The organism is Microcoleus sp. B7-D4, assembly GCF_036705125.1.
Lineage (GTDB): Bacteria > Cyanobacteriota > Cyanobacteriia > Cyanobacteriales > Microcoleaceae > Microcoleus.
Window position 1 is genome coordinate 1 of sequence record NZ_JAUBTT010000024.1, and the last position, 57,671, is coordinate 57,671.

Annotated in this window: 50 protein-coding genes (1 of these 50 running past the window's edge); 28 read left to right on the plus strand and 22 right to left on the minus strand. The window is 45.6% G+C overall.

Going from position 1 to position 57,671, the window contains the following annotated elements:
• Window positions 1-1,168: 1,168 nt before the first annotated feature.
• The 3 genes from QUB12_RS11925 to QUB12_RS11935 all read left to right on the plus strand — a co-directional run bounded on the left by QUB12_RS11925 (window position 1,169) and on the right by QUB12_RS11935 (window position 4,362).
• On the plus strand, window positions 1,169-2,533 hold the full coding sequence (locus tag QUB12_RS11925) for a P-loop NTPase fold protein (RefSeq protein WP_333306874.1): 1,365 nt from the start codon (window positions 1,169-1,171) through the stop codon (window positions 2,531-2,533).
• Window positions 2,534-2,773: 240 nt separating this feature from the next.
• Window positions 2,774-3,823 carry a shikimate dehydrogenase gene (locus QUB12_RS11930; protein ID WP_333141713.1) on the plus strand — a complete coding sequence of 350 codons (1,050 nt, stop codon included), beginning with the start codon at window positions 2,774-2,776 and terminating at the stop codon, window positions 3,821-3,823.
• Window positions 3,824-3,930: 107 nt separating this feature from the next.
• Window positions 3,931-4,362 carry a hypothetical protein gene (locus tag QUB12_RS11935; RefSeq protein WP_190657424.1) on the plus strand — a complete coding sequence of 144 codons (432 nt, stop codon included), beginning with the start codon at window positions 3,931-3,933 and terminating at the stop codon, window positions 4,360-4,362.
• 253 nt (window positions 4,363-4,615) lie between these two features.
• On the opposite strand, the gene QUB12_RS11940 is transcribed toward QUB12_RS11935, so the two are convergent.
• From QUB12_RS11940 to QUB12_RS11950, 3 genes are all read right to left on the minus strand, one after another.
• The gene (locus QUB12_RS11940) at window positions 4,616-4,903 is read right to left on the minus strand and encodes a YggT family protein (RefSeq protein ID WP_333102770.1); all 288 of its coding nucleotides are present in this window, start codon (window positions 4,901-4,903) and stop codon (window positions 4,616-4,618) included.
• 230 nt (window positions 4,904-5,133) lie between these two features.
• Window positions 5,134-5,457: a hypothetical protein gene (locus tag QUB12_RS11945; protein ID WP_333141715.1), complete on the minus strand. Its 324-nt coding sequence runs from the start codon at window positions 5,455-5,457 to the stop codon at window positions 5,134-5,136.
• A gap of 163 nt (window positions 5,458-5,620) precedes the next feature.
• Window positions 5,621-5,989, minus strand: a complete 369-nt coding sequence (locus QUB12_RS11950) for a YkgJ family cysteine cluster protein (protein ID WP_333141717.1) — start codon at window positions 5,987-5,989, stop codon at window positions 5,621-5,623.
• 349 nt (window positions 5,990-6,338) lie between these two features.
• Between QUB12_RS11950 and psb30 the strand changes: the two genes are divergently transcribed.
• A complete protein-coding gene (gene psb30 / locus QUB12_RS11955; RefSeq protein WP_333054512.1) occupies window positions 6,339-6,479 on the plus strand; it encodes a photosystem II reaction center protein Ycf12/Psb30 in 141 nt (46 codons plus the stop codon).
• Window positions 6,480-6,579: 100 nt separating this feature from the next.
• Window positions 6,580-6,699, plus strand: a complete 120-nt coding sequence (locus QUB12_RS37570) for a pentapeptide repeat-containing protein (RefSeq protein ID WP_445252029.1) — start codon at window positions 6,580-6,582, stop codon at window positions 6,697-6,699.
• On the opposite strand, the gene QUB12_RS11960 is transcribed toward QUB12_RS37570, so the two are convergent.
• A complete protein-coding gene (locus QUB12_RS11960; protein ID WP_333306876.1) occupies window positions 6,646-8,793 on the minus strand; it encodes a DHH family phosphoesterase in 2,148 nt (715 codons plus the stop codon). The two genes, QUB12_RS37570 and QUB12_RS11960, sit on opposite strands and share 54 nt — an antisense overlap.
• A gap of 378 nt (window positions 8,794-9,171) precedes the next feature.
• Between QUB12_RS11960 and QUB12_RS11965 the strand changes: the two genes are divergently transcribed.
• Window positions 9,172-10,077 (plus strand): bestrophin family ion channel, encoded by a 906-nt coding sequence (locus tag QUB12_RS11965; RefSeq protein WP_333306878.1) that lies wholly within the window; start codon window positions 9,172-9,174, stop codon window positions 10,075-10,077.
• Between the two features lie 73 nt (window positions 10,078-10,150).
• Here the strand turns inward: QUB12_RS11965 and lnt are convergent, their stop codons facing one another.
• From lnt to QUB12_RS11980, 3 genes are all read right to left on the minus strand, one after another.
• Window positions 10,151-12,049, minus strand: coding sequence for an apolipoprotein N-acyltransferase (lnt, locus tag QUB12_RS11970; RefSeq protein WP_445300663.1), 1,899 nt, complete (start codon window positions 12,047-12,049; stop codon window positions 10,151-10,153).
• A gap of 334 nt (window positions 12,050-12,383) precedes the next feature.
• On the minus strand, window positions 12,384-13,466 hold the full coding sequence (gene psbA, locus QUB12_RS11975) for a photosystem II q(b) protein (RefSeq protein WP_333306880.1): 1,083 nt from the start codon (window positions 13,464-13,466) through the stop codon (window positions 12,384-12,386).
• A gap of 885 nt (window positions 13,467-14,351) precedes the next feature.
• Window positions 14,352-14,699, minus strand: coding sequence for a histidine triad nucleotide-binding protein (locus QUB12_RS11980; RefSeq protein ID WP_006631073.1), 348 nt, complete (start codon window positions 14,697-14,699; stop codon window positions 14,352-14,354).
• A gap of 2 nt (window positions 14,700-14,701) precedes the next feature.
• On the opposite strand from QUB12_RS11980, the gene QUB12_RS11985 reads away from it, so the two are divergent.
• The 3 genes from QUB12_RS11985 to QUB12_RS11995 all read left to right on the plus strand — a co-directional run bounded on the left by QUB12_RS11985 (window position 14,702) and on the right by QUB12_RS11995 (window position 18,837).
• A complete protein-coding gene (locus QUB12_RS11985; protein ID WP_333306882.1) occupies window positions 14,702-14,914 on the plus strand; it encodes a hypothetical protein in 213 nt (70 codons plus the stop codon).
• Window positions 14,915-14,972: 58 nt separating this feature from the next.
• Window positions 14,973-16,502, plus strand: coding sequence for a YifB family Mg chelatase-like AAA ATPase (locus QUB12_RS11990; protein ID WP_333306884.1), 1,530 nt, complete (start codon window positions 14,973-14,975; stop codon window positions 16,500-16,502).
• Window positions 16,503-17,451: 949 nt separating this feature from the next.
• Complete coding sequence (locus tag QUB12_RS11995; RefSeq protein ID WP_333306886.1) at window positions 17,452-18,837, plus strand: hypothetical protein; 1,386 nt, start codon at window positions 17,452-17,454, stop codon at window positions 18,835-18,837.
• A gap of 497 nt (window positions 18,838-19,334) precedes the next feature.
• Here QUB12_RS11995 and QUB12_RS12000 read toward each other — a convergent pair whose 3' ends face one another.
• Together QUB12_RS12000 and QUB12_RS12005 are read right to left on the minus strand one after the other, a co-directional pair.
• Window positions 19,335-20,177, minus strand: coding sequence for a hypothetical protein (locus QUB12_RS12000; protein ID WP_333306888.1), 843 nt, complete (start codon window positions 20,175-20,177; stop codon window positions 19,335-19,337).
• 714 nt (window positions 20,178-20,891) lie between these two features.
• Window positions 20,892-21,290 (minus strand): DUF4342 domain-containing protein, encoded by a 399-nt coding sequence (locus QUB12_RS12005; RefSeq protein ID WP_333141735.1) that lies wholly within the window; start codon window positions 21,288-21,290, stop codon window positions 20,892-20,894.
• A gap of 398 nt (window positions 21,291-21,688) precedes the next feature.
• On the opposite strand from QUB12_RS12005, the gene QUB12_RS12010 reads away from it, so the two are divergent.
• The 3 genes from QUB12_RS12010 to QUB12_RS12020 all read left to right on the plus strand — a co-directional run bounded on the left by QUB12_RS12010 (window position 21,689) and on the right by QUB12_RS12020 (window position 24,404).
• A complete protein-coding gene (locus tag QUB12_RS12010) occupies window positions 21,689-21,814 on the plus strand; it encodes a hypothetical protein (protein WP_333173889.1) in 126 nt (41 codons plus the stop codon).
• 906 nt (window positions 21,815-22,720) lie between these two features.
• Entirely contained in the window at window positions 22,721-24,205 is a 1,485-nt protein-coding gene (locus tag QUB12_RS12015; protein ID WP_333306891.1) for an ATP-binding protein, read from the plus strand.
• Window positions 24,198-24,404 carry a hypothetical protein gene (locus QUB12_RS12020; protein WP_333306893.1) on the plus strand — a complete coding sequence of 69 codons (207 nt, stop codon included), beginning with the start codon at window positions 24,198-24,200 and terminating at the stop codon, window positions 24,402-24,404. The genes QUB12_RS12015 and QUB12_RS12020 overlap by 8 nt, the downstream gene beginning before the upstream one ends.
• A gap of 75 nt (window positions 24,405-24,479) precedes the next feature.
• On the opposite strand, the gene QUB12_RS12025 is transcribed toward QUB12_RS12020, so the two are convergent.
• From QUB12_RS12025 to QUB12_RS12040, 4 genes are all read right to left on the minus strand, one after another.
• On the minus strand, window positions 24,480-24,866 hold the full coding sequence (locus tag QUB12_RS12025) for a hypothetical protein (RefSeq protein WP_333306895.1): 387 nt from the start codon (window positions 24,864-24,866) through the stop codon (window positions 24,480-24,482).
• 116 nt (window positions 24,867-24,982) lie between these two features.
• Complete coding sequence (secF, locus tag QUB12_RS12030) at window positions 24,983-25,951, minus strand: protein translocase subunit SecF (protein ID WP_333306897.1); 969 nt, start codon at window positions 25,949-25,951, stop codon at window positions 24,983-24,985.
• A 167-nt stretch (window positions 25,952-26,118) separates the two neighbouring features.
• A complete protein-coding gene (secD, locus tag QUB12_RS12035) occupies window positions 26,119-27,516 on the minus strand; it encodes a protein translocase subunit SecD (protein WP_333141745.1) in 1,398 nt (465 codons plus the stop codon).
• Window positions 27,517-27,708: 192 nt separating this feature from the next.
• A complete protein-coding gene (locus tag QUB12_RS12040) occupies window positions 27,709-28,692 on the minus strand; it encodes an alpha-ketoacid dehydrogenase subunit beta (RefSeq protein ID WP_333141747.1) in 984 nt (327 codons plus the stop codon).
• Window positions 28,693-28,888: 196 nt separating this feature from the next.
• Between QUB12_RS12040 and QUB12_RS12045 the strand changes: the two genes are divergently transcribed.
• On the plus strand, window positions 28,889-29,452 hold the full coding sequence (locus QUB12_RS12045; RefSeq protein ID WP_333306900.1) for a Uma2 family endonuclease: 564 nt from the start codon (window positions 28,889-28,891) through the stop codon (window positions 29,450-29,452).
• Between the two features lie 236 nt (window positions 29,453-29,688).
• Here the strand turns inward: QUB12_RS12045 and QUB12_RS12050 are convergent, their stop codons facing one another.
• The 3 genes from QUB12_RS12050 to QUB12_RS12060 all read right to left on the minus strand — a co-directional run bounded on the left by QUB12_RS12050 (window position 29,689) and on the right by QUB12_RS12060 (window position 32,868).
• Window positions 29,689-29,961, minus strand: a complete 273-nt coding sequence (locus tag QUB12_RS12050; protein ID WP_333306902.1) for a type II toxin-antitoxin system HicB family antitoxin — start codon at window positions 29,959-29,961, stop codon at window positions 29,689-29,691.
• Between the two features lie 276 nt (window positions 29,962-30,237).
• On the minus strand, window positions 30,238-31,605 hold the full coding sequence (locus tag QUB12_RS12055) for an NACHT domain-containing protein (RefSeq protein ID WP_333306904.1): 1,368 nt from the start codon (window positions 31,603-31,605) through the stop codon (window positions 30,238-30,240).
• Between the two features lie 90 nt (window positions 31,606-31,695).
• Complete coding sequence (locus QUB12_RS12060; RefSeq protein ID WP_333141755.1) at window positions 31,696-32,868, minus strand: RNA-guided endonuclease TnpB family protein; 1,173 nt, start codon at window positions 32,866-32,868, stop codon at window positions 31,696-31,698.
• 284 nt (window positions 32,869-33,152) lie between these two features.
• On the opposite strand from QUB12_RS12060, the gene QUB12_RS12065 reads away from it, so the two are divergent.
• The gene (locus QUB12_RS12065) at window positions 33,153-33,992 is read left to right on the plus strand and encodes an SH3 domain-containing protein (protein WP_333306906.1); all 840 of its coding nucleotides are present in this window, start codon (window positions 33,153-33,155) and stop codon (window positions 33,990-33,992) included.
• Between the two features lie 256 nt (window positions 33,993-34,248).
• Window positions 34,249-34,572 carry a transcriptional regulator gene (locus QUB12_RS12070; protein WP_333141759.1) on the plus strand — a complete coding sequence of 108 codons (324 nt, stop codon included), beginning with the start codon at window positions 34,249-34,251 and terminating at the stop codon, window positions 34,570-34,572.
• A gap of 383 nt (window positions 34,573-34,955) precedes the next feature.
• On the opposite strand, the gene QUB12_RS12075 is transcribed toward QUB12_RS12070, so the two are convergent.
• Window positions 34,956-35,681, minus strand: coding sequence for a M15 family metallopeptidase (locus QUB12_RS12075; protein WP_333306909.1), 726 nt, complete (start codon window positions 35,679-35,681; stop codon window positions 34,956-34,958).
• A 296-nt stretch (window positions 35,682-35,977) separates the two neighbouring features.
• Window positions 35,978-37,273, minus strand: coding sequence for an adenylosuccinate lyase (gene purB, locus QUB12_RS12080; protein WP_333141872.1), 1,296 nt, complete (start codon window positions 37,271-37,273; stop codon window positions 35,978-35,980).
• A 215-nt stretch (window positions 37,274-37,488) separates the two neighbouring features.
• Between purB and QUB12_RS12085 the strand changes: the two genes are divergently transcribed.
• Together QUB12_RS12085 and QUB12_RS12090 are read left to right on the plus strand one after the other, a co-directional pair.
• A complete protein-coding gene (locus tag QUB12_RS12085) occupies window positions 37,489-37,695 on the plus strand; it encodes a type II toxin-antitoxin system HicA family toxin (RefSeq protein ID WP_106148795.1) in 207 nt (68 codons plus the stop codon).
• A complete protein-coding gene (locus tag QUB12_RS12090) occupies window positions 37,692-37,922 on the plus strand; it encodes a type II toxin-antitoxin system HicB family antitoxin (RefSeq protein ID WP_293354324.1) in 231 nt (76 codons plus the stop codon). Before QUB12_RS12085 ends, QUB12_RS12090 begins: the two co-directional genes overlap by 4 nt.
• 142 nt (window positions 37,923-38,064) lie before the next feature.
• On the opposite strand, the gene QUB12_RS12095 is transcribed toward QUB12_RS12090, so the two are convergent.
• Window positions 38,065-38,325 (minus strand): DUF2281 domain-containing protein, encoded by a 261-nt coding sequence (locus tag QUB12_RS12095; protein WP_333141764.1) that lies wholly within the window; start codon window positions 38,323-38,325, stop codon window positions 38,065-38,067.
• A gap of 560 nt (window positions 38,326-38,885) precedes the next feature.
• Here QUB12_RS12095 and QUB12_RS12100 point away from each other — a divergent pair.
• From QUB12_RS12100 to QUB12_RS12115, 4 genes are all read left to right on the plus strand, one after another.
• Window positions 38,886-39,332 carry a helix-turn-helix domain-containing protein gene (locus tag QUB12_RS12100; RefSeq protein WP_333306911.1) on the plus strand — a complete coding sequence of 149 codons (447 nt, stop codon included), beginning with the start codon at window positions 38,886-38,888 and terminating at the stop codon, window positions 39,330-39,332.
• A 19-nt stretch (window positions 39,333-39,351) separates the two neighbouring features.
• Entirely contained in the window at window positions 39,352-40,149 is a 798-nt protein-coding gene (locus QUB12_RS12105; protein WP_333306914.1) for a PIN domain-containing protein, read from the plus strand.
• 77 nt (window positions 40,150-40,226) lie between these two features.
• Entirely contained in the window at window positions 40,227-40,427 is a 201-nt protein-coding gene (locus QUB12_RS12110) for a type II toxin-antitoxin system HicB family antitoxin (protein ID WP_333306917.1), read from the plus strand.
• Between the two features lie 53 nt (window positions 40,428-40,480).
• Window positions 40,481-42,901: a dynamin family protein gene (locus tag QUB12_RS12115; RefSeq protein ID WP_333306919.1), complete on the plus strand. Its 2,421-nt coding sequence runs from the start codon at window positions 40,481-40,483 to the stop codon at window positions 42,899-42,901.
• 24 nt (window positions 42,902-42,925) lie between these two features.
• Here QUB12_RS12115 and QUB12_RS12120 read toward each other — a convergent pair whose 3' ends face one another.
• On the minus strand, window positions 42,926-44,104 hold the full coding sequence (locus tag QUB12_RS12120; protein WP_333306921.1) for a DNA cytosine methyltransferase: 1,179 nt from the start codon (window positions 44,102-44,104) through the stop codon (window positions 42,926-42,928).
• Window positions 44,105-44,591: 487 nt separating this feature from the next.
• On the opposite strand from QUB12_RS12120, the gene QUB12_RS12125 reads away from it, so the two are divergent.
• The 3 genes from QUB12_RS12125 (at window position 44,592) to QUB12_RS12135 (ending at window position 48,460) form a co-directional block, all read left to right on the plus strand.
• A complete protein-coding gene (locus tag QUB12_RS12125) occupies window positions 44,592-46,193 on the plus strand; it encodes a metallophosphoesterase (protein ID WP_333306923.1) in 1,602 nt (533 codons plus the stop codon).
• 180 nt (window positions 46,194-46,373) lie between these two features.
• Window positions 46,374-47,102 carry a DUF3891 family protein gene (locus tag QUB12_RS12130; RefSeq protein WP_333306925.1) on the plus strand — a complete coding sequence of 243 codons (729 nt, stop codon included), beginning with the start codon at window positions 46,374-46,376 and terminating at the stop codon, window positions 47,100-47,102.
• Window positions 47,103-47,491: 389 nt separating this feature from the next.
• Window positions 47,492-48,460: a YegS/Rv2252/BmrU family lipid kinase gene (locus QUB12_RS12135; RefSeq protein ID WP_333306927.1), complete on the plus strand. Its 969-nt coding sequence runs from the start codon at window positions 47,492-47,494 to the stop codon at window positions 48,458-48,460.
• A 52-nt stretch (window positions 48,461-48,512) separates the two neighbouring features.
• Here the strand turns inward: QUB12_RS12135 and QUB12_RS12140 are convergent, their stop codons facing one another.
• Entirely contained in the window at window positions 48,513-48,869 is a 357-nt protein-coding gene (locus tag QUB12_RS12140; protein WP_190740317.1) for a hypothetical protein, read from the minus strand.
• A 974-nt stretch (window positions 48,870-49,843) separates the two neighbouring features.
• Between QUB12_RS12140 and QUB12_RS12145 the strand changes: the two genes are divergently transcribed.
• The 4 genes from QUB12_RS12145 (at window position 49,844) to QUB12_RS12160 (ending at window position 56,054) form a co-directional block, all read left to right on the plus strand.
• On the plus strand, window positions 49,844-50,056 hold the full coding sequence (locus QUB12_RS12145) for a hypothetical protein (protein ID WP_333306930.1): 213 nt from the start codon (window positions 49,844-49,846) through the stop codon (window positions 50,054-50,056).
• 102 nt (window positions 50,057-50,158) lie between these two features.
• The gene (locus tag QUB12_RS12150) at window positions 50,159-54,661 is read left to right on the plus strand and encodes a WD40 domain-containing protein (RefSeq protein ID WP_333306932.1); all 4,503 of its coding nucleotides are present in this window, start codon (window positions 50,159-50,161) and stop codon (window positions 54,659-54,661) included.
• A gap of 79 nt (window positions 54,662-54,740) precedes the next feature.
• Complete coding sequence (locus QUB12_RS12155; RefSeq protein WP_333141798.1) at window positions 54,741-54,899, plus strand: hypothetical protein; 159 nt, start codon at window positions 54,741-54,743, stop codon at window positions 54,897-54,899.
• Between the two features lie 3 nt (window positions 54,900-54,902).
• On the plus strand, window positions 54,903-56,054 hold the full coding sequence (locus QUB12_RS12160) for a Fic family protein (RefSeq protein ID WP_333287610.1): 1,152 nt from the start codon (window positions 54,903-54,905) through the stop codon (window positions 56,052-56,054).
• Window positions 56,055-56,295: 241 nt separating this feature from the next.
• Here QUB12_RS12160 and QUB12_RS12165 read toward each other — a convergent pair whose 3' ends face one another.
• Window positions 56,296-57,671 carry the 3' portion of an ABC transporter ATP-binding protein gene (locus tag QUB12_RS12165; RefSeq protein ID WP_333306934.1) on the minus strand. The gene runs 382 nt beyond the window's last position, so the window shows 1,376 of its 1,758 coding nt (coding positions 383-1,758); the start codon falls outside the window, past its right edge; it ends in the stop codon at window positions 56,296-56,298.

Sequence of the window (57,671 nt, forward strand, 5' to 3'; positions counted from 1 at the left end):
TACTCACTATTGTCTCGGATGATTCACTTTTACCCCCTCACTCCGTGTATGTGCCAGTTGGGGGTGCGGAATGTGGGATTGAAATCCCTGTCTCATAGCTGAAGTCCACGCTTTGTGGACTAAATTGAACCACAGTTTGATGAGACTGAGAAATTTGATAACGGGCAGGCAAGCGTGAGAAATGGTTGGCAATTCAGTATGGTCTCTGACCGTACTGAGTATATTTAGGATTTAAATAATTAAACTAACTGCCACTCAAGAATACCAAACTACAAAGTATAGGACGAAAAGAATATGGGTTTGTTGATCTAAGGATCGCGAATTAAATAACTTACAATTTTAATTGTTATTGTGGGATGGGCGTCCCGCCCATCCCACAAACTTGTGGAAGTTATTTAATTCTCATTCCTAAGCTGTTGTGCATTTAATTTGTATATTGAGGGCGGGATTTCCTGCCCAACCCCTACTCCCCACAAGAGGAAAAATTTATTTTACTATGCAATTTAAATGCGGATTAACTGATTGATTTCGCTAATCTTAGGATTAGTAATTACAGCCATGATTAATCGGTTAATGGGGATATAGCAACCGCCAAGGAGGTTTCTATACTAGCGTGTCTTTTTTATTCAAACTGACAACAAGGATTTTTTGTATCGGAGGCGGAATATGGATAATTTATCGGACAATTCAGCAGAGAAAACACAATATCTTGGTTTATGAACTCGGATATGGTGCAAGTTACCGCCCTTTATATATTCGGTTAACCGTACTAAAATAGCCACTTTGACGCGAGAACATTACCGCCCAATCTTCGTCGTTGATTTCAATATACAAAATTGCGATCGGCACAGACACAGCGATTGCCTAGTTATCGGGTATTAGTGATTTCCCTTCATTCCCTGTAGGCAAAAATTAGGTATAATTGGTGAGTGCGTATGATGATAAAAGTTTAAAAAAAGAATAGCCAGGGAGGGAAGACCCCAACCCCGATAGTGATTAGTCATTACCCATCTAAAATCTAAAATCTAAAATCTAAAATTGTATGGGCTACATCAAGATATTGACCGCAAAATAAAACAGCCGAATAAACGGGCCACTTGTTCTGATTAGTAAAGTAGCGAAACGAATAAGATATTAGGGCATAATGTTGTGAAAGATGGAACAGGGTATGGAACTAAATTTACAGAAATTTTATAGCGCCTGCAATCCCAGCTACACCCTGGCAGTAGCAAATCAAGAAGACAGACAATACTATATCGATTTCTCATCAGTGCGGGGCGGCACAATCGTAGAACAATTGGAGCGCACCATCAGCCGTCTGTCCCCGGATGCACCTACCTGTCAATTATTCACCGGTCACATCGGCTCTGGTAAATCAACAGAATTGCTGCGGCTGCAAGCTCAATTGCAGCAACAAGGATTTCATGTTGTTTACTTTGAGTCGAGTAAAGACTTAGACATGGCAGATGTAGATATCACTGACATTTTGTTGAGCGTTGCTCGTCAGGTGAGCGAAAGCATTGAGAAAATGAAAATCAAGCTGCAACCGACGGGTTTTAAAGCTTTGCTCAAAGGGGTTGCGGATGTTTTTCAAACTCAAATAGACTTGAGCGCTGAAGCTAATGTCCCTGGTTTGGGGGAAATAAATGCCAGCACGGAGGGAGAGTTTTCTCTGGCGCTGGGAATTGGGAAAATTACTGCTAAGGCGAAAGATGCTCCGAATCTGCGATCGGAGTTGAGGCAATATTTGGAGCCGCGAACTAACGTAATTTTAGATGCACTGAATAAGGAGTTGTTGGAGCCGGCTAATCAAGAACTCAAACGCCAAGGAAAACAAGGACTTGTAGTAATTATCGACAATCTCGATCGCATACACCTGTGCGCGAAACCGACGGGGCGACTGCAGCCGGAATACCTGTTTGTCGATCGCGGCGAACAGTTGGCCAGACTAAATTGCCACGTCGTGTATACAATTCCTTTGGTGCTGATTTTCTCTAACGATTTGGGCCAGTTGACCAATCGATTTGGGGTAGATCCGAAGGTTTTGCCGATGGTGCCGGTACAGTTGAGCGATGGTTCTGAGTGCTCTGAGGGTGTGGAATTGCTGCGGCAGATGGTTCTGGCGCGTGCGTTTCCCACAGTGCACCCTTCGCAGCGCTATGCTTTGGTAGGCAAAGTTTTCGACTCTGCGGAAACTCTCGATCGCCTGTGTCGAGTCAGCGGGGGTCATGTCCGCAATTTGCTGCAACTACTGTATGGCTGTCTGCAGAAACAAGACCCTCCTCTGTCGCGGGAAACTTTGGAAAATGTGATCGTCCAGCGCCGCCACCAGCTTACTTTGGCGATCGAACCTGATGAGTGGCAATTGCTGCGCCAAGTATCCGCTACCAAAACTGTGAACGGGGAAACTAAATACCAAATATTGCTGCGGAGTCTCTGGGTGTTTGAATACCGTTACGGCGAGGATTACTGGTTTGATGTCAATCCGATTTTGGCTGACGCCAAAGAGTTTCGACAAACAGTTGACAGTTGACCGTTGACAGTTGACAGTTGACGGTTGACAGTTGACAGTTGACGGTTGAAATCGCTCTTCGGTCAAACGAAGTTCACTTCTAGCGGACTAAAGAATAAGGGCGTTATTGTAGCAGGATGTGCTATGAAAACTAACAAAAGTCAACAGTCAAAAGTCAACAGCATTGCCCGATCGACAGTCAACTCTCAACAGTCAACCGTTAACAGTCAACAGTCAACAGTCAACAGTCAACTAACAACAATGATTAAAGGCACTACTAAACTGTTGGGAGTAATTGGTCATCCCGTCGAACATTCTCTGTCGCCGGCGATGCACAATGCTGCTATTTCCCACTTGGGAGTCGATTTTGTTTATTTGCCGTTTCCAGTAAAACCAGAGGATTTAAAGGTTGCTCTTGCAGGATTTGCGGCGATCGGCGTTCGGGGATTTAGCATCACGATTCCGCACAAACAAGCAATCCTACCGCTGTTGTCGGAAGTTTCCCCGATCGCCCGATCGATCGGCGCAGTCAATACCGTATACCTGACTGACAAAGGTTGGTGTGGCACAAATACTGACGTTGAAGGCTTTCTCGCGCCGCTGCAACCCCCCCCAACCCCCCCTTACCAAGGGGGGGCTAAAGACGCGACCTCTCCCTTAGAAACGGGCAATACGGCTATCGAATCCTGTCCCCCCCCTTACCAAGGGGGGGCTGTTGAATCCTGTCCCCCCCCTTACCAAGGGGGGGCTGTTGAATCCTGTCCCCCCCCTTACCAAGGGGGGGCTAGGGGGGGTTCCGATTGGAGTCAGAAAGTAGCGGTAATTTTGGGGAATGGCGGGGCGGCGAGAGCTGTTGTGGCTGGATGCGCTCAATTGGGATGTGCAGAGATTCACGTTGTCGGCCGCAGCGAACAAAATTTAGCGGAATTTCAGCAGAGTTGGGTCAATTCTCCGATGCCCGTGCATAATTTGCAGGTGCATACTTGGGATAATTTGTCAAGTTTAATTTCGCAGGCAGATTTGCTGGTGAACACGACGCCTGTGGGGATGTATCCGCAGGGGGAAAAGTCGCCGGTTGCGGCTGGTGAGATCGATCGAATTTCAGCAAGTGCGATCGTCTATGATTTAATTTACACCCCTAATCCTACCCAGTTTCTCAAAGATGCACAGCTTCGGGGAGCGCGAGCTATTGACGGACTCGAAATGCTAGTTCAACAAGGAGCAGCCGCCTTAAAAATTTGGCTGGATCAAGAATCCGTCCCAGTTGATGTGATGCGCCAAGCCTTGCGACAGCATTTAGGTCTAGATTAATGCCATTTCTTCAAAAAGTAGCTGTAGTTTTCAGAATTCCTATAAGCCGGAATTTGAGGCCCAATTCGCGCTAAGCTGAGAATTAAAATATACTTGCCCCGCAATTTATGAAATTTCGAGCTATCAGCCTTTTTTTTGCTACTTGCCTAATCGGAATTTTTAGTTTGGTCTTCACTCCACCTGCTTGGGCTCTGACGCAGATTAAACTTTCCGACCTTTCTTATCGCGAATGTCCGGCAGAAATGGGAGAAGGAACAGTCACCAGTGGCAGTTCTATGGAAGCTACCTGCTTTTTGATTACTGGGAAAGCTGAAAATAGCACCGGCAAACCAGTTGTCAATGCCGATATTTTCGGCCGCATTTATGATGCTGACGACAATCCGGTGATGCAAAACCGGACTCGGTTGGGTTCTATAGAAGAAGTTCCTCCCGGAGTTAGCGATTTTCAGCTCAGAATTTCGGTTGCCGCCAATCAACGAACACCTTTGAAGCTCAAGCAATTTAAAGCTACAGGTTTTACTGGCGTGGTTCGCCGCTAACGAAACTATTTGAGATTTTAGATTGCTGAGAAAGAGATTTTGGGTTGGCTGGCCGTGAAATTGCGATGCAGTTTGAGATTTTAGATTTTCGATTGTTGAGTGGCTGGCAATTTCTCATTTCTCATGTACGATAAACTCCCCAGCTTTTCAACCGGGGAGTTTATCTAAAAATGTCAAATCTAAAATTTAGTTGTCGGCAGCTAGGTCGGCAAAACAATTTACGCTCGATGCTTAAAAACTTAAGCTTTTCAAACTACAAGGATGTTTGCAAGCTGGTCAAAAGACCAATCAAGAATTCCGAGCCGAATTGCAGTACAAAAAACGCAATCAGCGGCGAAAAATCAATCCCTCCCAAGGGGGGGATAATCGATCGGAATAGATTGAGGTAAGGGTCTGTTAACTGACTCAAAATTGAAAACGGGGGGTCGTACCAATTGATGTTAGGGAACCAGCTTAACAGCACCCGAATAATCATCAGGGCTACATAGATTTGCAGAAATGTGGACAGCGTGGTTGCCAAAAGGCCTATTGAAGAACTCATAAATTTTGCTTGTAGTTTGAGTAAAGTTTACAGACACTTTAACTTAAAGTTTAGCATAGGTCGGGGAGAGGGGGAGCATGAGGCTGTTTACGGGCGGGCTAGAAGACTAACGGCCCACAATAAAATTCACTCTTGGCTTCACAGGCCCGAAAGGCCTGTAAAGCGAGAATGGTGCAAGATGTCAGTAACGCGCATCGATCTGCCAGACTAATCTAAAATTTTAAAGGGATTCAGGAGTCGTTGGCGATCGAACCCTCGCCACCCGGCGCCGGCGCGTTCCCGTTTACGTCGCCGAGTTGCAGCCGCACGTCATCTATTGCCTGATTTAGCTGAGCAATTTTATCTTCTAAACTCAGCCTTGCTACTTCCATACTGTCGGCTTCGAGTTGGCTGGCTTTCCTCTGGCGGATCTTTCTTGTCTTTGCGTCTGAAGGTTCACTCAGCAAAGCTTCAGCAGCGCGCCGCGACAGCACCGCGCCCAAAACTGCACCCACCAAGCCGCCAACAGCAGCTCCGGCAATAAATCCCCCTGTAAAACCCTCTCGATTGCTCATGGATCAACTCAACTGCGCGATATTTCTTTGATTTGTTTATTTTGACACTCTCCCGGTGAGAAACCGGCAGACGATTTTAGATTTTAGATTTTAGATTTTAGATTGAGATGCCCAGCGCGAAAAATCATCCGCAAAGAGAAAGCCTAATGAGCATCAAGTTCGGTTAGTTGTCAGGTAAGGCGAGAATTCCGACTTCAGAGTTAAAGCGGATCATTTCCAAAGATCGATCGCCATAAAGATCTTCAATGTGCTCCAAGCAGCACTCGATCGCGAAATCGTTCAATTCAGTCGGCTCAACGCCGTACATATCCTGAAACACCTCTGAGTCTACCCGACAAAAGCGCGGTCGATCGGCATAAATTCCGCATTCTCGCGTCGCTCTGTCAAAATTGATACACCAACCGTCCTCTCCGACTAAGCTCAAATAGAGCGCTAATTCCTCTTCAGATAAATACTCGTCTAAGTCTGGGCGCTCTGTTGGGTCGAGGTAACAACAAGCACCGCACTGCTTTACGCAACGCCAAGTAGCCATAGTTTGATTTTAGATTTTAGATTTTAGATTTTAGATTTTAGATTCGGAGCATTATGTGGAAAATGCCAAACTTTAGGAGATTGGGGCTCTTCAAGTATATCAATTGCCAGCGCCGGAGGCGGATATCCCGAAGGGGCGGTTCGATTTTAGATTTTAGATTTTAGATTGGGGGACTTTCCGGGAAGGGGCATCAAGTCCCTGGTTTCCTGTGACTGAGAGGTCGATCGTAGTTTACATTTTGTTGAATTTTGTAAAGTTCCTTAAAAAATATGGTCGATCGCCCGGTAAAATCAGAAGCGGATTTTCTAATGCAACAATCTAGACTTAATCACTACAGTCAGGAGGACAAATGGACTTTATAACCGATCTTTTCAGTGGTATGGGTGGTGTAGACTACCAACTCATTGTTCAGGTAGCTTTACTCGCAGCAGTCGTGCTTTCTGGCCCGATCGTGATTTTTCTCTTGGCTGCTAAAGGCGGCGACCTGTAATTATAGCACGCTAGGCGGCGATCGAGAGTTGGGAGTTTTGAGTTTTAAATTATTCAAAATTCACAACGCTTGATCGCCAATTTTCCCTGCTGCACGAGCTTTGTTATCAAATACCGAGTTATCAAATACCGAGTTATCAAATACCGAGTTATCAAATACCGAGTTATCAAATACCGAGGGCGTGTTTAGCAGTTTGAATCAAATTCTCAAAAAAAGGTAGAGATACATCGACTTCTCTAGCATCCTTGCGGGAGTTGCCTAACAAACCGATGTTTTGTCCGGGTGCAACAGCCAAAACTTGCCCTTGAGAGTTGCGAATTCTCAATTCCTCGATCGATCCGGCTGGAGACAGACTGCAAGAATAAGTGCGATCGCAATAATAAAACTCAACTTTTCCGAACATCGGCGGCCTGGAACTAGCAACACTTGCGGGCAGCCGGACACCCAACAATTCTAACTCCACCGATGTCTTGCCATTAAAACTATTTTCCCGCAATCGGTAAGCAATATCAACCCGCCGAGGCAAAGGAAAATATTCGCCCCAACGCCAAGCAATCGCCTTCACACTAGCCGATACATTTCCATCTTGAGTTGCAGTTAGTTTAACGTGACCTCCTTTACCCACAATTTTCTGTTCAGTTATGCAAACATTAGGCGTCCAAAATACAGGAGCCTTATTTTCAATCCCGCAAGGTTCTAGAGCATCAATTTGTCGGTAAAGGTCAAGATTAATCTCAGCCAAATCCGCTCGCACGTCAACTGAAACCAGCGGTTTTAAGTGTTCCGGCTGCAAACATTGATTGGCAAAAATCGACAATTGGCTGCGGAATTGTTCGAGATTCTCAGCAGGCATAGAAAAACCGCCAGCCGCTTTGTGTCCGCCAAATTTAGTTAATAAATCCGCGCAAAAATTCAGCCCATCAAATACATTAAACTCAGGAATTCCCCTCGCCGAACCCCGGACAATTTTAGCGGGCGGGCACGGGGGAACGGAGGAGGATGAGGTTGTAGGGGCGGTGCCCCCGTGCCCGCCCTCATCCTCAAAAGTACCAATAAACACAGGTACGCCGTAGCGTTCCACCAACCGAGAAGCTACAATCCCGATCACCCCGTGGTGCCAACCCGGTTGCACCACAACTAAAACTCGTTCTTGCTGCAAGTCGATCGCCTTTTCCTCGCACCAAGCAATTGCTTCCTGCTCAATTTCCTGGCACAACTCCTGCCTACGCTGATTAATTTGTTCGCACTGCATCGCGTTTTTAAGAGCTAATTCGCGATCGTCCGTAGTCAGCAACTCTATCACAATTTGAGGGTCAGCCAGCCGCCCCACAGCATTAATCCGGGGCCCAAGCCGAAAACCAATATCTTCAGGCTTTAAGGAATTTTGAGTAGGGGCGGTGCCCCCGTGCCCGCCCGTGAGTTTTGAGTTGAGAATTGAGGGACTTTCCCCACTTCCCGGCTGCACTCCCGCTACCTGAATCAAAGCCTGAATACCAGCCAATTGCGAGTGAGGCAACAGCCGCAAACCCCGCTTCACCCAGCGCCGATTAACTCCAGTCAAAGGCGCTAAATCCGCAATAGTTCCTAAAGTAAATAACTCCAGCAGCGGATTTACCAACCCCCCAACTTTCTGCATATCAATCGCCAAAGTAATAGCCAAAACATAAGCAACGCCTACGCCTGCCAAACCGCGATAAGGGGAAGATTCTGCAATTAATTTCGGGTTGAGAATAGCATCAGCCGGTGGCAGTTTTGGCGGCAAGTCGTGGTGGTCTGTAATAATAACTTTGACGCCGAGTTCTCGCGCTCTGACAACCGGGCCGTAGGCTGCAATTCCGTTGTCAACCGTGAGAATGAGAGCGACACCTTCGGAGTGAAATTCTTCTACAATGCGATCGTTAATCCCATAACCTTCTCGCATCCGGCTCGGAATAGCATAATCCACATTTGCCCCCAGAGCCCTCAGAGCTCGCAGCAACAAAGCGGTGCTCGTCATCCCGTCAGCATCGTAGTCGCCGCAAATCGCAATTTTTTGCCCTCCCGAAATCGCCTCCCGCAACAATTTGACACTCGCAGCCAAATCGGGAAACTCATCCATTGGCGCGGGCAAAACCAGAGATTCCGGTTCGATAAACCCTTGGACTTCTTTAAGCGAATCGATGCCCCGGTTAATCAGTACCTGTGCCAGCAAGGGCGACAAACCGATTTCAGTGGCAAACTGTTCGGCTTGCTGTGGTTGAGGCGAATAAATTTGCCACCGTTGGTTTGGCAATCGGTGAAAATGCGGGGGCACAGATGTCGGTAGCTCTTGCACGGAATCTGAGGTTTAAAGATACATGATTAATCTTACCGAATTAAGTGCCTCAGTCAATCAATTTTAGATTTTAGGTTTTAGGTTTTAGATTTTAGATTGATCCTAAATATGAGTTTTTTGGGTAAAATCCAAAGGTTGTTTGTAGGAAAGCTTTTTTCGGAAGCTCTCACCGCACCCAAATAGGGATACAAGCCCCCGACAGCAGTCGTGGAGACCAAAAAATTTTAGACCAAAGTTTAAACGCCCCAGGTTTATCTGTGGAGTCAATCTAAAATCTCGAATCTCAAATAGACTGAGGGGAGCTGCAGAACTAAGTGTAGCAGGCATTTGTGCGGCAGGCCCTAGGGCGCAGACTACTAATTTAATGAGGAGACTTGCATGAGTGGCGATCGACCACCTTGGTTTAAAATTGCATTACAGGTTCGGGGGTCTGTCATTCCCTCAATTTTGCCCCGCGTTTTGCTGTGCGGCGGCTTTGGAGTTCTTATTTCCCTGCTGCACTTTTTAAAGTGGCCGGTTTCCTTACCAATTTTGTCGAGTATTGTACCCAGTATTGTCCTCGGTCTACTGTTAGTTTTTCGGACAAATACAGCCTACGAAAGATTTTGGGACGGTCGAAAAATGTGGGGAACTTTAGTCAACAACGTCCGCAATTTGGCGCGCCAAATCTGGGTAGCAATTGAGGAAAAAGACCCGCAGGATATCGAACTCAAAAAGTCAGTCCTGCGCCTGTTACCCGCCTTTGCAGTGGCCCTTAAACTGCACTTGCGGCAAGAATCAGTCAATCCAGAGTTGGAGCCGTTAATGTCCCCAGCGCACTACCAAAAGCTCAAGTCGATGAACAATCCCCCTCTAGAAATTGCCTTTTGGATTGAGGATTACTTGCACGAGCAGTATGAGGGCAATTGCGTTGATGTCTATCAGTTAACTGGTATGAATGAGTTGCTCAACTCTATGATTGATGTATTAGGTGGCTGCGAGCGGATTTTGAAGACGCCTATCCCTTTGGCTTACGCGATTCACCTGAAACAACTATTGTTGCTTTACTGTTTAGCCCTGCCCTTTCAAATGGTGAAAGATTTGGGTTGGGGAACCGGCTTAGTTGTGGCTTTAATTAGTTTTACTTTGTTCGGCATCGAAGAAATCGGCATTGAAATAGAAAATCCCTTCGGGCACGATGACAATGATTTGCCTTTGGACAATATTTGTGCTGCCATGCAGCGCAATATCGACGATTTAATTTCTTTATCTCCTAGCGTTCATGAACACGTGAAAGATAAGTAGAGTCATTCGATTTTAGATTTTAGATTTTAGATTTTAGATTGGTATATAAAATCTAAAATCTAAAAGCTTCGGATTAATTTTTTTTAACAATCAACCGCATTAACCCAGCCAATACTAACAATACAGGCGTCAGCCAATCTCCCCACCGCACGTAAAAAGTCCGAGTTTGCCGCCGATAGATAGTAGCATCTCGGACTTCATAGGTATTAATCCCAGACTTCCAAACCGTCTCGCCGCGAGGATTTACAAAAGCAGAGTAACCCGTATTAGTTGCGATAACTGCCCATCTATCCGTCTCAATTGCCCGCATCACATCTAGAGCATGATGTTGATCCAACATTGGCGGTTTGTAGTGGGCATTGTTGGAAGCTGTGAGCATAAATTCGCCTCCCTTCGCCGCCTGATATCGGAAAATTTCCGCAAACGCCGAATCGTAACAAATTCCGACAATGGCGCGGCCAAACGGCGTATCAAACAATTGTTGAGAATTGCCGGGTACTAAATGAGCATCTAAGGGCGAAAGCCGATTAATAATCCCGCCTAAGATTTCGTAAAAAGGGATATATTCGCCTAAAGGCACTAGCTTTAGTTTATCGTAGCGACCGACAATTTCTCCAGTGCGATCGATCGCCAATAAGCTGTTAGTGATACTATTGTCTTGCTGTCCGAATCCTCCAACCCAAGCCACAACGCCGCGTTCGAGAATAGCTTGGTAAAAGGAAAGAGTAGAACGTTGATACTCGTTTGTCCAGATAAAAGGCAAAGCCGTCTCTGGAATTAACACAGCATCGACTTTTCTGTCGGCTAACTGTTTGTATCCAGTGGTGTAACCTTCCAAAGCGCGCCCCCAACCCGCTGAGTCAAACTTAATCTCGTTAGGAATATTGCCTTGAATAATGCCAATTTTTAATGATGTTCCCGCCTCTTGAATTAAAGGCCGATTGTACAAACTCCAGCCTGCAATATGCAAAACTAAAAATAAACCCGCAGGCAAAATATAAGCAACCGACTTCTTCCCTCGGACTTCTCCCTTCTTACCTCGGGCTCTCTCCTGCTTCCATCCATCCGTTACATCCGTTACATCCGTTACACAATCCGTTGCCGAACTTCCTTCTTCCTTCTTCCTTCTTCCTTCAAGAAAAGCTTCGGCGATTAAGCCATTTACTGCTACAAGAGCGGCTGTTACTGCGCTGGGCCCGGAGAGTTGACCGAGGTGCAATATTGCTAAATTGTGCGGGCTTTGGGTATAAGAGAGAGATGTCCACCACAGCGAACCTGTACTCCAAATACTTTCTAAGGCGCACCACAAAGCTGTGCCAATTAAAACGCGAGTTAATGCTGAAAATTTAGAGCTACCCCCCCCAGCCCCCCCTTGTAAAGGGGGGGAGTTAAGAAGAATAAGATCGGAGCTACCCCCCCTAGCCCCCCCTTGTAAAGGGGGGGAGTTAAGAAGAATAAGATCGGAGCTACCCCCCCCAGCCCCCCCTTGTAAAGGGGGGGAGTTAAGAATATGAATAGGATTTTTGCCGGGTAAAGTTAGAGAGTTGAGAATTACAAATAGCCACGCCCAAACGGCGACTAAGGCGGCTCCCCAGAGGGTGATGAATGCCCAGCAAAAAAGTGCGATCGCCAAACTCGGCCACCAAGGAACTCCCAACCAAGTCATCGGGTGAATTCCCATAATCCAAGATAAGGCTAATCCGTGATAGCCAATTCCCCAGAGTAAAGGAAGAAGGAAGAATGAAGCAGGAAGAATGAAAAATTTTTGTTTTTTTACTTCTTGAAGAGGCTTTTCATAACTAACAACCAAAATCCAGAGGGGAACTAGGGCTACCCAAGCCAATAGCCAAGCATTTACTGGTGCGGTTGTCAATGCCATCAAAATGCCGCTGAAAAGTGCGATCGCCCAGGCTAATGTTTTGGATTTATGAACCACGAGTTTTTCAAATTTGTGCCTGTTAAATATCGCCACTTTGATGATTGCCAAAAATAATAATTCTTAATCAATATATCAGATCGATCGGGAAGAAGGAAGCTCGGCAACGCGCAGTGTACGAGATTTAACAGATTTAACGGATTTAACTGAGAAGTTGCACCATTCTCAATAAGCTTTTTATGAACAGGCAAGATGCCTGTTCCACAAGAAAATTCACTCTTTGTGGAACAGGCATCTTGCCTGTTCCTGAGAATGGTGCAAGATGTGATATTTAACGGATTTAACAGAAGGAAATCTATCCAATTCTACTTGCCCAAACAAAAAGCGCCCCTATTTCTAGGAGCGCTTTTTGTTAAATCAAAAGCTAAATTTAGCCGTTGATGGAAGGAGCAACCATTGCTACAGGAGTTGTCTCACCGGCGGCCAAGTCGAGAGGGAAGTTGTGAGCGTTGCGCTCGTGCATCACTTCCATACCCAAGTTAGCGCGGTTGATGACATCAGCCCAAGTGTTGATGACGCGACCTTGCGAGTCGATAACCGATTGGTTGAAGTTGAAACCGTTCAAGTTAAACGCCATCGTGGAAATACCCAAAGAGGTAAACCAGATACCGACAACTGGCCATGCACCTAACAAGAAGTGCAAAGAACGGCTGTTGTTAAAGCTCGCGTATTGGAAAATCAAACGACCGAAGTAGCCGTGGGCTGCAACGATGTTGTAGGTTTCTTCTTCTTGACCGAATTTGTAACCGTAGTTCAAAGATTCAGTTTCGGTTGTTTCGCGAACCAAAGAAGATGTTACCAAGGAACCGTGCATGGCGGAGAACAGAGCACCGCCGAAGACACCAGCAACTCCCAACATATGGAAGGGGTGCATCAGGATGTTGTGCTCGGCTTGGAACACGATCATAAAGTTGAATGTGCCGGAGATACCCAAGGGCATACCGTCAGAAAAGCTGCCTTGTCCGATCGGGTAGATCAAGAATACTGCGGTGGCTGCTGCAACTGGTGCAGAGTAAGCGACGCAGATCCAAGGACGCATACCTAAGCGGTAGGACAATTCCCATTCACGACCCATGTAGCAGAAAATGCCAATCAGGAAGTGAAATACTACCAATTGGTAGGGGCCGCCGTTGTACAACCACTCATCGAGGGAAGCTGCTTCCCAGATGGGATAGAAGTGAAGCCCGATCGCATTCGATGAAGGAACAACAGCACCAGTAATGATGTTGTTGCCGTACATCAAGGAACCAGCAACTGGTTCGCGGATGCCGTCGATGTCCACTGGAGGAGCAGCGATGAAGGCGATTATGTAGCAGATGGTAGCGCTGAGTAGAGTTGGGATCATGAGCGTCCCGAACCAACCTACATAAATGCGGTTATCCGTGCTAGTTACCCAGTTGCAAAACTGCTCCCAAACGTTGGCGTTTTCGCGACGCTGTACGGTTGTTGTCATAAGAAACATTCGGTAAGTGGGAAACGACTCGGCGGTTTCAACCGCCTTGAATCCCTTGCGGGGTTGGAGAGGTATGGTTGCCTCTCCGGTGAGGTATGGTTGCCTCAATCTCCTTTTCGGGGTAATGTTCGCTTCGCCAAGGTTATCGGGGCTTGTCACGCTTACAGCACTGTCGAGAGTGACTTTAAGACTGTTTAACTGTAAACAACAGAGCGGAAAACTAGCGTCGCATTTTCCGGTGTTATGACCCCAATAACGTAGTCAGTGAAGACTTAGGCTGGTCAATACAGCTTGCTTGATTTCTCTTACAAGCTCAGTGGCTTTAGCCCTGAGTTACTGACTTGGTTTATGATGGCTTAATTGAATTTTCAAGGTTCGTTGTGGGGATGCCCCACGCTTATATTAGTAACACCATTCACTCTAGTTTGCCAAGGGATTACTGCTGACAATTTAAAGATTTTACAAACATTTACAAAAATTGGATTCTTGGTAAATATTTATAGTTTTTTACAAAGCAATATTACCCACATAACCGGTTAAATATAGCGACCTGAAGAACTGAATCTATTAGCTGTAGATGGGTTCAGCAGTTTTAGCAAATTATTTTTTTCAGGTCGATTCTCTTTCTGTTTAAATATCTCTTAATTACGTCTGGGGGAGAGGATTTTTAATATTTATTCACATATAGCCGGTGGATTCTGCGAGGGGAAATTTTTATCGGGAGAATAGTGAAAAGCGGGTTTCTAGTGCGGGCTGCATTCTCAATAATCTCCAATCCACGGGGTTTATTGACGAAAAAAGAAACCCGGTTTCTGAAGCGCTGGGCAATAGAAATCAACCGGGTTTCTGAGGATGAGTCCGCAAGTTCTGCGTAAAAATTAGGCTTTAGCCTGGGGGCCACTTCATCTGCCGTCCGCCGAGAATGTGAAGGTGCAGGTGGTCTACAGTTTGGCCGCCGTCGCTGCCGCTATTAATGACGACGCGATAGCCGTTGCTAAGTCCGAGTTGTTCTGCTACCCGTTTGACAGTCAGCAGCAAGTGCCCCATGAGAGCATGATCTCCCGACTCGGCATCGGCTAATTTGGCAATAGGCTGTTTGGGAATGACGAGGATGTGGACGGGTGCTTGCGGATGGATATCTCGGAACGCGAGGGCCAAGTCGTCTTCATAAACGATGTCTGCCGGAATCTCTTTGCGGATGATTTTGCTGAAAAGCGTTTCTTGAGTTGTCATGGGTGTTAACGAACGAAGGAAGAAGGAAGAAGGAAGAAGGAAGAAGGCGGAAGGGGGAAGAGGGAAGAAGGCCCAAGTGGGAAGTGGGAAGAGGGAAGGCCCAAGTGGGAAGGGAGAAGGGGAAGTGGGAAGAGGGAAGAGGCAGCAGGAGAGAGGGAAGAGGAGAAAAAGAAGAGGCAAGGAAAAGTTTTCTTGCCTCTCCCGATATTCATTAGTCATTGTTAATCATAATAGATGATGAATCAAGGACAGGCAAATTAAGGATAAAGAAAAATGCTTGCTAGGGTTTGGAGTGCATCGATCGTTGGAATTGACGCGGTAAAGGTGGGTGTTGAGGCTGATGTGTCAGGGGGGCTACCGAAAATCGTCGTTGTGGGGTTGCCCGATTCTGCGGTGCAAGAAGCTAAAGAAAGGGTTAAGGCTACGCTAAAAAATTCTGGATATGCTTTTCCGATGCGGAGTATTGTGATTAATTTGACTCCGGCGGATTTGCGGAAGGAGGGGCCGAGTTTTGATTTGCCGATCGCCATTGGCATTTTAGCAGCATCCGAACAAGTCAGCGGTCAACTTTTGGGAGATTATTTGTTTTTAGGGGAACTTTCTTTAGATGGGAGTTTACGGCCTGTGGCTGGGGTTTTGCCGATCGCCGCTGCTGCTCAAAAAATGGGTATTTCGGGGTTGGTTGTACCGGCTGGTAACGCGCAAGAAGCGGCTTTGGTGCACGGAATATCTGTTTATGGTTTTGAGAATATTTTTGCAGTTACTGATTTTTTGAACAATCCTGAAGTTTATTCGCCTGTAGAAGTAAACGGTAGAGAAGAGTTAGCCAAAACCCGGTTTTCGGGTCTAGATTTAAAGGATGTAAAGGGGCAAATTCACGCGCGGCGGGCTTTGGAAATTGCGGCGGCGGGGGGACACAATTTAATTTTTGTGGGGCCGCCAGGGAGCGGTAAGACTATGTTGGCGAGGCGTTTGCCGGGTATTTTGCCGCCGCTGACTTTTGATGAAGCTTTGGATGTGACTCAAATTCATTCGGTGGCTGGGTTGTTGAAGGATAAGGGGAGCTTGGTGGGCGATCGACCTTTTCGCAGTCCTCACCATTCGGCATCTGGCCCTTCTTTGGTAGGTGGCGGCAGTTTTCCGCGTCCGGGTGAAATTTCTTTAGCACATCGCGGCATACTTTTTTTGGATGAATTAACTGAGTTTAAAAGAGATGTTTTGGAGTTTTTACGACAACCGCTGGAAGATGGTTATGTGACGATTTCTCGGACTAGACAATCAGTGATGTTTCCGGCTCAATTTACATTAGTTGCTAGTACGAATCCTTGCGCTTGCGGTTATTACGGCGATTCGATTCAACAGTGTACTTGTTCGCCGCAAAAGAGGGAGCAATATTGGGCAAAACTTTCGGGGCCTTTGATGGATCGGATTGATTTGCAAGTGGCCGTAAATCGTTTGAAACCCGAAGAAATTACGCGACAGCCGACGGGGGAGGAGTCGGAACCGGTGCGGGTGAGGGTGCAGCGGGCGCGAGAGCTCGCTACTCGCCGTTTTCAGTCGGAATCTAGTTTGCGCTGTAATGCGGAAATGCAAAGCAGTCACATTAACACATGGTGTCAGTTGGATGATGCTTCTCGGAATTTGTTGGAGATGGCGATTCGGAAGTTGGGGCTTTCGGCGAGGGCGAGCGATCGCATTTTGAAGGTTGCTAGAACTATTGCTGATTTGTCGGGGGATGAAAGCTTGAAAACGAATCATGTGGCGGAGGCGGTGCAGTATCGGACGATCGATCGGATGCAGTAAGTCAATCGATTTTAGATTTTAGATTTTAGATTTTAGAGGCGACCCCACGGATAAATGCTCTTTCTTGAGGATTTTCGATTTTCGATTTGGGATTGATTCCACGGATAAATCACGTGGCGGGTACCACCTTTGAAATTCGCTTGTCAGCACCGGCTCAAAAGACACAATACCCCGATCCCCGACTTCTTAAAAAAGTTGGGAATATAACAGTTGATTCGGCGATTTAAATCGTTTCTAAACATACAAAGTCCCAGCCGAGGGGGACTGAGGGATTAAGCGGGTATTTAAGCTGGATTGATGTTGCCAATTATTTAATTGAGCCACTGAAACGCCCCGATTTTCCCATGTTTATTGTCGGATTTTGTGCTGCATAGTGCCCGGATCACTGGTGACACTTGTGTAAGTTCTGTTTGTGTTAGATTGGGGGAGGCGACAGCAAACCAAGGCAGCAGTTAAAGTGGCGATAGGAAGCTTTAGACCAACTGCCCGAAAGCTAATCAACTCAATTGTATCAGCGCAAATATCAAGAGGTTTATCAGCACGTCTAGGAATCTTATTCTGAGGCCACACGCAGTATTTAGACCACTGCAGCTTGAAGCTGGTGTCAATGCCACCCACCCACAGCTTTTGTCAAAAATTCCTCATAATTTCATCAAAAATTCATCAAGTTTTTACCCACTTTTTGTCATTTTTACTGTAATTTATGATACCGATCGCCCAAGTTGCCCGAAGATCCACAACGGCAGAATTTTTAATATTTAATTTCCCGCTCTCCCTCTCCCTCGCTCTCCCTCGCTCTTCCTCGCTCTTCCTCTTTCTCTCGCCCCCTCTCCCTGTTTCACCCTAAAATTTGAAATTTTTGAGTGACGAATTATGGCACGATCGCAGCGCGTTTTGATACCATTCAATCAAGCGCAAGACAATCAGGGAATGCACTGGAGGTGTGTAAATGGAGCTTTTCGCAGAACAAAAACGGTGCTTGGATTGCTTGGTAAGCTCGATCGAGCAATTGGGAGGTCAAGTAGACATTCCCAAGCTGGAGCAGATAGCTGAGCTAATCATTCAAACAATGAGAGGGCCTTGGCGCTACTTTCACACGTCGGAACACATTTTTGAGGTCGGGGGGTCAGTCGATCCGATCGAGGTGCTGGCTGCGCTGTTTCACGACCTCGTGTACGTGCAAGTCGATCAGGGCGTTAGTTTCAATATTAGCAGCGCCCTTTGTCCTTTTGTCAAAGAGGTGCGATCGCAGTTAGTTATTAGAAATGAAACCGAACTGCCCGACGATGCCATGTATCACCTAGTGGCCTCAGTATTTGGGTTTATTCCCGGCAAGACTCTCTCTCCGTTTGGCGGCCAAAACGAATTTTTGAGTGCCGTTATTGCTGCCAAATCTTTGGAGCCTTTTTTGCCAGCTAGTACGATCGCCGAAATCGCCGCTTGCATCGAAGCTACTATCCCTTTTCGTCCCGTTTCGCCCAGCGGTTTGAGCGCGATCGAACTTTTGCACCAGCGTTTGGTAAGTGCGAACCGCGATTTTAACTTGGGATGGAGCGATGCCCAAATCGTAGAAATTGTCAAGCGTGCTGTCAGGTTAGCCAATCGGGATGTAGAGAATTTTGCCTCTCCCAATTCCTCTAATTTTTTAGACAATACCTGGAATTTGATGCCAGAAACCAACCACGAATTGACCAATGTTAATTCCTATACTGTTGCCGGATATCGCAGGTCTCTGCAAAAAATGGAAGGATTTTTGAACTTCCTCAAACCCGAACTGGTTTTCCAGCAGTTTATGCAAGAGCCGGACGATGCAACCTACGCTAACCTGATTGCTAGAACTCGCAAAAATATCGAAGTTGCTAAACTTTATCTGGGGGTCAAGCTAATTACTATCGCCATTTTAGAAGCTCTTTCCTACCGTTTGGGGCGCGATATTCCGCTTTCAACTATGATGGGAGAATTGCGTACACCAGGATTTAAAACCTCGGTTTTGGAGGATTACTTACCCAACAGACAGAGCGCCTACCCCTTAGACAGTCAGTTGCAAAGAGAAGTGTTAGACCTGCTAGAAATAGGACGCAATCAAGAATCGCGCTATGATATTAAAAACTCCCCGGTTTCTACGTTTATTATCAAATCTATCGGCTTTGCTGAAACAGAAAACTTTTTGAAGAAAGCTCAAGAGTTTTTTGCAGATCCTACTTCTTCGGAAGAGTTTCTCTCTTACTGCGCTCCCGATGTCATCGAGACCATCACCTCCGGCGTGATGAAACTCTTTGACAGCAGGAAGACGGCTTTAGGGAAAGTTAAATTAGTTCACCAAACTGTTTCTTAGGATAGGTTGGCACACTCTTAAAACGTTTTCCACCGCAGAAACCAGGTTTCTTGAGTTCAGCCACAATGTCCGGTTAGTCTGAGATGTTGCACCATTCTCGCTTAACAGGCTTTCGCGCCTGTTTCACAAAGAATGAGTTTTCTTGTGGGGAGTAGGGTTTGGGCAGGAGATTCCGCCTATAGCAGGCTTATTGATAATGGTGCAAGATTTCACTTTAAACCCTAAAAAAAAGTCCTCTTTAACTAATATGTTGCACCATTCTCAATAATCCTTTTTTGGGCGGGCTAGAAGCCCACCCCACAAGAAAATCTACTCTTTGTGGAACAGGCATCTTGCCTGTTCTTGAGACGCAAGATGCCTGTTCCACAATAAAATTTATATTTTGTGGAACAGGCATCTTGCCTGTTCTTGAGAATGGTGCCAGATATCAGCTTTAAAGGACTTTAGCGATGAGTCTGGCGTTTGAACCCCTGGCAAACTAATTCGACATCAAACTTCTATTGCGGTGAACCAGTCGCACCCTCTGCGCCGGAGTTGCTTTCAGGTACAGCCGTATCCGTAGGATTAGACTCGCTCCGGCTTTCGGTATTAGTTTCGCCGCTGGTACCTGCTCCAGGAGCGCCCTCATCTTGAGTTGGAGAAGGAGTAGCTGAACTCTCAGGTGCTGCAGTTGGCGGAGTGGAAACTGGCTCATCCTGCGGATTCGGAACCGTAGTATTGGTATTATTTGACGGCGAAGATGGAGACGGCGCTGCTTGCTGAGCGGGTGCATCTTGCTGCTGTGAATTTGGAATTGTAATATTGATATTGGGAGCCGGACTTGCTTGAGGAGCCGGAGTTGCCTTTTGAGCTGGACTTGGTTGAGGACTCGGGGTACCCTTTTGAACGGGAGATGGTTGAACCGGAACCGGAACAATCTTTTGAATTATCGTTTTTTCTCTCTCTATAGTCCGAGTCGGAGCTGGTGTTGCTGAAGGCTGATTCGCTTTCGGTACAACAATCACAGGAGCAGCAGTAGGAGTAGGAGCCTCCTCACCCCGATTGAAGTAATATACACTGCCCAGAACTAAGCCTACCAAAGAAGTAAGAAGAATCCCTAACAGTAACCCGCGACCAGCATTCTCGTTATCGCGGACTTCTTGGACTCCTACTTGGCGGTGGTTTTCGGCAATTTCACCCTGTACATAACCTTGGTGATGAGCTGCTTCTTTAGAAGCCTTCGCAGTTGTACTCGGAACACTTGTAGTGGTTCGCGTTGTACTGACGTGACCGTTAGTTGCATCGGTGTGAACTTCTTGATGAATTTCACGGCTAGAGCTATTTTCTTCGTTAGGTTTCATAATTATCTTCGCCACAACTATTCAAAAAATATTTGTCTGTAGGAGATGCTCTGGTTGGAAAACTTGAGCTAAGCTGTTGAGCATTTGAATCACTTATTTCAACTCACTGTCAAGATTCAGGCAAGATTCATGTGTAAGCATTTGGCGTTTTGCTCATACCCAGTTTAAATGCTTAACAGCTTTCTGCTTCGGGAGTTTAGAGAACTTTTGGTTTTTCCTTCATTTGTATCGAATCTAACTCGCCAATATATTAACCAGGCTCTACCCCCAGAGTGATTGCCCAAGTCTCCAAAGGAATAGGATTAGCCGGACTTCAACAAAGAATACCCGCTAAATGAGTTATTTATAATGCTTGCTGTGCAAGCATATAGCAAGCCTTGCAGGAGTCGTAAAAATTTTACGACTCCTGCAAGGCTTGCTATATTTATAAAGCCAGTTTGTGCTTGAAATTTGTTCAAGTCCGGTTAGATAACCACAATTAAGTTTTTAGTAGTAAAGACAAGTTTTTTCTCATCTAAGGTGTCACGCATTTAAATTGCATATTCAGGGCGGGCTTTCTGGCCCAACCCCTACTCCCCACAAGACGGCGAATTGTTTGTTGACATTCTATTTAAATGCTGAACAGCTTATCAATAGATGATAGTCGTACTCACTACCAACAAGCTTGATTACGGGATATTAACCGGACAGGAGCCTTACTAACAACTGAGTTTTTTACTCGGTTCTTTCAATGATGATGGTAAGGTGAGCGACTAATGCACCTATCGCTCCTATTGCTGCAATGACTGGAAACAAGGCCGCACCGATGACTCCACCGACTACTCCCACCGTCAGAGGAACTTCTACCAAAATCCGTCCCTCTTCATTTTTGATAATGATGCGGCGGATATTTCCTTCGTGAATCAGTTCTTTAACTTTAGCAACCAAATCGTCCCCGTTAATCTTCAATTCCTCGACGCTAACTTTTTCTTGAGTATAAGTAGGGGTTTCTAAAGGAGTCGTTTCAAAATTAACTTCACTAATTTTGTCGGCCGAAACTTTGTCAGATACAGGTATTGATTCGAGTTCTCTTGTCCCGACTGGTTCTTGTAGGCGTTCTGTAGGTGTGTCCATTTTTTGTTCTCCTTTTAGGTAAAAGTATTTTTGTATAGAATTATATTGAAATATAACACGCAACTTTTTTTGAATCAATCATTCTTTTGGGTGATCTTGCTGCTGCTGTCGTGCTTTTCTGAAGGTTTGATGATGAAAATTGCCTCACTCTCTCGCTTCTGGGGTTATCCCATCTGTCCCTCTCTCCTTGTGCGGTTTAGTTAACTGTCTGCTTCTAACCCCCGCACCGCGTAACCCTTGAAAAACTTCCAATCCAGACAGCGAAAGGATGAGAGCGACTTTCACACTCTCTGAGGCTCAGACTCAACAGGTGTACAGGTTGAAATACTGACATTGTACTGAAAGTACGATCGTCCCGCCGTGTATAGAATTACCACCTCTCGTTCGGGAAACCGCACATGGAAACCGTCGCTTACTTTCCTCAAATGTCATTTCAATTTAGCTCAGTGCGATCGCCCAACCAAACCCCACCCCCCGATGTTCCTCAAATCAACATCTTAGAGTTTCTAATGAGAATTGCCTAAAATCAAGGGGGAGGAGAAGAAATAATGATCGAAATATTACCGCAACCAAACCAACTTCGTCAAATTGAAGTTGAAGTTGGGGAAAATTCGGGTACAATAGAATTATTTATTTCTGCTTCCTCTTGATTCTCCGTCTCCGATTTGCCAGCGACAGAATGTGAATTTCAAGTTGGTGCCCCGACGGTACTTTTGTGGAAACTTTTAAGGCAGGTTAAGGGGATGTGTGGAATGTGAGTTTTAGTTGCGATCGCACAACTTTAGCATCTGCCGGGAAAAATTTCCTCGGTGAAACTTTGGAGTGTCCATGCGGCTAAAGTATAAGCTGCCGAACTTGACAAATTGCTCGCCATCGGCTGTCCCTGGCTCGGAGACTACCTACAATACAATATTCGGGTTGAGTGCGATCGGCATTTGTGCAAAAAAACTGACAATTGAGATTTATTGGCAATTGCCGGAAACCTGTTTTGCCTGAATTTTAAAATCGGGCGATCGGCGGCCGATTTGTCGCTATTCTTGTCTTATTGTAATATAATTTGACGCAAGGGGTAATACGAAATGTACTGCCACAGGTCGCAGATGTCTATCCATCTGAACCAAGTTAATGTCATCAAACATTAAAAATAGTTATGACTGTTATATTCGGATTAGCAAAATCTTGGATATATAAAATTTACTACATAGTCAAGTTTCAAAAGGGTGTCTGCTGTTAAATCAATCTAACCTGCAATATCGTTTCGGGGGACACCAGCACGATTTAAGACAAAAAAAATCCTGCTGAATTAACTCGATTCCAGGGAGCAGAGGGAAGTTGATAACTAAGCTATAAAAAGAGTTGAAAAGGCCGTCTAAATAGTAGGCAAGACTCCAGCAGCCAACCGCAACTGCCAATTACCAAAGGAGGGAGCAGTGTATGAAACTGACGGGTTGAGTCCCCTAAAATCGCCGCTTGGTTTGCGATCGACTCTACAGGAATTAACCCTGTACGACTTTTTCCTAGAATCTGAGTGTCAGGGGGACGAAGTTGCTAAAATTTTTCAAGCAAACCCTTTAGTTCCTGGCATCATCATCACTCAGCAAGGAAAGTTTATAGGGATGATTTCGCGGCGGCGTTATTTTGAACACATGAGCCGCCCCTACAGCTTGGAGTTATTTTCTCAACAGCCTTTGTTCATACTCTACCGCTTTACTAAAACGGATATGTTGGTTCTCGATCGCGAAACCTCAATTATGACAGCAGTGCGGCAGTCTTTGGAGCGATCGCCCGAACTAATCCACGAACCAATTGTAGTACAGGTAGAACCGGAAACTTACAAACTTTTAGACGTACACCAACTGCTGCTTTCTCAGTTGCAAATTCACGAGTTATCAACCGTGGCGATGCGAGAGTCGCAAGCGCAATTGAGACATCAAGCCCAACAGCTCGAACTTGCCCTGCTGGAACTTCAGCGCACTCAAACTCAACTAATTCAAACAGAGAAAATGTCTTCTTTGGGGCAGTTAGTAGCAGGAGTAGCTCACGAAATCAACAATCCGATCGGCTTTATCTACAGCAATTTGCACCACGCTAAAGAGTACACGCAAGCTTTAATGCAGATGCTTGACATCTACCGACAGCACTGTCCCGAACCCATCGCAGCAATTGAAGCGGAAGCAGAAAAAATCGAACTCGATTATTTGCTAGAAGACTTGCCAAGAGTCTTAAGTTCTATGCAGCAAGGTGCAGAAAGAGTGCGCGACATCGTTTTGTCGCTGCGGAATTTTTGCAGATTAGACGAAGCTGAAATGAAGCAGGTCAACATTCACGACGGTATCAACAACACGATTATGCTGTTGCAAAGCCAGCTTAAAGCGAAACCGGGGCAGGAGGCGATCGAAATTCACAAAGAATACAGCGAATTGCCGCTGGTGCAGTGCTATCCCGGACAGCTCAATCAGGTATTTATGAATATTTTACTTAATGCAATTTACGCTCTTGTTGAGTCTAATACATACGAAAATGTCGATAAAAACAACCATAAAAAGTCGCAATTAGGCGATCAAAATCAGTCTTGTACAACGACTCAATCATCAGTTTCTAACTCTACCTGCCTGATTCCTACGATTCTGATTCGCACCGAGTTAATTGAGAAAAAAAAGGTAATAATTAAAATTTCTGACAACGGCCCGGGGATGACAGAAGATGTTCGGAAGCGGTTGTTTGACCCTTTCTTTACTACTAAGCCGGTCGGCCAAGGAACGGGTTTGGGGCTGTCGATTAGCTATGAAATTGTTGTCAACCAACACGGCGGCGCATTGAAGTGCTTTTCGGAACCGGGAAAAGGAGCAGAATTTGCGATCGAAATTCCGCTTCAACAGTCTTCTCTAGCACATATTTTGCCTCGCTTTGCGTGATATAGCAGAAGGAAGAAGGCAGAAGGAAGAAGGCAGAAGGCAGAAGGCAGAAGGCAGAAGGAAAAAGGCAGAAGGCAGAAGGCAGAAGGCAGAAGGCAGAAGGAAAAAGGCAGAAGGAAAAAGGCAGAAGGAAAAAGGCAGAAGGAAGAAGGCAGAAGGCAGAAGGCAGAAGGCAGAAGGCAGAAGCAATAAAAGTTAGGGACTCGGCTGTTGAAGCTGCTTCTTGTCAAACTTTCGTTCTTCTCGCTTGAGACTAAAGAATAAAGCCCGTCGGCTACCGCGAACCTTTGCAAACCCACTTCCACAAAGGATGACTCGGCCCCTGTTGGCGAATGCGGCGAACTTGTTGTTCCAAACCCTGTTTTTCCCGCAGGGGCAATCCTCGCACCATATTGCGACTTTGCCAAGTTAGCACTGCTAAAGTCATTCCCAAGCACAAACCCAAACCGAGAGTCGGCCAACGATTAAAAGATAAACCGTAGCGCACCGCCGCCCAAGTGAAGTGTTCTAACCACAAAGCGATTTCGCGGCGCAAACCCCAAATGCTCAAAGAACCGACGCTAATCCACAGCAATATCACAGTTAACCAGCGGCCGTAAACTGTTAGTTTGTGAAGCCTTTGGACTTCAATTTGAAAATTTGCATCGCTTTCATTAGTCATTAGTTATTAGTCATTTCTCATTTGTCATTGGTTATTGATTATTGAGGATTTATTATTAGTCAGTCAACAGTTAACCGTCAACAGTTAACCGTCAACAGTTAACCGTTAACAGTCAATTAAACTTCCTCTGACTGGTTGATTCCTTCTGCGGGGACGGGGATAGACTGGCCCGGACGACTGCGCCACCAAGCTAGCAGCGTACTGGCAATGAAAATACTCGAATACGCACCCGCAATAAAACCGACAATCAAAGCTAAAGCAAAGTATTTGAGGGTTTCGCCGCCAAACAAAAAGATTGAAAACAATGTCAGCAGCGTTGTCATCGTCGTGTTAATTGACCTTCCCAGCGTCTGCATGACAGCATCATCGACAATTTGATTGATTGGCTGTCCCGGATTTAGCTTGATTACTTCGCGCACGCGATCGTAAATTACGACTGTATCGTTAACAGAAAAACCGATAATTGTCAAGAGAGCGACCACAAATAAGCTGTCAACTTCCACTCCTTGAACTAAACCCAAAAACGAGAAAACACCAAGAGTAACCAACACGTCGTGGAATAGAGCAACGAAAGCAAAAAAGGCATAATCCAACTGAAACCGGAATGTTAGATAAACCGTAATTCCGGCAAAAGAAAGAAATAAAGCCAACAATCCCGAAGTAAATAATTGTTTACCGAGGGTAGGCCCAACCGTATCGATTTGAGTAGATTGAGGAGAAAAAGTGCCTATCTTTTCGCTCAAAGCTGTTTGCAAATTAGTCCGCTGTTCGACATCCAAAGTTTTTGTTCGCAGTGACAAACCGCGCTGTTCTTTGCCGATAACTTGAAGGCTGCTGCCACCTAAACCTTGGGTGTCCAGGACTTCACGGACAGCAGCAAGATCGATGGGTTTACAATTTTCCGGTTTCGTGCAGTCGAGCTCAAATTGCAGGCGAGTGCCGCCGACAAAATCTAAACTTGGGCGCAGCGGTGCGCGGATGTCGGGACGACTCCAAGAAATCGCCATCGACACTATACCTGCGAGGATTATAGCGGCGGAAATACTCCACCAGAGCGATCGCTGTTTGATTACACTGAATTTCATAATTTAGCGGGAATTGGGAATTGGGCATTGGGAATTGGGCATTGGGCATTGGGCATGGGGCATTGGGCATTGGGCATTGGTAATTAATTTACAACTAATTTTTAGCGGTTTGTAGCTGACAACTCTTAGCGATTACCAACTACCAATTACCAATTACCAATTACCCATTAGCTATTAGCAGTTTTCGACAAACCGGGACAGAACCACTGAGGTTTCCGCAATGCTGGAAAGCTCAATACTACGAACAGCAGAGTGCGGCTGCAAGTGAGCGCCGTAAACATACTCACTCCCACCCCCAATGCCAGAGTTACAGCAAACCCTTTAACTAAACCAGCGCCCAACCAGAACAAAGCAGCACAAGCAATAACTGTTGTGACGTTACCGTCTAAAATGCTGGAAAAAGCGCGGTAAAAACCCGATTCTACCGATCGATAAAGCGATTTCCCCGCCCGCAACTCTTCCCGCGTGCGTTCAAAAATCAGCACGTTAGCATCCACAGCCATCCCGATGCTGAGCACAAAACCAGCTATTCCCGGCAGCGTCAATGTCACTCCCAAAAGCACGAAAGCTGCCCAAGTTAATAGAGCATAAATTAACAGCGCAATATTGGCAATTACGCCGGGGAGTCGATAGTAGGCAACCATGAAAATCAAGACTAAAACTAAGCCGCCGATACCTGCGTTAATACTGCTTTGAATGCTGTCTTTACCCAAGCTAGCGCCGATGGTGCGGTTTTCGACAATTTCGACCGGCACAGGCAAAGCGCCGCCCCGCAATTGCACTGCTAAATCGTTGGCTTCTTGCGTTGTAAAGTTGCCTTGAATTACGGCACTCCCACCAGTAATTCCTGTTTGGGCAAATTCAACGCCGACGACTGGAGAACTGATCATTCTTTCGTCTAGGAAAATACCGATACTGCGTCCGGTGCCGGCTAAATTTTTAGTGAGTTGGGCAAATAGTTCGCCTCCTTTGGAATCGAAAACAAGAGCAACGTTCCAGTTGTTCCCAGCCGCCAAGGGTTGAGGTTGAGCGTCTTTGAGGTTTTCGCCGCCGAGGCCGCTGCTTTTGAAGAGTTTGGCGATCGCCTCATTGCTTCTTTTCAAAGCAGCCTGATTTTCTTTAATAGCCGCCTCATTCGGGCTAGTTTTCAATTCTGCTTGTTTGACCAGCAATTCCTGCTGCAACTGCCTTTCAATGCCTAATTGTGCTTCTGTTCCAGGCAGTTGTTCCAGAAATTCTAGCTTTGCCGTGCCGCCCAAAACTCGTTCTGCTTGCTGCGGGTCATTTACTCCGGGCAACTGCACGAGAATTTGGTCTTCTCCTACTGTTTGGACTAATGCTTCGGAAACACCCAAACCGTTGACGCGGTTTTCGACAATCCGCCGCACTGCTTCTAACATTCCCTGGTCAATTTTGGGAATTGTGGGGGTAGTTTTTACCTGAATTGTGAGTTGCGACCCTCCTTGCAAGTCTAATCCCAGCCGCGTCGGAATTGTTACTATTACAGTAATGGCGGCGATGATTAAAACAAAAATTAGGGCTAATAGGGAACGTTGTTTTTGCATATTTAATTATTAGTCATTAGTCATTGGTCATTAGTCATTGGTCATTGGTCATTAGTCAGTAGTTAGGTGGAAGAAATAATCAATCTGTGCATCCGTGTTTTAGCATCAATGTCCTGCTGGCAGATATCGTTAGTTTTAGCGAACAACCAAAGAATGATAACTAATGACTAATGGCTAATGACTGATGACTATTTATACTCGCAAAGCTACCATTTTTTGGACGGCCTCGACAATTTGATTGGGCTGGACAATGGTCAGTCTTTCCAAATTCCCGTTGTAAGGTGTGGGAATATCTTGTGAAGACAGGCGCAAAACTGGTGCGTCGAGTTCGTCAAAAAATCGATCGCTGATTGAGGCAATTAGTTCGGCACCAATGCCTCCTGTTTTCATGCACTCCTCTACAATAATTACTTTGTGAGTTTTGCGAAGGGATGCGCCGATGGTCTCCATGTCCAGGGGTTTGAGAGAAATTAGGTCGATTACTTCTGGATCGTAACCTTCTTTTACCAGGGCGGGGACGGCTTGCATGACGTGGTGTCGCATCCTCGAATATGTCACGATTGTGACATCTTTGCCCGATCGCACAATTTCTGCTTTGTCCAGCGGCACTAAATATTCTGTTTCTGGCAAATTTTCTTTGAGGTTGTAAAGAAGAACGTGCTCGAAAAACAGAACGGGGTTATCGTCGCGGATAGCTGATTTTAAGAGTCCTTTGGCGTTGTAGGGAGTCGAACAGGCGACTATTTTCAAACCGGGTACTGCTTGGAAATATGCTTCTAAGCGCTGGGAGTGTTCGGCGCCGAGTTGCCGGCCCACGCCGCCGGGCCCACGAATTACCATTGGCATTTTGAAGTTGCCGCCCGACGTGTAGCGCAGCATTCCGGCGTTGTTGGAAATTTGGTTGAAGGCCAGCAGCAAAAAGCCCATGTTCATGCCTTCGATGACCGGCCGCAGCCCCGTCATTGCTGCGCCTACTGCCAGGCCTGTAAAGCTATTTTCGGCGATCGGGGTGTCGAGCACTCTAAGTTCGCCGTATTTGTTGTAGAGGTCTTTGGTGACTTTGTAGGAACCGCCGTATTGACCTACGTCTTCGCCGAGTACGAATACGGCGGAGTCGCGGGCCATTTCTTCGTCTAACGCCTCGCGGAGGGCGTTGAACAATAAGGTTTCTGCCATAGGAGGTTAAGCAATGATTGCAGGAGGGTCAGACTAGAATATTAACCTTTTGGGGGTGTCGATGAGGATGCGATCGCAAATTCGGCAGTTAAAACCTGAGATTTTGCCAATCTTTATCATAACATTTGTATTATGTCAATGAATATTTAAGAAGTTAAAATAATACTAACTTGCCTGCCCACAGCAGAGGAATATTATGCTCCAGACAAAAACTCAACTAACTCTGGAAGAGTTTTTCGCTCTTCCCGAAGGAGAAGGCGATATTACCTACGAACTTATTGACGAGCAAGCAGTACCGAAGATGTCACCTAAAAAATTTCATTCTCGCCTCACCAGAAGCCTAATAAAAATCCTCGAACAGTGGGGTGAGGAACGGGGAGAAATTGGTGTAGAATGGGCGGTAAAATTAACCCGCCAGCGGCGAGACTGGGTGCCAGTACCCGATCTTTTATATGTTTCTTACCAACGCTTATCTCCTGACTGGAATCAAGATGAAGCCTGTCCAGTAGCCCCCGAATTAGTCATAGAAATTATTTCACCCGAACAAACTTTCGGTCAGTTAGCTGCTAAAGCGAGAGATTATTTAGATGGTAAGGTATTGCGGGTTTGGGTAGTAGATAGCAAGGCTAGAAGCATTACAGTTTTTTACCCCGATGCAGCACCGCAGACTTATCTGGGAGATACCCTATTAACAGATCCACTTTTTGATGGATTAGAATTTACGGCAGAACAGCTATTTCAAATGGCAAAAATACCATAAACTTTTTTGGCGATGAGTGTGTGTTAGTTCACAAGCTATTCCATTGTTCAAGAGTAATTTCCCTTTCTATAATCTCCTCGGCCTCTCGAATCATCATCCGTAGCTGAGGGACAGAATACTCATCATTAGAGGGAATCGTTAAGCGATACTCCTGATAAATCATAAACTGGTGCTTACTTCCAGAAAAAGGGCCCGAAAAGCCTAGCTGTTGTAATTTCTGAATAAACTCTCAACGCTTACAAGGTGTCCAACGGCTCAAGGCTAGGCTGCTGATTTAAATCAATATTGTCAATGACGGGCATTCGATGTCGCAATTTCAACCCTAGCAAAATCCAGTCTTCCAAAGTTGATCGCAACTCATTGTGACACTCTTTTAAAGTTGAACCAAAGGCGATGACTCCCTTGCAAACAGGAATTTTCCCAACCAAGCTATGATCTTCAAGTTTGTCATACATAGCCTCAGCCATTGCTTTGTCAACGTATTCGCTCAGAATGAATTTTACAGTCATTGAGTTTCCTTTTGCTTTGCAAATATTTGGCTATTGGGTATTTACGGTTCCTCCACAGTTACATTTATTATATTTCTTTTTCTTGTTAAATACCTATATTTAAAAAAGTCCCAATTCATACCTGCTCGCTTACCATTTTTTATCATGAATAATTTATTAAGCTGTTGTGCATTTAATTTGTATGTTGAGGGCGGGCAGGATGCCCACCCCACAAGAGGAAAAATTTATTTTACTATGCAATTTAAATGCGGATTAGCTTATGTCAACCTCCGGCATTTATATCTCGGAAAAATGTTTTTGCAATAAATCGTGAATAAATCGATAACGCCGATCGCCAGTTTTTTGCAGCAACAAGCGATCGGTGGCAGCATCGAGAAAACGCTTGTAATCCCAAGGAATGTAGCCGTTCGACCACAGCACCAGGCGCAATATAAAACTTTCAATCCCCGGAATTCCCGGCAAAAAAGCACTAATTACCGCAGCAACAGCACCCCCAATTAATCCCCAAATTGACCCGGAAACGAGGGTGGCAATTAATCCCAAAATCACCCAAATCAGCCCGCCAAGCAGCTTAACTCCAAACTGATACTTGCGCCGTTCATCGGCTGTTTGCAGCCAGCTAGACGGTATGCGATCGAGGTAAAATTCTTGAATTCCTTGCTGTTCCATCCTTCGGGCCAACCATCCCAGCCAGTGGCGAATTTGTTCGGGCCGCAGTTCCTTACCTCTGGGATACTGCTTGACTTCCCCGGTGATTTGGTGGCGAATATAGGCAGTTAACAGATATTTGCGCTGTTCTTCGGCGGAAGTTATGCGCTTCCAAGCTTCAATTAAAATATCGTCGTAAGCCAGAGCCATCATGCTCAAAAGCAAGGGAACTTTTGCCAATTTCAACAACTCCGGCTCGTGCTCAATGCTGTACCAAAGTTCGCGGCTTCGGGCTTCTAGCAGATAATTTTGAATTTTAGTTTCTGTTAAAGGTTTCAATAAAACCGCTGCTTGCAGGCGAAATCGACTTTCGCAGTTTTTGTAAGCATCAAAACTGCTGCAAGCTACTAAATGTTTGGGTTTAAATTCGCTTTCAACAAATTGATTAATTGCTTGAATGCAGATATTTTGGCGGTGGGTTTCTACTTCGTCCAAACCGTCGAGGAGAGGCAGCAATTGTTTTGCGGCAAGCCATTTTTTGCCCACCGCAGGAGAGATGCCGTATTTGAACTGAAGTTGAGCAATTAACCAATCTGCGATCGCCCCAGATTCTGCTTTCCACGATCCGAGTTCAAACAGCACTGGTACTGGCAAACTAGCATCTTTTTGGGCGCGGGAAATTAACACGCGAGCTAATTCTAGCAGCGTCGTAGTTTTGCCTGCACCCGTCGCTCCCAAAATTACCAATTTGCCACCGGTGCGATCGAACACTTTGGCAATGCTTGCTGTGGGAGGAAGCCGAAAACTCGGACGGTTGCCCGCTTTCACTTCCACATCCCAACAGCGGTTAACACCAACAGGAGGCGAGTCTTGGCTGAGGTTAGCGAGCACAGCAGCGTGCAAAGACTGCGCGAGGCCTGCTTGGACTTCCTGCTTCACCTCCTCCAACAATCGATCGCGAGGCTGTTGCAATCTCAGAGGAATCAATTTTGACATTTTATGTACCTCGCGCTGAACGCTGACCTTCGCAAATTTGCGCGCAATTGACATCCACTCCGCGCTCTCTGCGACGGAGATTCCTAAGACTCACGACTTAGGTTTCTGTTTCATAGCACCAGCCTTAACAGATTTACTCTGTTCGGGTCTTACAGTCGCTCCACAGACATTCACCGCAAGCCCTGCGGCAAGAATATTTTTAGCAGCATTTACATCTCTATCGTGATGTGTACCGCACTTAGGGCAATCCCACTCTCTGATATTTAAAGTCAGCTTGTCAACGATATGTCCACAATGTCCACACCGCTTCGAGCTAGGAAACCATCGGTCAATTTTGACAAAAGTACGACCGTACCAGTTGCACTTATATTCAAGTTGCCTGACGATTTCCCCCCAACTAGCATCACTAATCGAGAGAGCGAGTTTTCTATTTTTTACCAGATTCTTCACAGATAGATCCTCGACTGCAATCACTTGGTTTTCACGAACCAGTCGAGTTGTCAACTTGTGAAGAAAATCATTGCGAGCCTCGCTAATTTTTGCATGAACTTTAGCGACTTTCAACCTTGCTTTGTGGCGGTTTTTAGAGCCTTTTTTCTTTCGGCTAAGCGCTTTTTGAGCTTTACGTAACTTACGGCGCTTTGCTTTGAAAGTTTTAGGGTTAACAATCTTCTCGCCATTACTCAAAGCGATCAGGCTAGTAATACCCAAATCCAAACCAATTTGATTAGGAGACGCCGGTAATGCAGCTATCTCAACATCTACCAGTAAAGAAACAGTCCACCGTCCAGACGGTGAGAGCTTCACCGTAATTGTTGATGGTTCTGCGCTTTCTGGGAGTTGACGACTCCATCGGATATCCAAGGGTTGAGTACATTTAGCTAAAAATACTTTGCCATCTTTCCACCTAAAAGCGGCTTTAGTGAATTCAGCATTACCGCCGTGATGCTTTTTCTTGAAGTTCGGGTATTTTGCCCTTCCTGCAAAGAAATTAATAAAGGCAGTTTGTAAATGTCTCAATCCTTGCTGTAATGGCACACTGCTAACTTCATTGAGAAACTGCAAGTCTTCCTGCTTTTTCCAACTGGTTAGCATTGTTGAGGTTTCCGAGTAGCCGACTCGCTCTTGACGTTCATACCATGCTTCTGTCCTTGCGGCTAAAGCACGGTTGTAAACTAATCGAGTACATCCCATCGTTCTTCTCAGCAAAGTTTCTTGCTCAGGAGTTGGATAGAATCGGTACTTAAATGCTTTTTGTGTCATACTTACATTGTATCAGATATTCTGTAAGGTCTTCAAATTAATGTAAAGCCGTCCTAGAAGGGCGGGGTTTTAAACCCAAATTTTCGATAACCCAGAGCAAGATTACCATCAGTATAGGCGTCCAGTATATATTGACTCAAATTATTGCGACAATTATGGATATGAAATTTTATCTAAAAATCCTGACCCTGTGGCCCGCACTAGGTATTTCCACTATAAATTAACTGGCGATCGCCTCAACTCCTAAACAAAAATTATTAGTATAGATACAGAGAGGGTTTTTTATGTCATTTACGAAGGGTCAAATCATCACAGTAAGCTTAGCAGGAGTTGCAACAGCGGTGGGAGTAGCTGTTGCAACTATACAGTCGGGTGCGATGAAACAATCCCATCTTCCCCTCGTTGAATCGCCGACATCCACCAGAAACCAGATTGCAGGGCCGAGGAACAACCCTGAATCTCGGCAACCAGAACCTCTGCAAGCACAAACCCAAGCGGCAGAATCTCCGAAATCCCAACCCCAACCGGCAAAAACACCAGCACTTCAATCCTCGCTAGTTGCAGGAGTCTCTGGGCCAAAAGTTGAGCCAGTAGTTGTCACACCGCCCAATTCTGGTTGCAAAATCAGTATGGCTGTAGTCAGCGATCCCAATCCACCGCTAAATGTGCGATCGATCCCCCAAGTAAGGGGCAGCAACATAGTAGGAAAACTTAAAAATAATACCTTTGTTTCAGTCGCCGAAGAACAAAACGGTTGGCTGCGAATTACCGATCCGCCCGGTTGGATTGCCAAAAACCGCACCGAAAGCAGTTGTTCTAACGTCAACCAGCAGATTAATTTTCTACCGGGAGGAGATGAGGCAATTGTTAAAGGTCGAATCATCGGCGGCGGCACCCACTCTTACCGGATTCGCGCCCGAAAAGGTCAAACAATGACTGTTAGGAATCGGAAAGATGTTTTCCCGCAAATTCTAACTCCTCGTGGCAAACTTTTAGCCGGAGATCCTTATCAAGGCAATGAAACAGAGTGGACTGGAAAAGTGCCAGTAACTGGCAATTACACATTACAACTAGACTCAAATTTCCGGGGGTACGAATACGAATTTTTAGTACAAGTGCGTTGACATACTCATCGCCCTTTCATGTGCGGTGGTTAGTGAGCGTAGTCGAACTATGATTCTTGACGCTTTTTTGGGGTCTGCTACCTTCGGTAGTCTTACGTCCCCTCTGCGTCGTCAGTCAAGCGAGTCGTGGCAATGCCCTATCCCGACTTTGTTTGTATTTTGGGCGGCGTTGATTGACTGTAAAACGAGTTATTCTGGTATAATACAGGGGATACAATTATGCCTGCGGTAACTCCTTAGCTAGTAGAAAACAGGAATGTCAACAAAAGTAGAGGAAAATCTAGCGATCAATACTGGAATCCATAAACGTCTCGGTCAGTTAATAGAGGCGTTGGTGGAGGATGAGCGCGTTGGTAGTTCTAGGGAACTAGGAAGGATTACAGGAGTTGCATTCAACACGCTGGTGAACTGGAACGAGGGCAAAGCCGATCCCAGATTGCAAAAGTTAGTTCAGTTTGCCTATGCTATCGGTTGGTCTATGACAGAGTTGATGCAATATGCGGAAGGGGATGAAGATCCCTATGAAGCGATCGCTCGTAAAAAAAGAGCAGGACAGCAGAAGTATCGGAAATCGTCTTAACCAGAGAAAAATATCCATTTATTCAATATTTCAATGCCACGCTAACTGCCGAACAAATTCCGAAGCGCGACTTATTTTTACAGCGTATTAAATACGTTATTGAAGGGTTTTGGCAAGCGGTCTCGACTTTCCTGGTGCGATCGCCTGCTAACACAATTCTTTCTGACGGCGGGATTTGTGCGATGTAGAGCTTCATTAGACCTCTTGCAAAAGTCCTTTTCATAAATTTATTGGACGGGCTCTGGGGTCCATCCCACAAGAGTTATTTTTTCTTGTGGGATGGGCCCCAGAGCCCGTCCTAGTTATTTTTGCAAGAGGTCTATTAACCGATGAACGATCGAACCCTTGTATCTTGTAGTGCCTCGTAGACGCTACTCCAGTAATTAAGGAATCTCGGAAAGTGATATATCCAGAATCGCAAACTTCTGCCAATCTTCCGAATCAAAGTGCCACCATTCAGTTGTGATACTCATAAATCCGTGTTTTTTCATCGCATCCTTAAGCACTTGACGATTTTTCCGAGATTCCGCGCTGCCCCCTTGATAATCTCCGTGAGCTTTTTCGGTAAAATCATCGTAAGGTGTAGGCATTTCTAATTCTTTGCCAGTGCGATCGACTAAAGTCAAATCAATAGCAGCACCGCGATTGTGCCGCGAACCCCTAGCAGGATTAGCAACATAGCGCGGATCTGGCCAAGCTTGCCACATTTGCTTAGTCACAGAGAAAGGCCTGTAGCAATCGTAAACTTTCAAACCCAATCCGATTTTTTCCAAATCTGTTTGAACCAGCGCTAACTGTTGAGCAACAGAACTTCTCAAGGCGCATTTCGATATAGGGTAAAGTTTTCGTTTCAAGAAATTGTTAGTAGTGGCGTATCGGATATCGAGCCGAATGTTGGGATTTACGCTGCGGATGTCAACCAGTCGTGCTCCACTGGGAAGTTGACTCATGAAAATGCTTTCAGGTACTACTGGGTTTGGTTCTGGTTGGGTAATTTGCACTTGTGGCGGCTCCTGGGCGCGGACAAATGTTGTATGATGCAGTGTGGTTGTAGATAGTAATATTAGAGCGAATACAATTAAATATTTGGTAAATCTGTTTGATTTCATAGCTGTGTTAAGTGGATATTTAATAGAGTTTTTACATTTCCTATCTTGGGGAATTTTCGCGCTTTTCGTGTTGTCTGTCATCCCGCCAGACCGACAGGGGTTGAAACCCCTGTCTCATAGCTAAAGTCCTCTGAAGAGGACTGAAATATTTCTCTAAAACTTTTATTTTATGAGTCTTTCAGTCGGTTTTAACCGACTTTAGCTATGAGACGGGGGTTTTAACCCCCGGCGGACTGTGGGACAAGCGCGAGAATGATAAATCACTTCTCGAAGTAATTTTTAATTGTTAATTCTCATCAAATTCCCAAGCGCTGATACACTAAGTCTAAGTGCCTCAATTGATACTGCGGATCGAAACAATCATCAATTTCTTTGGTAGTCATCTTAGCTGTTACCCGATCGTCCTTAGCAATTAAATTGTAGAAATTGCCGCCCGGTTTGTTCCAGGCTTCGTGAGCACAAGATTGCACAATTTTGTAGGCGTCTTCGCGACTTGTGCCTTTTTCTACTAAAGCTAACATCACGCGCTGGCTGAAGATGACTCCGCCGTAAAGGTTCATGTTTTGTTTCATGTTTTCGGGATAGACTAGCAGGTGTTTTACTAAGTCTGTGGTTTCTACTAACATGAAGTGAGTTACTGTAGAACTGTCGGGCAAAATCATCCGTTCTACGGAACTGTGAGAGATGTCTCTTTCGTGCCAAAGTGCAACGTTTTCTAAGGCTGCGACAGCGTTGGCGCGGACAATTCTCGCCATTCCTGTCAGTCTTTCCGATCGAATCGGGTTGCGTTTGTGGGGCATGGCGGATGAGCCTTTTTGCCCTTTGGAAAAGAATTCTTCGACTTCGAGAACGTCGGTGCGTTGCAGGTTGCGGATTTCTACTGCAAAACGCTCGATCGATGCTGCTAAGAGTGCTAAGGTTTGGACGTATTCGGCGTGGCGATCGCGCGAAATGACTTGAGTCGATGCGGTATCCGGTTCGAGGCCGAGGTTTTGACAGGCGATCGCTTCAATTCGCGGGTCAATATTAGCATAGGTTCCGACTGCGCCGGAGATTTTGCCGACTGCAATGGACGATCGCAAATTCACCAATCTTTCTCGGCTGCGAAACACTTCTGCCAGCCATCCTGCTAGTTTAAAGCCAAAGGTGATCGGTTCGGCGTGAATTCCGTGCGATCGGCCAACCATGACGGTATTGCGATGCTGTTGAGCCTGATAGCGAATAGCTTGACTCAATTCTTCGACACGTTCTAACAAAATATTGACGCTGGCGACTAATTGCAGCGCCAAAGCGGTATCGAGCACATCGGAACTGGTTAAGCCGAGGTGAATGTAGCGGCCGGCATCGCCTACATATTCGTTGACATTTGTCAAGAAGGCGATCATGTCGTGGCGGACTTCGGCTTCAATTTCGAGGACTCGTTTGGGATCAAAATTAGCCTTAGCTTTGATTTCTTCGACTGCCGCGGCGGGGATGTAGCCGAGTTCGGCTTGAGCTTCGCAGACAGCGATTTCTACTTGCAGCCAGGTTTTCAGTTTGGCGGTTTCAGTCCAGATGTTGCCCATTTCGGGCAAAGTGTAGCGCTCTATCACGGTGGGAGTTGGGGAATGCGATCGTCCTATTGTACCTCTGCGAGGGGATACAAGAGTCATAGGACTTACACATGGGCCCAGAAACCGGGTTTTTTACGAAAATACTTTGTTTCAGCCCGCAGATTTGGTAAAAACCCGGTTTCTTAAATCAACTCGGTTTTTGTCGTTTGGGCGATCGGCTATAATATCCTAAACCTCATTAGCGGGCATCACTCATGCCTAAAAAAATCAGAGAATTGAAAAGCCTATTACTAAAAGCCGGCTTTACTTACAGACAGGGAAAAGGCAGTCACACTGTATGGGAACACCCATTATTACCTGAAAAAATTACACTATCAGGTAATGATGGTGATGATGCACCCAATTATCACGAAAAAAGAGTAATTTCTGATTTACAGAAGCTCAAGGAGATAGAAGAATGAATAGCCATTACAGTATCATTATCCAGTGGTCAGAAGAAGATCAACTTTTTGTTGTCAGTTTACCTGAGTTTACCGATGTCATGCAGCCTTGCACTCACGGACACACTTACGAAGAAGCGGCCAAACACGGACAAGAATTGTTAGAAACATTGATTGAACTCTATCAAGAAGATGGCAAACCTCTACCAGAACCTCAGACCTTGGGGAAACGATTACAGATAGCGTAAAATGAAACAATTGAGGTGCTTAGGCAAATCGAAGCAGAGGAGAAAGTATGAGTTGGATCGGTGAGAATATTCGTCGCTTGTTGCGATAAGTTTTGGGGAGAAATCGCCAGCCAAATCAAGACGTGCGTATCCAGCAAAATATTCATGCTTCACCCAACCAAAACGCATCAGGAAGTGGCTCGTTAAAATCCTCACTCATCCAGCCCATCCCTTGATGCAGGCCCAAAACCCGTTGTTGCCCAGGAGGAGGTTCAGCTTCAACTGAAGTGTTTTCGGGGTTCGATCGCATCTGTCGTTCCAGCAGAAACTCTGCAAAAGTTAACAGAAGCTGCTGATTTTCCGGGAGTAAGTGTTGTAACTTGCCTAGCAAATCTTCCAAAAGTTCGATCGTTTGAGAAGTCATCTTCCCTCAATGTTAGCGATAGTCTCATTATACGTTATTCTTTGGCGATCGATGCTCATCTTGAAACAAAAGCACCATTGATTTCAACACTTGCTACTGGCGGAAAACCAGCTTGCAATAAACCTGTTTCTAGTTTTTTACTGCGTTCTATCTGATGTTGCCCACTTGGGGCAGGGTGTAGGGATCGATCGCGCTTGGAGTCAGAGAGTGCGCTCGTCTTATTGTACATCTGCGAAGCATCCGTCTTCAGTCGGGAGGGGGAATTTCGGGCGATCGAACTTTCCCCTTTGGGGAATTTGAATATTTCGTTTGTTTCGGATATTGCGTTTATGGCAAGGTAAGTGTTATCGTGAAGGAAACAACCAAGTATATGCCGGCTAAATACTTACATACCCCTTCCAGCAATGGCTGCACAGGTTTTCCGCGATCGCGGCCTGTGTCTGCTGACCAATAAAACGGGGTCTGGTATAATCAGCGGTTTAAACCGCTGATTATACCAACTTATACCACCATATTGACTCTGTGCTTCCAAAACAATCACATCAAAAAAGATATTAATTATGTTGAACCAAAAAGCATCGCTTGAGTCAGTTTTGATTCCCGAACAAAAACAAGAAGAAATAGCAAAATTAGATCGGATTCTCAGCCACGAATTTGCACAACCAAAATTAGTCGGAAGTAACGGAGAAGAGATAGTAATTCCTGAATCAGTCTACAGCATTTTGCGTCAGGTCGTGCGTGTAATGGCATCAGGTCAAGCTATCTCTCTAGTACCTCACAATCACGAACTGACAACACAAGAAGCTGCTGATATTCTGAATGTATCCCGACCATTTCTGGTCAAGTTACTAGACCAGGGAGAAATTCATTGTATCAAAGTAGGAAAGCATAGACGTATTCGTTTGGAGGATTTAACTTTATATAAAGAACATCGAGACAACAAACGTCGCAAACACTTGGATCGGCTAATCGAGATGACCGAAGAAGCTGGTTTGTACGAGGCATAGAAATAATTCCAACATTAATATGTCTAAGCTTAGTGTTGTCCTCGATGCTTGTGTCCTGTTTCCTATGTATCTGCGCGATACTCTGCTTTCCACCGCCGAGGCTGGTCTGTATTTACCCTATTGGTCGCAGAAAATCCTTGATGAAGCAATGAGCAACCTTGTCCGCCAAGGGATATTATGCCAGGAGAAAGCAATCAATCTTGAAGCGGAAATCAATGCAGCCTTTCCCGAAGCAATAATTGAAGTACCTGTCGGCTTAGAGCAAATCATGAAAAATGACCCTAAAGACCGTCATGTTCTTGCTGCTGCTGTAACAGCCAAGGCTGATGTCATTGTTACCAGCAATCTAGCGGATTTCAAAGAAAAGGATTTAGCTCCTTGGAACATCAAATCGCTGTCACCTGATGAGTTTATGAGCGAGCTATTTGACGAATACCCGGACTTAATAGTGAGATTATTACGGCAACAGTCGGAAAGGTACAAAAAACCTCCGAAGACTGTTGCTGAATTACTTGAATTTTTGGAAAAAAAAGCAGGTATGCCCAAATTTGCTAGTGATATTTTGTTATATGAATATAGTCTAGATATTGTGCAAACTGCGGAAACAGTCTTAAGGAACTACGGCAGACAAATACCCGAAGGCGGTAAATTTCTTGAGGGAGAGCGGTATCGTATTTGGCAGCAAGAAGAAACGCTTACAATTACTGCGAAAGATGGTAGAGGTGAAATTCTACGATTTCAGAATCAGGAAATTGAGGGGAATATCTCATCAGAGGATGTCAAAGCATTAAAAATATTTGCTCAAAGCTTGGATTGAGAATTAACAATAAATAGGGTTGAGGAGCAACAAGCTGACTAAAATAACCGATTTGCAGAAGCTAAAGGAGCTACCAGATGAATAGCCCTTACAGTCTCATCATCCAGTGGTCAGAAGAAGATCGACTTTTTGTTGTCAGTGGGCCTGAGTTTACCGATGTCATGCAGCCTTGCACTCACGGACAAGAATTGTTAGAAACATTGATTGAACTCTATCAAGAAGATGGCAAACCTCTACCAGAACCTCAGACATTGGGAAAACGATTACAGATAGCGTAGAGTTGTTATACAATTTCTGCTACCATTCACCATAAACACCAACTAAAAACCCTATGACTTCTCAAGCCTCCAACCCAAATGTTCAAGACCTGCAAAGACAGGTAATTTCCCTGTTACAAGAAGTTAGCACTCTGATGGGTCGCGCTAGCAAAGAACTTAAGTCTGAGGATAGCTCAGAAAACAAGTACCAGATATATCAACAGGAAATTGAAAAGGAGATTGGTACAGTCACACACCTAAAACTCAGAATGGCCATTGCCGCACCGATGAATGCTGGCAAATCCAAAATTATTAATGCCATTATTGGTCAAGAACTCCTGCCAAGTTCTGCTACAGCGATGACCACACTGCCAACAGAGATTGTATTGAAGGAAAATGCAGCAGAGCCGATTCTAAAATTGAGTCCTAGAATCTGTGAAGCATTTAAGAAAGCATTGGATGCTATCAGGCTGGAAATTGAGCAGAAAGGGATGGAAGAAGTTCTTAAGCAGACTGGTGAATATCCGCATTTAGCAAGTTTACTCCAAGAAATCCACGCTGATACAGATTTTGGAATTTCAGAACAAATCTCTGGCAGTAAGAATATCAACAAGATCCTGACAGAGTTGAATCATATTATCCGTCTTTGCAACATTCTGGCAGTATCCCAAGATCAAGATCCTCTCCAGTTGCTCAATGACAATGACATTCCATCTATCGAAACTCCTTTTTTCAGAACAGAGCAAAATCAAAAACTAGAGAAGCTAGGTAATCTTGTAATCGTTGATACGCCTGGGCCAAGTGAAGCCGGAGTCAGCGAAAAGCTAGAAATTGTAGTTTCCAAGCAACTTAAGCGTAGCCAACTTGTGCTACTTGTCCTGAATTTCACTGAATTGAGGGCTGAAGCAGCCGAAAAGATTAAAGCAGAAGTTCACAAAGTTATTAGAACAAGCAGTCAAAAAAATTTATATGTTTTAGTTAATAAAATCGATGAGCGTCGTCGAGGTGACATAGATACCGAAATGGTAAAACAATTTGTTGCTAATAACCTCCAACTTGCCAACACAGACCGCGTATTTGAAGTTTCTGCTAGGCAAGCATTCTGCGCTAAGGATTTTCTCCGTCAATCATCTCTCAGTAGTCAAGATATTAAAGATCCTGAAGCTGCCGAAGCATTAGCTAGAGAAGTCTGGCCTGTTGATTGGGAGGATGAACTCAAGGATGCAACTGTAGAGGAATTACAAAAGAAAGCGGTAAGACTTTGGAAAGCATCAAAGTTTGCATCTTTTCTGGAAGAAGCAATTAATGTAATTTTGCGACAAGTTGCCCCCCGCTGCATGGAGTTTGCATTGAATCGTTGTCTTATTCATCTAAATGATTTATGTAATAATGCAAAAAATGACCTGACTTACATTAACAGTAATGCGGAAAAGCTCGAGCAAGCAATTAAGGATCTTAACAAAGAGCTTTCTAGTCTAGCTGCTTGCCGTCCGAATCTAGATGAAGAGGTTGCCCAAACAAAAAAGCAAATAAAGGAAACGGTAAACGCCAACCTAGAAAACCTCAAAAAAGACGTAAAAAACGAACTTGACACACTATTGAAAAAGTATGTTTTAGATTCTGCTATAAAAGTATTTTCCAATTTGTGGGACGACATATCCAATAGGTTTAATAGAGATAAGGATGAATTTGAATTTGATAGTAAGCAAGATGCCAAGCTATTCGCTGAGCAAATAGCAGCTTCGGCGAAGCAAATTATTGAACGTCAATTGGATGTCGCTTGTAAACAGACGGATACACAGACTCAAGGCAGGATTCAAAAATTATCCGAGTCACTAGATAATGAAACTAAGCCTATTATTGAACGCGCTCAAGATCGGTTAAAAAGAGATTTTGATGTTATTTTTAAGCCAGATATACTCAAGCTAGTTGATATTCACATAGAAGTGAATACCCCTGATCTTGAATTCAGAGGGTATGGATTATCTGATTTACTCACAGCATTGTTAGAAGGAGCATTTGGTGGTTTGTTGGTGCAGTTTGGTGCTCGTTTAGTGGCAATGGTAGCTAACCATCCAATACTGAGCGCAATTTATGGTGGAGTTAGCACCTTTTTTGGTTGGTTCGGTGTGAACTTAGACAAACATGTATATAAAGAAAGATATACAGTTAACATAATCCTTTTCAAGGGTGAAATAGTTAAATTCTTTGACAATAAAGTCGAAGAAATTCAAGAACAATCTAACCGATTGATTGAGCAATCATTGGATAAACAAATTAAAAGGTACTTTGATGATCTAGACTCTCTTCTAGGTGATTATAGGAAGGATTTGGAGCAATCACTAAAAGCTCAAGCTTTACCTTTAGAAACACTGAAAGAATTAAAGCAAGCGCTTGAATCATTTTCAGTTGGTAATGATAAATTACAGGTGGATAAGTTGAAAGATCAGGCTAATGAACTTCTGAGTAAGACAAAATCATTAATAGCAAGCTGAGATGCGCTTACGTTTTTTACTAATTTAAGATTTCTGGAATAGGAACTTATTAACTAAGCTAGGCTTGTTCAAAGCAATATCAGTCAAATAGGGAATAAGTGCAAAACCGATACACTCTGCTAATCGCGGCGGCACGGCATTTCCAATTTGCCACATGGCCTTTTTCATAGAACCTTCAAAAATAAATGAATCCGGGAAACTTTGCAATCTAGCCATTTCGCGAGCTGAAATAACGCGGTTGAGATAAGGATGAATATGAGTGCCACCGTGATTTTCTTTAACAGTCATACTCGGTTTGCCCGGATACTGTCGCTTGAAAGCATCGGCGTAGCTTTCATACAAAGAACCGCCTGGTGGAACTTTAGCAAGTCTTTCCATGTACTCAACAGAATGACGAGTCCATTCGTGGTTGATTTCTGGGATGGGAGTATACTCTGGTAAATCATCAATTGCTGACTCAATCGCTTTGTATTGTTCGGGCAACAATTGCGGCTTCGGATAGGGATTTGGCATCCCGAATCTATTGGCAATAAAAATAGCTCGCGGGCGGATTTGCGGGACTCCATAGGTTGCGGATTCCAGAACAGCAACGGACATATGGGGATAGCCAATTTCCTGAAAAGCATCGCAAATGGCTTGCTTAACAGCTCCTTTTTGTATAGTCAATATTCCGGGTACGTTTTCCATGACAACATACCAAGGACGTATTTCAGAGACAACGCGGACAAACTCTCTAAATAAGCGATTTCGAGGGTCGTTGGGGTCGCGTTTTCCTGCAACTGAGAAGCCTTGACACGGCGGCCCACCTACAACAACATGAACTTCTGGCGAACCAATTTCAGCGATCCACTTTTGGGGATTTAAGTTTTTTATATCGTCGCACAAGTGATGGCAATCGGGAAAGTTTTTTGTATGAGTAGCCGAGGCGATCGCATTAATTTCAACACTTGCTACTGGTCGAAAACCTGCTTGCAATAAACCTTGCGTCATGCCGCCAGCACCGCAAAAAAGATCGAAAAATGTATAGTCTGATTTTGGCAGTGACTGAGATTCAACATGAATGAATATTTTGTAGGGGTCGCAGTCATTTGCTTCTAGTTCGCGTTGGATGCGTTCGTAACGCCCTAATTTTGCTTTCTTCTGCTTTTTGGCAGGAATTGGTTCTGACTCATTTGAGAATAAAGACAGTTGTATTGCTTCCATTTTATATTTGTTTACTGCGTTCTATCTGATGTTGCCCACTTGGGGCAGGTGTAGGGCTCGATCGCACTCTGCGACTCCAAGCGCGATCGTCTCACATATTGCACCATTCTCGCTTAACAGGCTTTCCGACCTGTTCCACAAAGAGTGAATTTTATTGTGGGGTGAACCCCAGAACCCGCCCATAACAGGCTTATTGAGAATGCGACAAGATGTGAGTTGCAACTGAGATGTTGCACCATTCTCGCTTAACAGGCTTTTCGGCCTGTTCCACAAGAGATGAATTTTATTGTGGAACAGGCCGAAAAGCCTGTTCCTAAAAAGCTTATTGAGAATGGTGCAATATGTCAGTTGTCAGGCAGTATTCTCCTAAAAACCAGGTTTCTGAGTACCCGCGCGTCGATTTTCAGCTTTTAGAGAGATGTAAAAACTCGCCCGATCGCTACACTATGATTAACTAGGAACTCAGCAATTTTGGAGAAGAGGTGAATTGAAATTCGTTTCCGACCCGCAAATAACAGTCAAAATCCGCAAAATGAACGAGCGGGTGCGGTGGCAAGAACAATCGATCGTCCATCGGGGAATCGACCAAACTCGGATGGTTTTAGAATCTCAAACCACCGACTCTCCAGAGTTTTCGTTTTTAGTCGTAGGCGACAGCGGCACGGGCAATCACCGCGGCTACAATCCCCAGCGGCAGATTGCCGAACAGATGGTCACCGAGCGCGAAACCTGCCGTTTCGTCCTCCACACCGGCGATGTAGTTTATCTCGTCGGTTCCAGCGAATATTACTTGCAAAACTTTATTCGCCCCTACCGAGAATTTATAGTCGGCGGCGAGCATCCGTCTCGGATTGCCTACGATCGCATGGTGTTTAACTTTCCGTTTTTGCCCGTACCGGGAAACCACGACTATTACGACTTGCCCATAGTCTACGGCATTCTGTCGGCCACAGCTTTGCCGCTGCGCCGGCTGTTGGGTTCCAAGTTGGATCTCGATGTCGGCTGGCACGGTTCCGATCGCGGAAATACCTACGCCAAAGCCTTTCTCGACTACCTCAAAGCTCACAAAATGCCGGGAGAACTCGATCGCCACCTAGACGCCCACTACACCGCCAGCACCAGCACAGGCCGCTGCATCCGCTACCAACCCGGACGCTTTACCCGCTTACCCAACCGCTACTACACCTTCCGCAGCGGCGGCATCGACTTCTTCGCCCTCGACTCCAACACCTTCAACGAACCCTTACCGATCCCGAAAACCAAACAGGGCGACATTCGCCGCCAGAATTTGGAACTCGATCGCCAGAAGTTGGAACAAGAAAAATTGGCAATGCTCGAAATGTGCGATCGGCTCAAGCCGGAGATTCCCGAGGAAGACGAACAGCTAGACGACTTGACCGCCAAATTAGAGCAAGTTGACGAAATGTTGATGGATATTGACAAACAACTGTCCCCCGACAAAACAGCCGCCACCGACGTTGAACAGCTCGAATGGCTGAAAAAAAGGCTGATTAACTCTTGGGGCGATTCCGAGGTGCGGGGGCGGGTAATTTACCTGCACCATCCCCCCTACGTGACCGAGGCAACAAAGTGGAATCAAGCTCAAACTTTGGCGGTTCGGTTGCGATTGCGCGAGGTACTCGACGGGGTGGCCGATGCAGTTGGGGATGTGGCGCAGGGGCGTCCGCTAGTAGATTTGGTGCTGACTGGCCACGCTCACTGTTTGGAATACCTGCGGACTGGGAATACCGGACACGGCGACTCTGGGATTAATTGGATTGTCTGCGGGGGAAGCGGCCACAGTCTCCGCCGCCAGCGTCCGGAAGGGCCGATGTTGCAGGAAGCATTGAGTCCTGAAGCTTATCGGTTGGCGCGGCAGTCTGGTTCCGAAACAGCCAGCCGGCGGGTAGCGGAATCTTTGCTATTTGTCGGCCGCAGCGGCCAAGGTTCCTACAAACGCCGTCCTTATTCGTGTTTGCGGATTGATGTTCTCAATGGGTGTCCCCCCAAGTTCCGCATCCGACCTATGGTTGTCGAACGATTTGAGGGGAAATGGCAGGATATCTCGATCGAACCTTTTGTGATTTAGCATCAGTCATTCAATTTGATTGCGGGGAGTAGGGTTGGGCACGCGAGCCCGCCCAAACAGGCTTTCCAGCCTGTTCCACAAAAATTCAATTTGATTGTGGGTTGGGCACGCGAGCCCGCCCAAACAGGCAAGATACCTGTTCCACAAAACCAACCTCACTTAATTCAGGAGAAAAATTCCATGATTGCTAACTTAACCGCCACCGGCTGGGAAATTATTTACCACCGCGCCCATGCTTTGCTCGCCGCCCAACTTGGCGGACAGTGGAAGCGCTCGAAATCTCCGCTTCGCTTGTACGAAACCATAGCCGCGATTTCGCATCACGATGATTTGGAGAAAGAGTGGGAAGAAAATATTTTAACTGAAGCGGGCGCGCCCTTTGATTTTACGTTGCAGACGGAAACTTCTCTGCCGAAAATTAAAGCTATGGCGCAGAATTCCCTATATCGCGGTAGGTGGGTAGCCATGCTGATTTCTATGCACATGAGCTATCTCAATGAAGGAAAGCGGGGAGAGTCGAAGGAACTCGACGAATTTTTGGACGAACAACTGGAAAATCAAAAAAAATGGCAAAAAGAGTTGAATATTTCTCAGGAAGATGCTAAGGCAGCTTATGCTTTTTTCCAGTGGTGCGATCGGCTATCATTAATTCTTTGCTGCCGCGAGTTACCGGCCGGAGAACGAGCTTTAGAAATTGCTGTCGGCCCGGACGGCAAGCGCTACGATATTGTACAGCACAGCAACGAACTTGTGACGGTAACTCCTTGGCCTTTTGAAGACGATAAGTTTACTGTGAACGTCGAAGCGTGCCTTTTGGATAAAGTCAAGTTTGACAGCAACAAGGAAATCAAGGAAGCGTTGCACAAAGCTCGGCGCGAAGTCTTAGAGTGGACTTTTGTCAAGTCTTAACTAAACCTTTGAAAAATAGGTGAGGGTTGTTGTCGAAGTTTAGCGGGCATGGCATTTGTGTTAACTTAATCTTAAAACCATGTCTCATATTATGTTGGGTCGATTACCCCTAATACGGTAGGGGCGGGTTCACGAAAAATATTTGCCAATAATTGACAATCTCAAAAACCCGCCCTGTTAATCGCGGTCACTCGATCGGACATGATATCAATCAGCGTTATAGTTGAGTCTTGCTCCCCCTTAACTCCCCTTAATCAGGGGGGGATAAGAACAGTCAAAATGGGTCTTATTAAGGGGGATGCGATGGCTATCGAAACTTCGAGACAAACGAAAAAAAATCGAGGGTTTCAGTTCAGCCATTACCCATTACCTATTACCTATTACCAACTATGAAACGTTCAGCTTGCCTAATTTTCAATCCCGTCGCCGGCAACAGCGACCCCGACCAAGACTTAGCTAAAATTCAGGAACTTTTAGAGCCTTTTATTGACTTAGACATTCGGCTGACAACCCCAGAATTAGACGCAGATCAAATCGCCCGCGAAGCAGTTGATAGAGGAGTTGAGGAAATTATTGCTTGCGGGGGCGACGGCACATTATCAGCAGTTGCTGGGGCGATTGTCGGCACAAATATTCCTTTAGGAATTATTTCGCGGGGAACGGCTAATGCTTTTGCTAATGCTTTAGAGATTCCGAATACAATTGAAACCGCCTGCGCCACTATTTTTGGAGGGTTGACGCGGGTGGTGGATGCGGCGATTTGCAACGGTGAAATGCCGATGGTTTTGTTAGCGGGAGTGGGTTTTGAGGCAGAAACTGTCGAACTAGCCGATCGCGAAATGAAGAATCGCTGGGGAATGCTGGCTTACATTCTGTCAGGAATTAAACAGTTAAACAATTTAGAAAGATTTGAAGCGGAAATCGAAACCGAAGATAGAATTATCAGCCTTACTGCTGTGGCGGTGACGGTGGCGAATGCAGCGCCGGCTACTTCCATTTTAGCTCAAGGCCCGGCGGGGATTGTTTTTGATGACGGCTTGCTGGACGTGACGCTGGTTGCGCCTCAGAATAAAGCTGGGGCGATCGCAGCTTCTTATCACCTTTTGCAAACAGCTTTGAGTGGCAATCCTACCGATCGCGACGACATCGGTTATTTGCGGGCAAAAAAAATAAAAATTACTACCGATCCGCCTCAAAAAGTGGTTTTAGACGGGGAAATCATCGGCATGACTCCGGTTTCTATTGAGTGCGTTCCGGGAGGTTTAACTATTTTTGTACCGCGAATTGAAGAAGAGCCGGTGGTAGAAAAACTCACTGGTTTAGCGGACATCGAAATTACATTGAAACCCTCAACTTAAAATTTTTAGCGACACAAACAATAAGAAAGACCGCGCGGGCGGTCTTTCTTTTTTAGGCTTCTAAAATTTGGCGAATGCGGCGCTCCAAACGTTCTAGGTCGAGTCCGCCTTCATCGCGGCTGATGCGGCGCACGGTGACGTTAACATTGCTCAAATCGGCCAGCAAATCTTGCAGGATTTCTTGTTGCTGCCGAGCTTGAGTTATTTCGCGCGGTTCCTGCACCAAATCGCGAACGATTGTATCTTCCGCGCGCGAAGCAACGATCGGGTCTGCTTCGCCGTCTACGTGCACGAAAGTGCGCCGACCCGGCCCCCGTTCTTCTTCAATTGGTATTACTGCTGTTACTCGATCGGATCGTACATATTTGCCAAATCCCAGGTGGACTAAGACAGAAGATTGTATTTTCATAGATAGCAAGTTTTATTTGTTAGTTATCTATATTTTAACTTTGCCAACTCGGAGATGACCACTAATATGAGAGCTATTATTACTACAATATATGTCGGTTTTTCCTGGATATTATCGTTGTCATCTTGCGGAAAAAATGGTAATATTTTTGGTTGATTTTCCGCCGTCTGATTTCGCACTATCTGACAGTCCGGCAGGGGTTGAAACCCCTGCCTCAAAGCTAAAGTCCTCTTAAGAGGACTGAAGAATTTATTCAAAATGCTCGGAGTTGTGAATTGAATTTCATCAAGCAATCTTATTATATATCATATCAATTTCGGTTGGATATGATATGTTGCACCATTCGTGTGATGTAGGGGCGGGTTCGCCCAGAGCCTTTTGGGGTGCAAATAGGTTAAATAAACCCGCCCGATCCCATCGAAAATTCCTTTGTTGACTCTTTGTGCAACGTCGAGCGTTCGATCGGAATGATTTAACCACAGAGAACGCAGAGAACACAGAGAAAGAGAAGAGAGAGATTAATAATTCTGATGTTAATAGATTTGATATCATTCAATATCTGGGTTGAATCCAATTACTAAATAAAAATACGATTCCACAGTCCTATGCAAGAGGATATTCCCACAATCCGACAGTCTGGCAGGGGTTAAAATATTCCCACAATCCGACAGTCGGGCACTGGTTAAAATATTCGCATAATCCGACAGTCCGGCAGGGGTTAAAATATTCGCATAATCCGACAGTCCGGCAGGGGTTGAAACCCCCGCCTCATAGCGAAAGTCCTCTTAAGAGGACTGAATAATTTATTGAAAATTATCCTATTGGTGGGTAAAAAATTCGCAAATAATGTTAATGCATATCAAGATAATACCTGGGTCGAATCAAATTGCTAAATAAAATATGATTCCCTAGTCCTATGCAAGAGGACTTTTGCTATGAGACAGGGGTTTCAACCCCTGGCGGACTGTCGGAATATGGCAAATCTCGGACTGTTAGATTACTATCGGAATATGGCAAATCTCGGATGGTTAGATTACTATCGGAATATGGCAAATCTCGGATGGTTAGATTACTATCGGAATATGGCAAATCTCGGACTGTTAGATTACTGTCGGAAGATGGCAAATCTCGGATTGTGCGAATCTCGGACTGTCAGTGGGCGACAGTTGGCTGATGGGTTACCATAAAAATAGAGCATTTTGCGATCGCCCGCAGCGCATTTCAGGGACACAGCCTACCGATTCGAGATTTGAGCATTACTTCCACGGACAAACAGGAAAGCCTAAATCATGTTAATTAGTCTCGACTTAGTTATCAGCCTCCTGACAGCCATTCCCCTCGGCACCATCAGAGACAAGTTTCAGCGCAACGAAACTGTCATCAAACTCTTAAAAAAATTTAACCTCGACCCCGATGCTCCGCCGGCAGATTTTAGCGGAGTTTATGTTTATACTTTAGTAGAATACGGCGCTGGCAAACCCAAGCAGATTTTAGAACTGTTTCGCCAAAAAGAGATTGAATCAGCATTTCGCCAAGCCTTCGAGTCCGATAGCCCAGCCATTTTAATTAAAGCAGGCGATGACTATCTGAATGAGAGTGCTTTAGGCAAAGAAATTCGAGATTTAGGCATTGACCCCAGACGGGAATTCATGGCATTTGCCGCCGTGTTTATGGAAGTAGCAAAGCGGACGCGGACGCTGGGAGATGTGATGGTGGGAAATGCGATCGCCTCTTTGCAAAAACGCCTATCTCTGGTAATGGATCGCATCGAACGCCTCCCCACTATCGAAGGAATTCGCACCGAATTTGCGCGGTTGGAATCCGAAGATTATCCCGCACTTCCCGCAGCAGCATCAACTAATATTCAAAAGTCTCAAGCTTTTATTTTATCACAACAAGTGCGCGGTTGGTTTGAAACATTAAGTTATAAGTTTGAAACCTATCAAATCTCGGAGGATAACTATTTTGAATGGATTATCAATGTCCCCGTCAGACGCAATCGGTACGATCGCATTTTAGTGCGCGGAATAGCCGGAGAAGCGGGACTCAGAGATATCTCGGCCTTGCGCCAGTCGGTGGAAAAACAGCGCACCGATGAAGGATGGTTAGTCACCGCCCGCCGCATCAGTCGCGCAGCGCGGGATGAAGTAGATAAACCAGAAAATAGCGATCTAGCTTGCTATACTTTCGATGAATTACTCGACCAAGATGCCGATTTTACGGCTTATCTGGATTGGCTGGAAACTGAAATCACCAGCCGGGGAATTAATACTAAATACGTACCGCTAGCTTGTACGAAAGAAGAAATCGACCCCGATACTCACCGCAAGATAGGCGTGAGTCATTATGGCGAGCGAGATGGCTGGATTGAAGGTTATATTGACCTGTGGTTGGATGACCCAGTAAAAGAACATATTTCAGTTTTAGGAGAATTTGGAACCGGGAAAACTTGGTTTGCGATGCACTATGCTTGGATGGCGCTGCAACGCTACAAAAAAGCTCAAAAAAGCGGCTTAGAACGTCCGCGTTTGCCGTTAGTAATTCCGCTGCGAGATTACGCCAAAGCAGTTAGTGTCGAGTCGCTATTTTCCGAGTTTTTCTTTAGGAAACACGAGATACCTTTGGCGGGTTATTCGGCTTTTGAACAACTGAATCGGATGGGTAAATTTTTGTTGATTTTCGATGGTTTTGATGAAATGGCCGCTAAGTGCGATCGGCAAGAAACCATCAACAACTTCTGGGAACTAGCAAAAGCCGTGGTTCCCGGCGCAAAAGTCATCCTCACTTGCCGTACCGAACACTTTCCTGAAGGCAAGGAAGGACGGGCATTGTTCAATGCAGAACTGCAAGCATCAACAACCATTTTAACAGGCGAAACTCCCCAATTTGAAGTCTTAGAATTAGAGAAATTTAACGACCAACAAATTAGCCAAGCGCTGTCATTTCAAACAGAAGCGGCGACAGTAGAAAAAGTGATGGGAAACCCGCAACTATTGGATTTAGCGCGTCGCCCTGTGATGACCGAGTTAATTTTGGAAGCATTGCCCGATATTGAAGCTGGAAAACCTGTCGATATGTCGCGGATCTATCTGTATGCGGTGCGGCGGAAGATAGAGAGAGATATCAAAGCTGAACGGACTTTTACTTCGCTAGCAGATAAGCTTTACTTTTTGTGCGAGTTATCGTGGGAAATGCTGTCTACAAACCAAATGAGTCTGAATTATCGCGGTTTTCCCGATCGCATTCGAGGCCTGTTTGGTTCCGTCGTCCAAGAGGAAAAAGACTTAGACCACTGGCATTATGACATGATGGGTCAAACGATGCTGATCCGCAATGCAGATGGCGATTATACTCCAGCCCACCGTTCGTTATTAGAGTTTTTTGTCGCTTATAAATTTGCAGCAGAATTGGGAGTTTTGGCCGCAGATTTTACCGAATTAGTGGCGCCCGAACAGTCTTGCGTCAACCCTGATGCAGAACCTCGATCGTACACTTGGTCAAATTATTGTCGGCTTCAAGCCCAGAAGAGAAATAATGGTGAACTAATCGCACCTTTGAAGGGATTTGTTGCTGAAGATTTAGATCAACTTCTTCAGAGTTTCGGACACGCGCCGCTAACAAAAGCAGTCATGGATTTGTTGTTGCCGATGCTAGTAGGGGCGGTGCCCCCGTGCCCGCCCGACCAAGGTTTAGGGGCAACCACGGGGGGATTGCCCCTACTCGAAATTATAGAAGCAACGCGAGGTAAAACAGAAACTGAAGTAGGCTACGTGGGAGGCAATGCGGCAACTCTGTTGTTAAAAAAGGACAAGACTGCTTTAGAAGGGAAAGACCTCTCTAGTGCAGTTATTTTAGGTGCTGATTTTACAAACGCGACGCTGCGCCACGTCAATTTGGCTGAAGCGAATTTGGCTAATTCTACTTTTACTAAAATCTTCGGCAGTGTTCGGTCAGTAATATTTAGTCCAGATGGCAAACTGTTAGCTACAGGTGATACTGATGGCATAGTTCGCTTGTGGGAAGCTAGCAGTTGCAGAGAAATATTGACCTGTAAAGGACATACCAACGTGGTGGAGTCAGTCGCCTTCAGTCCTGACGGCAAAATACTTGCTAGCGCCAGTTATGACAAAACGATCGAGTTATGGGATGTCAAGACTGGTGAATGTTTAAAAGTTTTCCAGGGACATACCGAATCAGTAATGTCAGTCACCTTCCATCCTGATGGAAATATACTCGCTAGCGGTAGTTTCGATCGCACGGTAAGGTTATGGGATATTCGCACGGGTGAATGCTGCAAAATTTTGCAAGACCATACTAAAGTTGTATTTTCAGTTGTTTTCCATCCTGCTGGTGAGATGCTTGCTAGTGGCAGCGGCGACCAAACAGTGAGGCTATGGAATATCGGTACTGGTGAATGTCTCAAAACTTTGCAAGGTCATACTAAAGTTGTATTTTCAGTTGCTTTCCATTCTGCTGGTGAAATACTTGCTAGTGGAAGCGCCGACAAAACAGTGAGGCTGTGGAATATCGGTAGCGGTGAATGTCTCAAAACTTTGGAGGGACATTTGGATCAAGTACGGTCGATCGCCTTCAGTCCAAATGGCGAAATACTCGCTAGTGGAAGTCACGATCGCACAACGAAGCTGTGGGATATCCGTACTGGTGAATGCTTGAATACTTTGCAAGAACATAACGATCGAATAGGGTCAGTCGCCTTCCATCCTGCTGGTGAAATACTTGTTAGTGGAAGCGGTGACCAAACGCTGAAGCTGTGGGATATCAATACTGGTGAATGCTTGAATACACTGCAAGGGCATAGCAATCAAGTAAGGTCGATCGCCTTCAGTCCCAACGGTGAAATGCTGGCCAGCGGGGATGACGCGCAAACAGTCAAGCTGTGGGATGTCAGCAGTGGTGAATGCCTCGAAATCTTGCACGGACATCTCGATCGGGTAGACTTGGTTGCTTTCAGTCCAAACGGTGAAATACTTGCTAGCGGCAGTTATGACGAAACAGTGAGGTTGTGGGATGTTAGCAGTGGTGAATGCCTCCATACTTTGCCAGAGTGGGGAAATGAAGTACACTCGATCGCCTTCAGTCCTTCGGGCGAAATACTTGCTAGTGCAAGTTATAACCAAACATTGAAGTTATGGGATGTCAGCAGTGGTCAATGCCTCAAAACCTTGCAAGGGCATAACAGTTCAGTACACTCGGCTGCTTTCAGTCCTTTGGGCGAGATATTTGCGAGTACAGGTTATGACGGAACCGTAAGGCTGTGGGATATCCATACTGGTGAATGCCTCCAAATTTTGCAGGCGCATACGGCTTGGGCGCGGGCGATCGCCTTTAGCCACAACGGTGAAATACTTGCCACTGGAAGTGTCGATCGAACAGTCAGACTGTGGGATGTTCGCAGCGGTGAATGCCTTCTAATCTTGCAGGGGCATACTGATTGGATAGGTTCAGTTGCCTTTAGTTCTTCTAGTGAAATACTTGTTAGTGGAAGTGTCGATGGAACGGTAAGAATATGGGATATCCGTACAGGTGAATGTCTAAAAATTTTGCAAGATCATACCAGTAGAATTAACTCAGTTGCCTTCAGTTCAAATGAAAAAATTCTTGCTGCTTGCAGTCGGGATGGCACAATTATGATGTGGGAGATTGAGACTGGTGAGTGCCTCAAAATCCTCAAAAGTGACAGACCTTATGAAAACATGAATATTGCTGGAGTTACGGGTTTAACGGAAGTTGAGAAAGTTACGCTCAAAGCTTTAGGGGCTGTTGAAAATTAATCATCGCAAAGGAGGAAGTATGCAGTCAGCAATACGAATTACAACCAAAGTTCTTGCAGGAAATAAACTGGAAATTTAAGTGCCGCCTGGATCGGTGGGCGAAGATGTTGAAGTTTTTGTGATTATACCAGAACAGCCTCCGTGGCGGCGTAAAGTGTTGGAATTGCTTACAGAAATCCGCAGCCGTCACGTTTCCAGAACTGTTGAAGAAATCGATCGCGAACTTCAGAACTATTAGTCTATGAGCTTTATTCCCCGCTTCTCATACAATCACAATCTGGTTAAGCATTTGGGAGTCATCGAGGGTGCCCGTGCTGTCATTAAGGTGTTACCATTGCCACCTGATACGACTCTACGCCTGCGCCACGATGCTTTGCAAAGAAGTACGCGCAGCTCTACTCAGATTGAGGGTAATCCCTTGGATGAAGCGGCGGTGCGACGGGCGATCGCCAGGAGCTCGCGCACGGGAAGTGATGCTGAACAGGAAGTCCGAAATTACTGGCGGGCACTCGATCGCGTGGAAGAATTCGCAGAAGCCCAAACCCCGATTACAGAAGCATTTATCAAAGAACTGCACCGAATAGTCATCGTGCGCGGTCGCGGGCGGCGGGGTAGCAAAAGCGAGTATCGCATTACAGAATGCCCTGTGGTGGATACAGTCACGCGGGCGATCGATTACGGACCACCGGAACCGGGGGACGTACCCGCCCTGATGCGGGAATTAGTCGATTGGCTATCTTCAACGACAGCAGCAGAATGGTCAGCCCCTATCCGTGCGGCTATTCTGACGCACCGCTTTCTCAGTATCCATCCATTTAACGACGGGAACGGTCGCACGGGACGGCTATTGGCTACTGCTGAACTGTGGCGTTCCGGCTATCGAATGCGAGGGTTTTTCTCATTTGATGAGTATTTTAATGCCGATCGCGATCGCTATTACCGTTCGTTGCAGATGGGACTGCCGGTGAACTTCTACGAAGGTCGCCACGACCCAGACCACACGCCCTGGCTGCTTTACTTTGTGGAGACGATGGCTCGTGCCGCCGATGAACTGCAAGCTAAAGCTAAGTCTCTTTATCAAGGCGCTTCTCCTGATGCCCTACCCTGGGAAGCATTGCCACGTCGCTCTCAACAACTCCTCACCCGACTTTTGGCAAGGGTTTTGGATGGAGTGGAAAATCCTTTTGCCATCGACGTTTCAGATGTTGCATCCTGGTTTGGCATTTCTGACAAGACGGCCCGCGAATGGCTGCTTGAGTGGACTGAAGGTAGTTTGATCCATCCAGTTTTAGCAGGTTCTGGGTCAAGAGTCCGCAGTTACGCACTAGCTGAAGAGTGGATCGCTGCTTGTTTCAAAATAAGGGAATCAGTTTCGGAAAATAGCGGAAGTTAATTTGAGCATTTAGCCCCTAATTTGAGGGATCTTTCACGAATTTACAAGGTTTTCGGCTGTTTTGAGTCTAAAAATAACGGAAGTAGGTTCGGAAAAATAACGCCTATTTAGCTTAGTTGGGGGTGCCATCGCACTCCGAAAAGAATAGTCCTGGATGCACGGGTGGTCAGAAACCGGGTTTTTTCCAAAATACTTGGTTGAGGCCAGCAGAAACGGCTAAAAACCCGGTTTCTAACGTAGCCTACTGACTAAACTGTTGAGCGTAGTAGCCAGCATAGCGAGATCCCTTTTCCAGCAACTCCTCGTGCGTCCCAGATTCCACAATTCTACCTTTTTCCAAAACTAAAATACGATCGGCTCTCCGCACAGTCGCCAAGCGGTGCGCGATAATAAACACCGTGCGATCGCGCATCAATCTTTCCAGCGCTTCTTGCACTAAACCTTCGGATTCCGAATCTAGCGCCGATGTAGCTTCATCCAAAATCAATATTCTGGGATCGAGCAAAACTGCACGGGCGATCGCAATTCTTTGTTTTTGGCCCCCAGATAAATTTACACCCCTTTCTCCCACCCAAGTTTGATAGCCGTCGGGAAACTCACTAATGAATTGATGAGCGTTAGCAATCTCTGCAGCTTTTTGCACATCTTTCAGTTCATAATAAGATTGACCGAAAGCGATATTTTGAGCGATCGTACCCGAAAAAAGAATAGTTTCTTGCGGTACAATTCCAATTTGCCGCCGCAGAGTATTTAAGGTGACATCTTGAATATCAATACCGTCAATTAAAATCTGTCCCGCTTGCGGATCGTAGAATCTCGGTAACAAGTTTACTAAAGTAGTTTTACCCGCACCGGATGCGCCCACGAGAGCAATCATTTCTCCGGGAAGCACCAACAAACTCATGTTTTGCAGAATGGGAACCCCCCCTTGCCCCCCCTTATCAAGGGGGGGTTGAGGGGGGTAGGCAAAATTAATGTTGCGATATTCGACTTTGCCTGTAACATGGGGAAGTTCGATCGCCCCAGGTTTTTCGACTACTGTTGGTTGAATTGCTAATAATTCAAAAATGCGATCGCTAGAAGCTTCTCCCTGCTTAAAATCCCCGTAATTAGCAGTTGTGATAGCAATGGGGTCAATTAAAAGTGCCACCCCTGCGATATAACTCATAAATTGAATACCTGTCAGATTTCCTTGAGCAATTTGCCAACCTCCCAGGAAAAAGAGCAAAATCACGCTCATCGCTTCCAGAAAGCCAACTACAACGAACTGAAGTGCTTTTACTCTTTCTGACAAATACTTAGCGCGGCGGTTTTGTTCTGCTTCTTCTGCAAAGCGGGCAATTTCGTAGTCTTCAGCCACAAATGCTTTGATTAAACGAATGCCGCTGAATACTTCTGTCAGCAAAGCGGATAAATCAGAAATGCGATTTTGACTTTGGCGCGAGTAACTCAGCAGTCTCTCGCCAAACCAGCCAATTAAAATAGCCATCAGCGGTGCAATAATTAATGCACCCAAGGTTAATTGCCAGTTGAGATAAATCATATATCCCAGAACCGCAATTAGCTGCAAAACACAAGGGATAAACTGATGAAAAAATTTATTTACTACTTCGCCAA

Bases quoted from the DNA above. Each gene is read 5' to 3' on its own strand.
- QUB12_RS12120 (WP_333306921.1), bottom strand. From the start codon at position 44,104: ATGGAAGCAATACAACTGTCTTTATTCTCAAATGAGTCAGAACCAATT.
- QUB12_RS12160 (WP_333287610.1), top strand. From the start codon at position 54,903: ATGAGCTTTATTCCCCGCTTCTCATACAATCACAATCTGGTTAAGCAT.
- QUB12_RS12135 (WP_333306927.1), top strand. From the start codon at position 47,492: ATGAAACGTTCAGCTTGCCTAATTTTCAATCCCGTCGCCGGCAACAGC.
- psbA (WP_333306880.1), bottom strand. From the start codon at position 13,466: ATGACAACAACCGTACAGCGTCGCGAAAACGCCAACGTTTGGGAGCAG.
- QUB12_RS11995 (WP_333306886.1), top strand. From the start codon at position 17,452: ATGGAGCTTTTCGCAGAACAAAAACGGTGCTTGGATTGCTTGGTAAGC.
- QUB12_RS12130 (WP_333306925.1), top strand. From the start codon at position 46,374: ATGATTGCTAACTTAACCGCCACCGGCTGGGAAATTATTTACCACCGC.
- QUB12_RS11950 (WP_333141717.1), bottom strand. From the start codon at position 5,989: ATGGCTACTTGGCGTTGCGTAAAGCAGTGCGGTGCTTGTTGTTACCTC.
- QUB12_RS12010 (WP_333173889.1), top strand. From the start codon at position 21,689: ATGGAAACCGTCGCTTACTTTCCTCAAATGTCATTTCAATTTAGCTCA.
- QUB12_RS12065 (WP_333306906.1), top strand. From the start codon at position 33,153: ATGTCATTTACGAAGGGTCAAATCATCACAGTAAGCTTAGCAGGAGTT.
- QUB12_RS12040 (WP_333141747.1), bottom strand. From the start codon at position 28,692: ATGGCAGAAACCTTATTGTTCAACGCCCTCCGCGAGGCGTTAGACGAA.
- QUB12_RS12140 (WP_190740317.1), bottom strand. From the start codon at position 48,869: ATGAAAATACAATCTTCTGTCTTAGTCCACCTGGGATTTGGCAAATAT.
- QUB12_RS11965 (WP_333306878.1), top strand. From the start codon at position 9,172: ATGAGTGGCGATCGACCACCTTGGTTTAAAATTGCATTACAGGTTCGG.
- QUB12_RS11925 (WP_333306874.1), top strand. From the start codon at position 1,169: ATGGAACTAAATTTACAGAAATTTTATAGCGCCTGCAATCCCAGCTAC.
- QUB12_RS12060 (WP_333141755.1), bottom strand. From the start codon at position 32,868: ATGACACAAAAAGCATTTAAGTACCGATTCTATCCAACTCCTGAGCAA.
- QUB12_RS11990 (WP_333306884.1), top strand. From the start codon at position 14,973: ATGCTTGCTAGGGTTTGGAGTGCATCGATCGTTGGAATTGACGCGGTA.
- QUB12_RS11940 (WP_333102770.1), bottom strand. From the start codon at position 4,903: ATGAGTTCTTCAATAGGCCTTTTGGCAACCACGCTGTCCACATTTCTG.
- secF (WP_333306897.1), bottom strand. From the start codon at position 25,951: ATGAAATTCAGTGTAATCAAACAGCGATCGCTCTGGTGGAGTATTTCC.
- QUB12_RS11935 (WP_190657424.1), top strand. From the start codon at position 3,931: ATGAAATTTCGAGCTATCAGCCTTTTTTTTGCTACTTGCCTAATCGGA.
- QUB12_RS12115 (WP_333306919.1), top strand. From the start codon at position 40,481: ATGACTTCTCAAGCCTCCAACCCAAATGTTCAAGACCTGCAAAGACAG.
- QUB12_RS12145 (WP_333306930.1), top strand. From the start codon at position 49,844: ATGGCAAATCTCGGACTGTTAGATTACTATCGGAATATGGCAAATCTC.
- QUB12_RS12075 (WP_333306909.1), bottom strand. From the start codon at position 35,681: ATGAAATCAAACAGATTTACCAAATATTTAATTGTATTCGCTCTAATA.
- QUB12_RS12095 (WP_333141764.1), bottom strand. From the start codon at position 38,325: ATGACTTCTCAAACGATCGAACTTTTGGAAGATTTGCTAGGCAAGTTA.
- QUB12_RS12090 (WP_293354324.1), top strand. From the start codon at position 37,692: ATGAATAGCCATTACAGTATCATTATCCAGTGGTCAGAAGAAGATCAA.
- QUB12_RS12025 (WP_333306895.1), bottom strand. From the start codon at position 24,866: ATGACTAATGAAAGCGATGCAAATTTTCAAATTGAAGTCCAAAGGCTT.
- secD (WP_333141745.1), bottom strand. From the start codon at position 27,516: ATGCAAAAACAACGTTCCCTATTAGCCCTAATTTTTGTTTTAATCATC.
- QUB12_RS12050 (WP_333306902.1), bottom strand. From the start codon at position 29,961: ATGACTGTAAAATTCATTCTGAGCGAATACGTTGACAAAGCAATGGCT.
- QUB12_RS12100 (WP_333306911.1), top strand. From the start codon at position 38,886: ATGTTGAACCAAAAAGCATCGCTTGAGTCAGTTTTGATTCCCGAACAA.
- QUB12_RS12005 (WP_333141735.1), bottom strand. From the start codon at position 21,290: ATGGACACACCTACAGAACGCCTACAAGAACCAGTCGGGACAAGAGAA.
- QUB12_RS11930 (WP_333141713.1), top strand. From the start codon at position 2,774: ATGATTAAAGGCACTACTAAACTGTTGGGAGTAATTGGTCATCCCGTC.
- QUB12_RS12045 (WP_333306900.1), top strand. From the start codon at position 28,889: ATGCTCCAGACAAAAACTCAACTAACTCTGGAAGAGTTTTTCGCTCTT.
- QUB12_RS12150 (WP_333306932.1), top strand. From the start codon at position 50,159: ATGTTAATTAGTCTCGACTTAGTTATCAGCCTCCTGACAGCCATTCCC.
- QUB12_RS12070 (WP_333141759.1), top strand. From the start codon at position 34,249: ATGTCAACAAAAGTAGAGGAAAATCTAGCGATCAATACTGGAATCCAT.
- QUB12_RS11945 (WP_333141715.1), bottom strand. From the start codon at position 5,457: ATGAGCAATCGAGAGGGTTTTACAGGGGGATTTATTGCCGGAGCTGCT.
- QUB12_RS12085 (WP_106148795.1), top strand. From the start codon at position 37,489: ATGCCTAAAAAAATCAGAGAATTGAAAAGCCTATTACTAAAAGCCGGC.
- psb30 (WP_333054512.1), top strand. From the start codon at position 6,339: ATGGACTTTATAACCGATCTTTTCAGTGGTATGGGTGGTGTAGACTAC.
- QUB12_RS12105 (WP_333306914.1), top strand. From the start codon at position 39,352: ATGTCTAAGCTTAGTGTTGTCCTCGATGCTTGTGTCCTGTTTCCTATG.
- QUB12_RS12000 (WP_333306888.1), bottom strand. From the start codon at position 20,177: ATGAAACCTAACGAAGAAAATAGCTCTAGCCGTGAAATTCATCAAGAA.
- QUB12_RS11980 (WP_006631073.1), bottom strand. From the start codon at position 14,699: ATGACAACTCAAGAAACGCTTTTCAGCAAAATCATCCGCAAAGAGATT.
- QUB12_RS12110 (WP_333306917.1), top strand. From the start codon at position 40,227: ATGAATAGCCCTTACAGTCTCATCATCCAGTGGTCAGAAGAAGATCGA.
- QUB12_RS12055 (WP_333306904.1), bottom strand. From the start codon at position 31,605: ATGTCAAAATTGATTCCTCTGAGATTGCAACAGCCTCGCGATCGATTG.